Origin of the sequence: Providencia sp. PROV210 (assembly GCF_028479445.1) — a bacterium.
GTDB classification, from domain to species: Bacteria; Pseudomonadota; Gammaproteobacteria; order Enterobacterales; family Enterobacteriaceae; genus Providencia; species Providencia rustigianii.
The window spans coordinates 57,672-115,342 of record NZ_JAMPNQ010000007.1 but is presented as its reverse complement, the minus strand read 5'-3'; the positions used below and the strand labels follow the sequence as shown (position 1 = coordinate 115,342).

Below are 57,671 nucleotides of genomic sequence, written 5' to 3'. Positions count from 1 at the left end.
CTGAGCATGCGCGGATGTTGTACCCCCATGCTTGTCGAATGATTAATGATATGGATGTGCTTGCCTCGCGTTTTTCAAAACGTCAAAGCCAAACCGAGTTAACGATCGGTATTGAACAAGATATACCATCCTCTTGCTTAAGCTACCTTTTAGCGACAATACAACATAATTTAGACAATGTTCAATTAACGTTAGACCCAGGTTGCACGGGAAATATTCGTTTAGGATGTGAAAGTTTACGCTGCGAGGATGAATTATTTATTACGCTTTTTGATGATACTTATGCGCTTGCTTATCCCGTTGACCATCCTATCTCTCAAATAGACGAATTAACGTTAGCGCATCTTTATAATCAGAATTGGATTTTGTACCCAGAATCCAATTTTCACCAACGGTTTCAATTATTTTATGATTCATCAGTGGGTGGGAATAATACCAATGCGGGGTCATTTTCTTTAGCGTTAGATCTCGTTGAGGCGGGTTTTGGCTTAACGATAGCGCCATCTTTACTGATTAAATCCCGTTGTCATTTAGCGTCTCGACAACTGCCCAGTTATCCTTTGCCTCATAGAATCGGTATTTGCTATACCATCCAAGCATTAGAAAATTATGGATTATCGCAATTATTGAGTGTTTTAAATAAAAGTGTGTAGCAATAAATTCATATAAATAACGTGCAAGTGAATACTCACTTGCACGTGGGATTAATAACTATTTTTTTAGATCATCGTACAGCATCAGCGATGATTTATTTTCAGGATCACCAATCCAGCGAGGTTGTGGCTGGTAATCTTTATTAATCAAGCTTTTCTGTGGTTCAAATCCCGTGTAATTCAGACCCGATAAGTCAGACCATGTATAGATAAAATCCATAGTGCTATATGGGCGGTCGGCTTTATCTTTTAGATCAAACTGATGACTTTGCAGCCATTCTGGAGACTGCCAAATAAAGAACGGAATGTTATACATCACCTTACTTGGCTTGCCCTCACTACGGCCTAACATCTCATGAGGTGGCGTGTCGTAGACATCTTCGCCATGGTCAGAGAAAAAGACCAAGAAACCATTTTCTTTCGATGCATCAAAATCTTTGATCAATGAAGAAACGACATAGTCATTATAATGTTGAGCATTGTCGTAAGCATTGTAGTCTTTGATTTGGTCATCTTTTAAGTTTGCAGGTACCGGGCTATTTTTATCGCTAAATATCGCTTTGTTTTCAGGATAACGGAACTCGTAACGCATATGGGTTCCTAGCAGGTGCACGACAATAAATTTCTTCTCAGCCGGGTCAGCAAGCGCTTCTTTAAATGGGTCTAATACCACGTCATCATAGATACGTGAGCTTTGAGCCATGTCGTTATTCAAATAATATTGCTTATCTGTTTGACGAGAAAACGCGGTCAGCAAGGTATTACGCTCAGTCATCGTTTGCTGGTTGGTGATCCAGAATGTTTTAAAGCCCGCTTGCTTCATCATGTTCATGATAGAAGGGCGAGAGTTAAAGAGTTCTGGCTCAGTTTGCGAGGCAAACGTGAGGATTTGTTGTAAAGCTTCGATGGTATAAGGGCGCGATGTGACCACATCATTAAACACGGCTAGATTATCAGGATATTCTTTTTCTAACTGATCCAATTCGGGTGTGGTTGGGCGCGAATAACCATACAAACTCATTCTGTCACGGCTGGTGGATTCACCGATGACCAGAACAAATGTTCTTGGGGTATTGCCATTCACATCGACAAAGTTTTCAAGTGGTGGAATTTTGCTGTTATCACGAATCAACTCTTCCATATTGGCGAGTTGGTTTTTATAAAGAAAGTAACCACTCACAAACTGCCATGGTGCGGCATACGCGAGCTTACTGTTAACGTAAGAAACTACGTTCTCGAAAGGGCGCTGCTGTTTGATAGCTTTATTGTAATAAGGAACGCCAAACAAGATAGTCAACACTAACGCAGAGACAATCACGCGGGCTGGCACGGGTAGCGTGACGGGTTTTAAACGGGTCCATAAAAGTATTGCGCCAAGGGTGTAAACCAAGATGACGGCAACCACCTTAAAGCTCAGATATTGTTTGAGGAACTCTCCTGCTTCGTTGGTGTTGGTTTCGAACATCACAAACATCACGCTTTGGGATAATTGATGCCCATAGACCACGAAGTAGGCAAGAGCGATGACGGAAGAAAGCCAAAGCACAATCCCGATTAACCCAGCTACAAGTTTAATTTTTCGCGGGAAAAACAGGGCAGGAACTAGCCATAAGGAGCTATAAAGTAAAGAATCTCTTAACCCGATGGTGTTACTTTGCCCAGTCACCACGACATAGAGTTGTAATAGAGATGAAAAATACCAGAAGTAAATTAGTAGCCAGAATAAGGATAACCAGCTGAACTTACCTGTTTTTATCGAATTAACCATAAATTTTTTAGCTCTTAATTATTCGTTTCGTTAAGTAACAGTCAAAACATAGTCTAAAAATCGTTTTTTAGATAGAAAGGACGAGTTTAAGTTCAAAAATAGTTTAAAAATGGATAAGGCTATGACGTTAGTTAATCTAACTTATTATTTATAAATGTTTTTTAAATGACATTCTAATTTGGTAAAGATGGATAAAATATGACAATAATGCGCTGAAAAATGATGTTTTTTGATGATGATTTTTCATTTATTGCATAAGCAATGGAATTGATATTATTCTTTGTTAATCTAAGTGCTAGAAAATACTTATGGGCGGTTTAATTGATGAGTGACTCAAACGATGCTAGATAATTCCTTTGTGGCTTTTTTGAAATCCTCTTTAGCCGTGAGAATTCTAATTTCAGTACTCATCATTATTGATGGGGCCATGATTTTAAAACCAATATTAAGTGCTTATACCGACTATATCGATTGGCGTCAGAGTGGCTTTACCGAATGGTTAAAATCCTTAGGCTTTATGAAGCTATTGGATATTCCTCGTTTTTTGTTAGGCATTTCCTTAATTTTCCTATCGCTATTTATGATCAATGGTGCGCGTATTGCATGGGCTTTTGCATTATTACTTCTCGCGATTATTGCGTTTGTTGATCTTAAAGTTGCAGAAGAACATGTGCGTCAAGGCTATTTCTCGCTTGGCTTATGTGCGGCACTGGTTATTTTTTGGAAGCTGTATCCACACCATAGCTTAAGCAGTGCGGGGTTTGTTGCCGTCACCTGTATTATCGCATTATTACTCTACTCAATTTTTGGCACGCTCTATATTGGCAATGAATTTCTACCTGTGGTGAAGGATGGCACAACCGCGTTTTACTTCGCATTAGTGTGTATGACGACGGTAGGGTTTGGGGATATTGTTCCTGTCACTGTTGATGCACGTGTTTTTACGGTTACGGTGATTATTTTAGGGATCACGATCTTTACCACGTCAGTGGTGTATGTGGTTGGGGTATTGGCTAAAGGGACGAAAGAGATTGTCCGGAAGAGGTTTTCGTATATGAAAAATCATTATGTTGTGATTGGTAGCACGCCGATGGCAGTTAACTTGTACCAAGCGCTGAAAAAGCGAGAATTGCCTGTTGCTGTCATTTGCCAAGAGAGTCACCGTAGCCATTACCCAGAAAAAGACAATATTGTGGCGGGAGATCCGACAGATTCTGCATTGTTGGCAGAAACAAATGTGAGACAAGCCAAATGTGTCCTGATCATGACGGACAGTGACTCCCTGAGCACATTTGCTTTATTGGGCGTCAAATCATTAATGGACAGTAAAAGTGACACGAAAACCGTGGTGCTAGTAAATCAAGAAAGTAATATGGATAAAATTCGTTTACTTCATCCTGATATGCTGTTTTCGCTCTCATCATTAGGTTCTGAAGTTTTGATGCAAGTGCTTTGCGGTGAAACAATTTCTAACGACAGTATCAGTGATATGCTGCTGAATAAAATTACCAAAAGCTAACCATTAGATTGATGTAAAAAGGAAATCTGACTTATGCTGAGTGCAGCGAAAATCACTTGCCATCGACAAAATAGAACGTTATTCCAGCATTTGGATTTCTCTGTTTTGCCAAGTCAGATTTTACAAGTTGAAGGTCCTAACGGTGCGGGGAAAACCACCTTATTGCGAATGATGGCGGGGTTATTAAAGCCTGATGAAGGCGAGATCCTCTGGGAAAATCAATCAATAGATAAGCTTAAAGAAGAATTTACCCGTCATCTACTCTACTTAGGGCACAAGCCCGCCGTAAAATCGTTGCTAACGCCCTATGAAAACCTCAAATTCTATTACCAGATGCACCACAAAGATTCTGAAGGCGAAAAAATCTGGGCCGCATTAGAGGAGGTTTCACTCATTGGGTATGAAGATATTCCTGTGGGGCAGTTATCTGCGGGACAACAACGGCGGGTCAATCTTGCCAGACTGTGGCTAAGTGAAGCGCCTTTATGGATTTTAGATGAGCCATTTACTGCCATTGATGTGGCGGGAGTTAATCGTTTAACCGAGCGTTTTCACCAGCATGCTCAACAGGGCGGCATGATTTTATTTACCTCCCACCAAGCAATGTCTGGGCATTTTGGCACATTAAAACTGACAGGCGGGTACGAGTGATGTTTGGGTTATTAATTAAAAGAGAGCTCAAAATTGCCTTCAGAAGTTTTTCTGAATTGGTTAACCCGCTATGGTTTTTTTTGATCGTGATTACATTGTTCCCGCTGAGCATCGGACCTGAACCTCAATTATTGGCGCGTATTTCTGTGGGGATTTTTTGGGTTGCAGCGATTTTATCTTCGCTCCTTTCATTGGAGCGTCTGTTTAAAGATGATTATCTTGATGGCTCGTTAGAGCAGCTATTACTGGCTCCTCATCCACTTTTTGTTACGGTACTGGCCAAGGTGATTTCTCATTGGTTAGTGACTGGATTGCCGTTGGTGTTACTTTCCCCTGTTGCTGCCATCATGCTGTCAATAGATGGGGATACCTTGTTGGTGTTAGCGGGGACATTATTATTGGGAACGCCGGTATTAAGTTTTATTGGCGCGATTGGCGCTGCATTGACTGTATCGTTAAAAAAAGGCGGGGTGCTTGTCAGCCTATTAGTCCTACCTCTCTATATTCCTGTGTTGATATATGCTACCGGAACCATGGAGGCCTACAGTTTTAATATGCCACTTGGCGGTTATTTTGCCATTCTCGGCGCACTTTTTGCCGCAAGTATCACCTTTTCACCGTTGGCAATTGCTGCTGCATTGAAGATTAATGTGAGTAATAGTTAATTGCTCCGTTTCTTAGACACATAGAAAGCGCATAACGATGTTAATCCTGATAGTAGAAGGTTTATTGATAGGCTGTTTGCTTGGCTTAACGGGAGCTGGAGGCGGCATTTTGGCAGTCCCTGCGCTGATGACGAGCCAAGGATGGAGTGTTGCTCAAGCTGCTCCCGTGGGGCTATTAGCTATAACGTTAGCGGCATTTGTTGGTGTAGTTCAAGGTCTTATTCAAGGTCACATTCGTTATAAAGCGGCCATTTGGATTGCATTAGTCAGTATTCCCAGTGCGAAATATGGGGTGTATTTAGCGAATATCATCTCGCCTCAATGGCTCACATTGGCTTTTAGCTTGGTGATGTGTGTAGTCGCTTACCGGACCCTTTTTAAGTCAGTGAGTGATAGTGATAATGCCCTGTGCAAAATAAACCAGCAAACAGGACGCTTTATTTGGAATTTTAAAACAGCGTCTATTCTAGGAGGAGTTGGGATTATTGCTGGGTTGCTGACTGGACTTTTAGGGGTTGGTGGGGGATTTGTGATTGTTCCCGCATTAAGAAAACTAACCAATTTAAATATCAAAAGTATCGTTGCTACATCACTGATGGTTATTTTTCTGATTGGTGGCATCAGTATTTCGATTAATTTGTTAAATGGCTTCGAATACCCTCTCGATATTAGCGCTACGTTTATTTTATCCTGTGTTGTCGGTTTGATTATTGGCCGCATCATGATTCATTATATCTCGGCACTGCGGATCCAAATTCTATTTGGTATTTTAGTGATGCTGGTGGCGGCATATCTCCTGTACTCTTTTATCTCCTTTGTTGTTGTTAACGGAATTCCCCATCTCTTTTAATTGTTTTTTTCTATCTCAAATAAATCACGTCTGATTTTTCGTATTTGCTACTATTCCGATTGAATAAAACACCCTATTTATATAGCGTGGCTTAAGATCACAGGGAAATGCATTATTCTTAATAAAAGGTATCGTTATGACAACCACCGTTATTGTTATTCTGCTGGTATTAATTGTTATTTTTGTTGGTTGGGGAATTTCTATTTATAACCGATTGATTAGTGCGAAAAATCAAGTCAGTAACCAGTTCGCTAATATTGACGTTATTCTAAAACAACGTGCAGACCAAATTCCTCAATTAGTGGCTGTAGCTGAAAAAGCCATGGAACATGAAAAAACATTATTTACGTCATTGAGTGATGCACGCCAACACTATTTCAATGCTCAGGATGTGAATGAAAAAATTGCGGCATCCAATGAAATGGGGCGAGCTTTAAAAGGGCTGATTGCTGTTGCGGAAAATTATCCTACATTGATTTCGGGTGAGCAATTCACTCAGTTACAAATCGCGCTCAGTGAAGTGGAAGATAAAATTGCCCAGCGCCGTGAAGGCTTCAATGATGCCACTACAGAATATAATACCGCCATTCAAATGTTCCCTGACAGCCTCATTGCGAACGCTTTCAATTTTACCTCATTACCATTACTTGAAATTTCAGAAGATGAAAAAAAATATGATGGTATTCAATTCAAATAATGTGATGAATTTAGGGTGTAAGGCGTAAATATGTATTACATTCTCGGTGCGGTATTTGGTTTTATTTTGTTTTATTTAGACCTAAAGCTCTCTAAAAAGCCAAGAACAAATTGGGGCGTTATCCCATTTGCGGGTATTGCGGTAGGAACATGGGAGCAACTTTCTCCCTCCGCAGGTGATTATGAGAAATATGTTTATTTAGGCATTGCTCTGATCATTTCTTTCGTGGTGATCCGTGTCATCGTTAGAGTAAGTCGTGAAGCTAATGTGCGTTACCAACGACTACAGAATGAAGGCTCATCTAAATTTACTGCGTTGTTAAAAGTCATTGTAGGTTCGTTATTGGCCACCTGCTTAGCGGTGGGCTTCTTTATTGATATGCGGATATTTTTTGGGGCTTTTGTTCTAGTTTTTATTTTCAATATAATTGAAAATACGCCCAAAAAGCGCTTTTTAAAATTTCAAAAGAGTTTAGCGACGTCAAAAATTCGCTCAATGGCAATGGGATTAGTGGAAGTCGAAGGGCAAATAACCCAAGGAACTGAAATCAAAAGTCGCTTAGGTAAGCGTAGCTGTTATGGTTCTTTTTATTATGAATACTCCATATCGAAAGATAAAGACGGCAAAAAAAGTTATACCCTCCAAGATAGCAAAGTGAGTTTGAACGATTTTACGATTACAGACGATACAGGTTCGGCGAAAGTCATTTGTGACCCTGATTATTTTGTTCATGCAGGCTTAACACCACACATGGATTTTGAGCAAGGCAATCGTCGTTATAAAGAGATTTTAATTGAAGGTAATGTTAGCTATTTATTAATTGGCTCAGTAGACAGTGAAAATGGTCAACGGATCATCACCCGCAAACCACCGCACTTATTATTAGGTATTTCCCCGTCAGAGTATGTCACTCGTTGGAATAAAACCGCCCCCATGCGTAAGAATCTAGGAATAACAGCAATCATTGCGGCTATTTTGATTGTAGTTATTTTAATGACCCCCTCCAGTTATCAAGATGGTTTCCTGACTTTACATTTTAATCAAATTTCCCTGTTTGGTAGCGAATAATATGAACGCTCTTATTTTTTTGATTTTTATTGGCGTCATTGGCATGATTTTGATCCGCTATATTGTGGGGATCTATAACAATATTATTTTCTTAAAAAATAACTGTGACAAAGCGTTTGCCAATATTGATGTACTCTTGAAAAAGCAAGCCGACTTAATGCCATCATTGACGATCGTTGCTGAGGTGGCAATGGCACATGAAAAAGCATTGATCAATGAGTTACTGGAAAGCCGCCAACAATATTTATCAACGAATCAACTTGATATTAAAGTTGATTCGGCAAACCAGTTACACTCACGTCTTAAACCTATGTTGGCCATTGCTGAGAATTATCCTCAGTTAATTAGCAAACAGGCGCTGTTGGCTTTGCAAACAACAGCAAAACAAATTGAAAATCAAATCGCAGATCGTCGTGAATTTTTTAACCAAACAGTGACGTTATACAATACAGATATTCGTATTTTCCCCAATGTCATTTTTACTGTGCTGTGCCGATTTAACGATATTCCGTTGCTCTACCCTCAGCAGGAGTTCAAGTCATGATTACAATCCCCTTTTCTTTATTTGGTTTTACCGATTGGCTGCTCTACAGAGGGGAAGGTGGGTTGGTGATCATGTTCGCTACCTTTGGCATGATCCCCGCCGGTATTGTCGTTGCTTTGGTTATGAGAGCTATTGGGCTGAAAAATTATATTGCACCAGTGGCATTCGGTATGATGAGCTCGATGTTTGTCAGTATGATCGTGATGATCCCGATGCTATTGATGTTTGGTTTGAGTGATATCCCAAAGGCGATACTTATTTGGATGGTGGTAGTGGTTAGCTGCATTATATTTTTTCTAGTAAATATAAATTACATAGATATATGGAATTCAAGTCTAGAGGGTAAAGAGTTAAAAAATTCAATAAAATCAAAAAAAAATAAAGCGAAGTAATCTCATGGCTTACCCGTATTTAGAGTAGAGTGAATAAAATTTGTAGATATCGTATTTTTAAAGATGAATTATTACTTGCAGATATTTTTATATCTTAAATCAATAAGCCATATGTTAACTCGTAGGATAATTCTTATATTATGGGATTGCCTCAAGGGGGCGTTCGGCTCGAAAAAATGATATGACCTACGATATCTCACCACAAAGGGTTGCATAAGATAATGCTGTTTGTAATAAAATAATAGCACGCTGATAACGCCTTACACTGTATGAGTGTAAATTTTTGGTGTTAATCTAGGTATTATATAACTAAATTGTGTGAGTTTTGTATAGATACTGTCTATGTATGTTGGTTTTGGATAGTTTTTCTTTTATTTAACTTTATAATATCTACAGAAAATTTTATTTAAGTCTTTTTTTATGTAAATATAATAATCACCGATTAAACTCCATAGTGGTGTGAAATTGTAAATAACCACCACTATACGCAAGTTAAGAGTATTTTCGATATAAAAATCTAATTTTTAGCTCATTTTGCGAATAGTTTGGTTTAATATATATTAATTACGTGGCTGTGAAATCAAAGTTGTACTTATTTTATTGTTTTCTATAGTGAAATAAAATGAAACAATTTGTCATGATTTGTTATTTTTAATAACCATATAAATTGGACTGATTTAAATTATAAAAATACATGCTTATAATAGCCTCATCGAATTAATTGGTCCGATAAAATTTATTGGCATTTAATCGATATTAAAAACAAACAATTTATTACTGAGTAATTAACTCATTTTCTTATTAAATATTTTAATAGGAGGGTTTTGTTTGTTTAAATATTATTTTTATTATATAGGGTTTAATCCATGTTCAAGAAAACAGTAATTGCACTATCTTTAGTTTCTTTATCAGGTGCGGCATTAGCGGCTGCACCGGTAGCTAATTTGAAAGTCACGGGAACAATCACGCCTCCAACTTGTACTATTAAGGGTCAAAACTCTGTTGATATTGAATATGTTTTCGATGTCTCTCCGGGAATGTTCCCTGTGTCAGGTAACTTAGCTCTTGAGCCAAAAACAAATAGCATTGAAGTTATTTGTGATGCTGCAACGTATTTAACATTCACCTCAACAGATAATCGTGCCAGCTCTGTATTAACCGAGAGTATTTATAACTTCGGATTAGGTTTATTTGATACAGATAAAAAAGTCGGTTTTTATACGATTAATATGAAAAATGCGACGGTAAAACAAGATTCAACAAGTACAGCTCAAAGTGTTGGTATTTCCAATGGAGCAACCTATGGAACTACTATGTTTGCAGATAAGACTAAAAAATTAGCTTGGGCAACAGCGGCGAGTACTTTAAAAGCTGGACAAGTATTTACTGCAGATTTGGATGTTAGACCAACTCTCAGTGCTGCACTAAAAACCAGTTCAGGTGATGCTCATTTAGATGGTTATGCAACGTTAGCATTCGCGTTCTCTCTTTAATATAAATGTGAAATGAATAGGTATAATTTTATATCTATTCATTATGGATGATTATAATGATTCAAAAAATAAAATTACTAATATTATCATCGATATTTGTATCGCCATGGATAATGGCAAATACCTCTGCAAATATAAAAATTACTGGTGATATTAAGCAACCAACCTGTTTAGTTAATGGTAATAAACAGTCTGATGTTATCTTTGAGCTTGCAGATATATCTCCAAAAGATTTGAATCAAACTTCATATATTTCATTGAAATCTAATGTCAGTAAAAATGTCACGGTTTCATGTGACGCAGAAACCTATTTAACATATAGAGCAGTCGATACATATATGAATACACCGTGGCCAGCATTTGTGAGTCCTGACTATTTTAATATGGTTTTATCGGATAATTCGAACAAATCAGTAGGTTTAGTTCTGTTTAGTACATCAGATGTTACTATTGACTCAAAGCCAGCATTTATTGCCAGAGATGGAGTAACGGCAAACAATACGGTTGTCAGGAAAAATATCTTAAATGGTTGGGCAACTAAAGATTCAACGGTATTTGCCAACAGGCTAACTGCGGGGAAAATATTTTCAGCTAATTTTACTGCGGCTGGTGGTTATCTAAGCTCTATTAATCAATTTAATACGGATGGTATTGATTTATCTTCTAAAGTTAATTATCAGGCAGAGGTTGTGCTAGCTTTTAACTTCGGTATTTGATTTTTTGAACATAGTTATTGATTGAGGGATGTATGCGTTTATCTACTGTAGCAATAACTAAAAAAATAATTTACTTTATTTTTTGTAGTTTAGTTTTTAGTGGGTCGATGTATTCGCGTACATTTCAAGATAGAAGTCTCGTTGATGTTATCGAATCACCTCCTACATGTGAGATAATTACTCCAGATGGTGGACAATATCAATTTAATCAGTTGCATGCTCGTCAATTTGATTTTATTAAAAAAACAGATATTCCTGAAATAGTAAAAACATGGCAAGTCTCATGCAATGTACCAACGCAGTTGCTTGTACAATTTTCTGATAATCGAAGTGATACTTCATTAATAGGAAATGAAAGTTACTTTGGATTAGGTCGTGTTAATAATCAAGGGTTATTAGGTAATTATCAATTAATTCTCGATCAAGCTAAGGTAGATAGCCAATCTGCTGAACTTGGATTGATAGAGAGTTCAGCATTATCTAAAAATGTGCAACGTATTTCGGTACTAAAAAATAAGAGATATGGATGGCTAACGAATGGACAAACCTTATCGAGTGGACGATTTTTTTCAGTAAACATTGCTGTTAAACCAATACTAAACAGTCTGAAAGAAACAAATGGTCCTATTATTGAAGCTACTGAATTAGATGGAAGCGTAGATATTATATTTTCATTTGGAATATAGTTTTATTTTTTGTTATTTACCTTGGAAATAAAAACAATAATGAATAAGAAAAATAAATTTTATTATTGTCAGTCATTTCTATTTTTTGCTGTGATACATGCTAATAGTTCTGTAGCGTCAGAAGGAATAAAAAGTAAAGAGAATACTTCACCTGCTTCGATTAACTTTGATATAGATTCATTGAAGTCACTTGGATATGGGGCTGAGGTCGCTGAATTTTTTATGAAGGGTAATCAGTTTCTACCTGGGCGTCACGATGTCACAATAAAATTAAATGGCAGCAATGAATATACTGAAAATGTTGAAATTAATGACACCGGAGAGCTTTGTCTTACTAGTGAATTAATGAATAAATTCAAACTCAAAAAAGTGAATTTAAGTGAAGGATGCAATACATTTCAGCGGATTTATCCAGAAGGGAAAATAACGCTACATCCGAATTCATATAAGATTGATATGGTGATAGCTGAAACTCACTTAGATCCTAAATTACAAGGAAATGAATTAACCTATGGTGGATTCGGCCTCTTAAGTAACTATCAATTATATGGGATGTATATTAGTGGCAATTATGGACAGCAATTTACCCAAGGTGAGTTTGAAACAGGGATCAATTGGAAAAATTGGATATTAAGAAATAATAGCAGTATGTCTGCTGGTGAATCAAAATCACAATACCAATTTAATGAAACGGTTTTGTCAAAGAGTATTGAACCTCTTCAATCGAAACTAGATATAGGTCAGCTAAATGCTCAAGGTGTTTTTTTTGGGGGAACTCCGATTGATGGTATTCAAATCTATTCGGATAGCTCTTTGCAATCAGCCAATGCTTTAGTGGTGCCAGTAACGGGATTTGCGAGTTCTCCATCAACCGTTGAAATACAGCAAAATGGTCGATTGTTATACCGAACGATGGTATCAGCCGGTGCTTTTGAACTAAATAGAATTAATAACGTTGTTATCGGAAGCCCCTTAGATGTCACGGTGATACAGGATAATGGTGAGCAGCAGAAATTTCAGGTAGTGACTGCAAACCAATTGAGCCAAGCTTCATCATCAACATCTTATTCGTTGGTTTCTGGGCGGTACCGTAGCCGAGATAATCAACAAACTGAAAAACCGATGGTGACCAGTGCAGAGCTCAGTCATCAATATGGTGACTCAAACTACGCAGCAGGTGCTCTTTATTCAGATAAATTCCAAGCTGTCAGTGGGCGTATGAGTTCATATTTTAATGTGTTAACGCCTGTTTCTACTGGGGTCGGTATACAAAGCGCTCGAAACAGTGAGAAACGTGGAGAGCAAATTGATTTTAATACCAATATTAATTTTGACAAAGTCTCGGTTGGGGCTTCTGTTTTGTACCGTACTAACCAGTTTCCTACATTGGATAGTTCGCTATTAAAAAATGATTTTACCCAAGATACGCAAGAAAAATGGAATGGGTGGTATAGCGGTGAAATACAAACATCCTCATCACTGTTTGCCAGTTGGGGCGATATTAAATGGGGGCGTTTTAGTGGGAATATTAACCATACCCATTTTTATGGAAATAAATCAGATACCATTTTTTACTCTGCGAGTTATGGCAGAAAAATAGCAGATATTTCTTTAACGGTGAACTATCAAACGGGTGATGACCAAGATAGCCGTTTTTTTATTAATGCATCGATGCCATTAGGTAAGAAAAAGAATATCAGCATGCAAAGCCAGCATGGTCAAGATAAAACCATGGTAATGGCGAATTTTAATCAGCAAGTGAGTGATAATTTAAGATATTCAGTGGGTGCTGGTCGTAACGATAATACGAGTGTTTTAAATGGAAGTATCAATAACACGAATGCTTATAGCAATATTTCTGTCAGTGGTTCGATGTCACAGAATAATACACGTTCAGTGATGGTCGCGGCTTCAGGAGGTTTAGCTTATTCCGATGGCTTATTGGCGACATCATCAGTACCGTTAGGTGACACTTTTGGTATTGTTTATATTCCGGGTGAGCCGGGGGTTAGAGTCAATACATTAGGAAGTGGAACAACCATAACGAACCATTTTGGGACAGCGGCAATTTCATCTTTACCGATGAACCAAAAATCGACAGTGCAGCTGAATACTGAAAAATTACCACTGAATGTGCGTTTAGATACCACATCATTTGATGTTGCCGCCGCAAGGGGGTCAGTGATTACTAAACGTATTAATTCAACCAAAATGAGACAGTTATTATTGAGTATTAAAATGGAGAATGGCGATGCTGTTCCTTTTGGTGCCAGCGTGTTAAATGAGAAAGGTGATTATATGGGTGTTATTATGGGAGAAGGTAATTTGCTATTAAGTAATGAACAAATCGGAAATGATATTATTTTACGTTCACCTAATTCTAATGATTGCATCATTAAATATACAGTACCGAAAGAATTCTCCGCTGAGTCACTTTATGAAGAGGCAGATGCTCTCTGTCATTAATTTTATTATATTAAATACAATTTTGAGGTTGTAATGAAAAAATTAGGATATACACATTTTTTGTTTTTATTTTTATTAATGAGTTTTTCTGTAAAGGCGAGTTTTCAACTTGAAACTATGACTATTATTTTAGATGCGGGCGAGGAGCGAAAAGTATTTAGTGTTAAAAATACATCACAAGAGCCAATCTTATTATCAACTAAAGTCTCAGATCTTGATGGTTCAAAATCAATGGCTAAAGATATTATGGTGTCACCACCCATTATTCGTATTGAACCCAATGAAAGCCAGCAAATTAATTTTGTCTTAAAAAAAGGTTTGGAATTAAAACAAGAAGAAATTCTTAGAGTCTCTTTTCAAGGTGTAGGAGTCGCTAAACAGAATTCTGCCAAAATGCCGATTAGGCAAGATATTGCGATGTTAATTACACCTGCAAATATGTTACTAAGCCAAACGTCATGGAAAAATATGACGGTTAATCAAAGCAATAACCAACTCATATTAAAAAATACCGGTGACCAAGTTATTCGATTATCTCCATCGGTAACCGCTTTACCTAACAATGAGGCTTATTCAATTGAACAGTTTTATTTAAGACCAAATGAAAGTAAGGTGATTGATGTTAAGGGACGTGTTCAAGAATTAGTTATTTCACCTTTGAGTCGTTATGGGTTTAAAACTAAAAATGATGAAGTAATAAAAGTAACACATAACTAATTAACTTTTCATGTTAATAATGTTAATAGTCAAATTTTTTTATTTAATTTTTATATATAGGTTTTTATAAAATGAAGAATTCAGATGAAGATGGCCATTTTGGCGATAATTTTTATTCTTCCATAGCTGGAAGGGAGTTAAGACGAATTAGAAAAATGAAAGGTTTTTCAGGTGCTAAAATTGCTAAGCAACTTGGGGTTTCACAGCAACATTATTCTCGATATGAATGTGGGAAATGTCGAATATCAATTGATACCCTTTTGATTTCTTTAGCTATATTGGATTTTGATTTTAGTGATTTTTTTAATGAAATGAAATTCATCATAAAAAATGATAAAAGAGAATATCCTATAGATATCAAGTTAAATGATACACATAAAGATATTGAAAAATACTTTGAAAAACAAAACTAGCCACAATTATGGTTTATTATTGTATTCCATCAATAAACTTCAAAAATTTAATTTTTTATGATGTTATTTTTTCGTTATTAACTTGAGTAAGTAATCCGCCAATTAGGCGGATTTTTGTTAATTATTAGCAATGGATAATTAAAGGTGATGAGGAGATTCAATCAGTGCTATTGAATGGTGGTAATGTACTCGGCATTCCAAACATATTCCCCTGCTTTATTTGGGCATAGCCCTTGCAAACGAGTTTCAATTTGTCTCTCTTTTTGTCCCATTGGCATTTGAATAGTTTGGGGGGAGGTATTAAGAATATTTTGGTTATCGAGGTAAATACTAAAACTATCAGGTAGATCATTAGATTTTACCGTTAACTCCATTCTTTTACTTTGCCCCATATATCCCACAAAGCCCACAGTCAATGGAATAATGGCTTCCAGATTGTCATTGGGTGAGCAGGATTTCAAATCAACAATTGCAGGTGCGCTGATATGAGGAAATGCTATACTCGAAGCATGTAATTTAATAATGGTATAGGTGACACTTGTAGGTCTAAATAGGACTTGGCTAGCGGAGTTTGTTACTATAGTACAGTAACAAATCCATGTTTCATTGTCAAATCCTGACAGGCTGTTTATATATGCAATTCCACTAATTGAATTATCACCACCAAAGAAATTTTTTACGCTAGCACTTCCATTAAGCTTAATTTTTCCATCATTAAAGGTCTCTTCATAGGTTCCCAATCCTTCACTATAAAAAGCATTTTTCATTTCCTCAATGCTTGACCAACATGATGTTCGTAATGGACCTGATGTACCATTGGGATTACTGTAATCTACCATAAACGAGAGTGAGTTATTTCTCCCTTGAGCTTGAATATCTTCAATATATTCATCTTTAGTTTCTTTTAGAATAAATGTCGTCTCCGCATAAACAGATATCGGGAATAACGAAATAATAAAAATAAATAACTGGCGCAATATTTTTGACCTTACTGGTTAATTCGCAATTTACATCGGCTCGATAGTGACCGTAATCTGTCCATTAACATCACCAACGGGATTACTTGAGGTGGAAGCCACCTGCGGAACGACGGTGATTGTTGTCACATTCCCATCTTTGGTGTTATCCCTTTCCAACGTTGCGGTAGTCGATGATAAATCAAGATAATCATCATTGAATTTTAAGCAGTAGCGCATAAAGTCAGCATCAGTTTTAATACAGGATGCATCAGCCTCTTTGATTTGAAAGGTATACTTATATTTATCGGTTCCAGAACATGTGGCGGTTAAATTAAAGGTTTTAGAGTAAGCCGTTAGGTCTTCCCCAGTTAATTTTCCATTAAATGCAGAACTCGGAATATCATTTAAAGAAACGGTATCGGGTGCATCAAGTGAGCAGCCTGCCAAAACAGTCGCTTTTATTTTAACTAACGCACTTGCACTTTCAGCGATGGCTAAATTGATATTTGCGCCACCAACAAAGGTGACTGCCAAAATTAAATTAAAGAGTTTATTGGTAATTAAATTCATATTAAGCCTTTTATTTGAACGAATATTTAAAATATTTTTTTATGAACCAATGGTTATTGGCAATTAACATCGAATCGAATGAATGATTGCAGATCTGCATTCTCAGGTAGAGAGTAGGTCGCTTGGCACTGATTCTCATCATCATGTCCCCATTTAGCGTTTAACTTGCCAGAGGTTTCGAGCCCAGATAAATAAACCTGACCATCATCATTCACAATTGCGGTTTGGTGCCCAATTGAAACTAAGGTACCGAAAGGCAGATTTTTGCCATTTTTGACAATGTGAACCAGTGCACGAGCACCTTGGCGAGTCACAAAGTTTGCTTTGACGATAGCGCCACGAGTGGGCACAGTCGTAAGAACGCTATTTTCAATTTCCGTTTGTTCATCTAACTCACTGCTATCTAATGCAATGCGGTTTAAACGATACGGGGTAGCGTATGGTTTGACGGTGTAACCGAACCAGTCGGTTTTAACACCGCTAGTATGTTCTACGGGAATATCGCTTGCACCCGGTGCAGAAACTAGAATATTGGTTTCGCCAAGAGGTTGGCTAAAGATGACACCATCAGAATGTAAGGTCACCCCTCCAGAAATACCCGTTGATATTTTGCGGTAGTCCTTACCGTAGCTATAACCGACTTGTGTATTTCCATAACCACCTTGGTAGGCCAAATTAAGATTTCCATCATTCCCATTACTTGAGGAATAACCTTGAGCGACGTTCCAATTAAGATTTTGTTGAGCTAGCAAGCTCCCACTTAAACTGGTCTGCTGGATTAACTCTCCTTGGTTATCGTGATTAGCGCTATAAGAGGCATACATTGGAGGTGCTCCTTGAGGTAACCATTTTTGCAAGGGTAGGGACACTGTTAAGAAAATATTCCTATCAGTCGTTTTAACGTCGTATTGATCAATATTTTTATTTAACCCATATGAAAGCGTGTAATTAATATCGCCAATTTGGCTGCTCAACCCTGATTGTATGGAAACAGAACTGCCATTTCGTTCCCAAAAACTTTGTCTGACCCCAGTTAAATAAATGGAACCAACGCCAGTTATCTTTTGTGAGATATTGGTCTGTATTTTCTCACGCTTATTATCGTAAAGATTAAAATAGTCGGTATTGTTGGTTTTCAGCTCCCCGTCAGTGCCAAGGGTTTCATTCTGTGATAGCCAACCGGACATCCGATTTAGCGATGTTTCTTGTAGGGTATAGTAGCCTCGGGTTGAATATCGATATCCCGTGAGTTGAAGATTAGTACCGGTTTCAGGGAATGCTCGTGCATATAGAAATCGCAATGATTGCCCTTGATAGCGGCTTCCATCCGTTAATTGGCTATTTGCATGTGTGATATCTGCTGAAAATGCGCCCCATGCACCAAAGTTAAAACCTGTACCGAATGCACCAGACAGATAATTTTTGGCATATTGAACTCCGCCATAGAGCGTAGTTAATGAAGAAGCACCCCAGATGATCGTGGTTTCTCCAAATTGGGTTGTATCATACTGGTCGTTGTCGGAGCGAAATTCACCTGCGGTCAGGCTATAACTCATTCTACCGTCTCGTAATAACACAGGAACAGAAGCATAAGGCACGATAAATGATTGAATATCACCACTCGCTTCAATAATACTGACTTGCAAGTCACCGCTTGAGCTCATTGCGTTTAAGTCGGTAATAGCAAATTCTCCAGGTGCAATGTTTGCTTGGTAGATTAAATAATCGTTTTGGCGAATTTCAATGGTCGCATTACTGTTTGCCACTCCGCGGATAATCGGCGAAAACCCTTGTTGACTTGAAGGATACATCGTTTCATCAGTTCTTAATTGCACCCCACGAAAAGTCAGTGAATCGAAGACGGTGTTATTGGTAGAACTATCCCCTATGACTAAACGGCTTCGCCAAGGAATGATTCCGCGTTCGACATAGCTGTTGAGGTATTGCCAGTGATTTTCTTGATTGTGTTTGCTTTTATAGCTGGTCCATGTGCGGTTATCACGGTATCTCCAGCTCCCTAAATTGACGCCATTTCTTAGATTCAAGTAGATATTTTTACTGAAATCGTGCTGATATTGGTTATCAGTGATACCTAATGTATAACTGGTAAATAACGCATTAATACCGTCATCCCATTGGTTAGTCGGGATTTCATCTTTGGCTAAATTATTTAACGCAATCTGTGGAATACTGATTTCTAATTTCATTTTCGGAAAATCAAATTCCGTACTCGCATTAGGGATCAATTGTGCCAGAGGAATACATTGAGGGTTGTTAGACTGTAGCAATGAAACGCTATCGATATTGACCCCAAGCTCAGCCAGATCATGCTTAGTTAACACGGGAACTAATCCTGTTTGGTCTGCTGCGAACTTGGGCAACTGGCTATCTTGTTTTTGGCAATCTTGGGCTTTGACAAAGGTAATATTTCTTCTGTACTTGAGATTGCCATTCAATGAAACATCAACATCATAGGTTCCTGGTAATTGTGAGCCTTGGCTTTCAAAAGTGCTTAAATCAGCAATATGCTCTGAATCGATAGATATCAACGAGGGCGGGAAATAGTAATTAGCTCCATCTTGAGCATAAGTATTTTGCATTATAAAAAGGCAGATAAATAAGCATGAGGGTCTCAAATGGTTATTCATGATTTTTTTGTTTTTTTTGAGTGAAACGAACATAGAAAACCTTATTTCCATTTGAAATAAAATAAATTGGCTCTTAATTGAAAATGGCTGGTTTTGGTGATGTGATTCCACCAAAATCATTGATTGAGCTAAATGTCAGTTTACTGGCATCAAATCCTGCTGGTGCATTAACATCAATATGACTAAATGGTGCAATCATGGTTGATGGTAATTCATGATTTCCTGAGCGAAGGTCAGTTAACGTCATATAGTAAGGTGATGGATTAGATATTTTAATTTTTTTATTATCAATCTTACTAAATCGAATTAAGTCAACCGCTTCTTTAGATGTGATTTTTAATCCTTTAGGTCTGGCGAAAAGTTTAACTCGGGTTACAGCTGCGAGAATTAATGCATTTTTATCGGCCAGCTCATTTCGATCAATAGAAGGAATTGCTTTTACATTAAAATAGAATAAGGATTCTTTATCTGTAGGTAATTTTTCACCTGCATAAACTAGGCGTATGTGGTTTTCATTCCTTGGTGCACTAGTAAATAATGGCGGAGTGGAAATGAAGTCATTTATTTTATTTCCGTTTGCATCTTCAATCCATGTTTGAATTAAAAATGCTGATTTATCTGAGGTATTACGAATGCTAGTGGTAATTTGTTTACTTTCTTGAGGATAAATAATTCGGGTACTATCAAGTGTAATTCCACCAGCAAAACAAAAAGAAGAGAGACCAAAATAGAATAGCGAAACCAGCCATTTATAAAAATGACTTGTTTTAGGTAATGAAAACATAAAAACTCCGGAAATAAATGATGCGCACCCGCTATGACACGGGTGCTAAGACGGAAGTATTACTGATAAGTGATAGTGAAGTCGGCAGATGCATTAGCTGAACCCGCAGTGACTTTATCCGCTAATGCGATGTATTGCGCTTGGAAGCGTAATGTACTATCACCTTCATTCAGCTTAATAACATCCGTTGCTTTTAAACCATCAACATTGACTAATTTACTGTTCTGTAAAATTTGGATACCCACGCCAGTTGCAGTTGTTTGTCCACTTTGAGACGCGACAGGTGCAAGGATTTTCTCTTCGTCAGGGACAGTAATACCAGTAAAGGTCAGAGCGACATTTTTGAATGTTTCAGTTGCACAGCCCGTTAACTTAATATCAAAACCAACAGGTGATGAAACAGAAGATTTTCCAGTAAAGGCATCTTGGCGGTATTGACCTAAATTCACAGTTTGTGAAGCGTCATCATTATCAATAACGCAAGGGGTATTCACAATGGTACCTGCAAAAGTAACAATACCACCACCAACCGTTACAGGGGCTAATTCCTCTGGAATGACTGCCTCACTATCTGCAAATACATTTGCAGATAAAGCGAAAGAAATAGGTAATGCGATAGCGATTAACTTAAGTTTCATTATATTAACTTCCATTAGATAAAATTTAAAAGAGATTTGATTGCTTTTTTGGTACCTGCATTAAAAATGACGCATGCACTCCGAAAAATACATTTATATATTTTTGAGATTGCCTACATGAATTACACCGTCAGTTTCTAACTCATCAATAAGTAAATAGAAAAGCCTATTTTGTTCTGGTTTTATTATCTTGTTACTAAATTCATCAAAAGGAATATTTAGCGCATTTAAAAGTATTAAAATATTTTCAATGCTTAATGTTGATATTCCTCTTTCATATCTTGATATCTGTTGTTGGCTGACTGATATTAAAGATGCTAATTCCTTTTCAGATAATCCTTTGCTTACCCTTGCATTCCTAATAAAGTTTCCTATTTTTTCGTTTAGTTTCATTATATTGATAATTAGTTAATTACCTAAATTGGTTAAATAAGGTTTGTATAATTGAGTGATTTCAAAGCGAGGCGAATTGTAGATAGGTTAAATAATGATGTAAATACTCTAAATGTGATGAAATATAATGTTACATTAACTTGAAATAAAATATCTATAATATGGGGGATTATTTTACTCTTTTTATGAGTTATTTTGATGGTGAAAGAAAATAATTATTGGGTAATGAACCAGATTAATAAATGAAATCTATTTACTGATCCCTAAATGAAATAAAATGATACAATATATAATATTTATTTTCATTTTACGCTTTTATTTACTCATCATAAGAGTATTTTGGTTTAGGGATATTAAAATACATCCTATTTTTTTAATGATGAAATCCTGTAAATATCAATAAATACAATTAGTTAGTTGGTTGATGTCAATTGTGATTGAATATTTATAGATCATTTAATGAAAATAAAATCCCCACCGATTAAATAATTTAGAGTGAGGATTTATTTTATTATAATGTTTAATGATGAATGAGATACATTAATTGTTGTTGAGCTTTAGCAAGTCCAGCCTCATAGCCTTCGGGTTTCATATCCAGTCCTTCTGCATAGATAAATTGCACGTTATCAATGCCCATTAATCCTAAAACAGATTTCAAATAAGGTGTAATTGCATCGGTTTCTTGCCCATAGTGGATCCCACCTCGGGCGCTAAATACTAGAGCTTTAACATTTTCAACTAAGCCTAAAGGGTATGTTGCTGTATAGCGGAAAGTTTCTCTCGCTCTCACCACCAAATCAAACCAATTTTTTAATTCGGTGGGTACATTGAGGTTATACATGGGTGCGCCAAGGATCAGTAAATCACTCTCTTTGAGTTCTGCAATGAGTTGGTCAGAAAGCTCAGATGTATTTTTTAAATCATGATTACTTATTTCTGCACCTCTTAAGGCCGCAAAACGGGCTTGATTCAGAACGGGTAATGGGTTTTCTGCTACATCATGCTCGATAATACAGTCTTGGTAGCCTTGGGCTTTACGTTCATCAATATATTGTTGAATTAAGGTATTTGTTTGTGATTGAGCACCGTTAATACTGGATTTGATGACTAAAATTTTCATGGAATTCTTCCTTATCAATTTAAGATGTAGCCAGTATATCTGGCTTGATAAGTTGACAATGAGTGATATTATTTCCCTATATTGTTTCCATTTGAGCACCAATATGAACAAATTAGATCTAAACTGCTTACCTATCTTCATTGCTGTAGTTGAAAGCGGAAATTTTACCGCAGCATCTGAGTTGCTACATGTAACGCGTTCGGCTGTGAGCAAAAGTATTTCACGTTTGGAAAATAGCCTAGGTGTTGCACTGTTTCAGCGTACGACTCGTCAGCAAGTATTAACGGATGATGGAATGGTGCTTTATGAATATGCGAGTAAGGCATTAAATTCACTACAAGAAGCTTCAAATTTCTTAGAAAGTGGTAAACGTCATGTAGAGGGGAAAGTCTGCATCACTGCGCCTCGATTATTGGGAAACTTATATGTTATCCCGCTACTGATTGAGTTAATGAACCTTTATCCTAAGCTAGAAATTGAAACGTTATTGAATGACCGAAAGATGGATTTACAGCAAGAAGGGATTCATATTGCTGTACGAGTGGGAAAACTTCCGGATTCAAATCAATTAATTGCCCATGAAGTTGGTCATCATAAAATGATCCTTTGTGCTTCTCCGGGCTACCTCACTAAAAATGGAATTCCGCAAAAAATCTCTGAATTAAATTCTCATCAACTCATTGCTTATACACAGGTAGGGCAAGTTTTACCTTGGCAACTTTATGATGACCACCAGCAGGAATATCTGTATTTACCTACCAGTAAATTTATGATGGATGATATGCAAGCGATTATGTCTGCAGTGTTGCAAGGGGGAGGAATTGCATATTTGCCACAATGGTTAGTGCAAACGCACATTCAATCAGGATCATTAAAAACAGTTTTATCTGAGTACCAAAGTGCGAGTTATCCTATTTCAGTCGTTTGGCTCACAACGCCTTTTTTACCTTTAAAGATCAGAGTCGTTATCGATACTATTCGTGAAAAATTACCCTTGATTTTGATGTCTGGATGATATTTTTTTCATCATCATAAACAGTGAGCCTCCTCACAGAGTGATGGTTTTTATTTGAACAGATCTTGCATGGTGTGAAATTTTAATTCTATATTCGATATATGATATGAAATTTAATTTCTTAATCAGGTGCAACTCTTCAGCTATAAACAACACATCATTCAGCGATCAACACATTATAAAATCGATAAAGTGAGGCAAGGTATGAAATTAGCAACTTTACTCGCGACAATGGCGATGTTAGTCACAGCCAGTGTTGCAGCAAAAGAGTACCAAATACACCATACACAGCAGATTAAATCCTTGGAGGATGCCCAAAAATCAGCGAGTTGGGAACAGGCAGAAGTGCTAACTGATTTTATTTATCCATGGGAAAAAGAGACGCCACCAAAAACAGATTTTCGTGCACTCTGGAATGATGATGCCCTTTATTTTCGTTTTATCGTGGATGATAACGACATTCAACTGGGGGATAATCCTGATAAAGATCAGGCTGTATTAGATTCAGATCGTGTGGAATTATTCTTTGCCACTAGTCCTGAACTAAAACCTTATTACACCGCAGAAATGGATCCGCAAGGGCGCACATTCGATGCAAAAGCTAATTTCTATCGTGAGGTTGACCCAAGTTGGAACTGGGAAACCTTGAAGACGGTAGGAAAAATTACCCCTGAAGGTTATATTTTAACGGGTAAAATTGACCTTAATGAATTGACTCAGCTGGGTTTGTGGCAAGACACGGATCAGAAAACATTAATGTGTGCCATTCTTCGCGGTGAATTTAGTGCTGGCGAACCTAAGCAGGTACGCAAATGGATTAGCTGGATTAAGCCAGATTCCGTGAAACCTGATTTTCATATTCCTTCCGCTTTTGGTAGCTGCAAACTCGTCAAATAAATTTCATCCGGTGGTGTAATCCACCGGTTTTTCACTCTCTTTTACATCGTTGTTGTGAAACCAGTCACGTAAATCGTCACAGGTGAACAACTTATTATGATTAAGGTTGAAATTAAAATTCATAAATAGTAATTTTTAATGAAATATTATTTCAAGCAGGGGTGAGTTGATGACAGTCATCGAAAATACGCTCAGTAATTGTTTACAAAACGAACTTAATCAGGACACGTTACAGTTTTCTCGTTTAGATACATTGTCCATGTTGACAGTGATTAACCAGGCAGATAGGACTGTTGCAACTTCACTGCAATCGGTACTGCCGGAGCTGGCTCAGGTTGTTGATGTGATTGCCGAACGTTTAAAGCAAGGAGGAAGAATATTTTATGTCGGCGCGGGTACTAGCGGACGACTCGCTGTTCTGGATAGTGCAGAATGCCCTCCAACCTTTGGAACATCGCCCGATATGGTGCAATCGATTATCGCTGGTGGACATTCAGCCATGCTAAAAGCGGTTGAAAATATTGAAGATTCAACTGAAGCCTCTATTCACGAGCTACAACAACGTGGCGCGACAGAAAAAGATGTAATTATTGGCATTGCCGCCAGTGGGAGAACACCGTTTACCTTAGCTGCGATCGAATATGGTAACAAAATTGGTGCATTAACGGTGGCAATCACTACGCGGGGACATGGCTTACTCAGTGATTTAGCCCAATATGCGATTGCACCAGATGTAGGAGCTGAAGTGCTTTCTGGCTCAACGAGAATGAAAAGTGGCACGGCACAGAAAATGATATTAGGCATGCTGAGTACTTGTGTGATGGGGCGTTTAGGGCGAATACATACCAACTTAATGGTTGATGTGGTGGCGAGTAATATCAAGTTACTGCGCCGTGCAGAACGTATTGTTGGCGAAGTTTGTGGGATTGATATGCCAACGGCGGCGGCGCTATTAACACAGGTTGATTACCATCCTCGCCGCGCAATTTTAATGCATGAACTCAATATTAGTGCCCAACAAGCGACAGAAATTGTTCAGCGAAACCCCAATACCAGTTTGGATTCGATGCTAAATACCCACGGTAAATAGCCTAAAAATAACATAAACAGCGTCATGACTCAGTCAACACCGGGGAAATACTATGGCCAATAAAATAGAACATCTGGACGTACTCGCAAAAGAAATAGAAAAATATGCGGGTGGATTCGATAACATCGCAACACTAACCCATTGCATGACTCGTATTCGTTTGGTTTTAAAAGATAATAGTAAGTTTAATTCAGAAGCCTTGAAGCAAATTGAAGGCGTAAAAGGTGTCGTTTTCAATGGTGAACAACAGCAAGTGATTGTGGGTATGGGAACCGCGGCAAAAGTTTTTTCAGTGATGAATAAGCGAATGCAAGGCCAAGGTCTTGCCAGTGAGAATAATGCAGAATCTCTACCGGAGAAAAAACCGTTTTCGATTCGTCGTATGCTCAACACTCTCGCGGCTATCTTTGTTCCCACGATCCCCGCATTGATAGGGTGTGGTCTCATCATGGGAATGATTAATATTGTTCGCCTTGTGGCGCCGGGTGTAGTGGAGCAATTCCCTGAATTATTTAAATTATTAAAACTGATTGGTAGCGCGGTCTTTACGTATTTATCCATCATGATTGGTGTGAATACGGCGAAAGAGTTAGGCGCATCCACGTCAATTGGCGCCGTGATGGCAGGATTACTGGCAATGCCGGGATTGGCGGATATCACGCTATTCGGTGAAAAACTTCAGCCAAACAGCGGCGGCATATTTGCGGTTCTGATGGTGGTTGTATTTTCGTCTAAATTTGAGGTGTGGTTTAGAAGTATCATTAAAGAAAGCTTGGATCTCATTGTGACGCCATTTGTGACTATTTTAGTGTCAGCGATGGTTGCATTAGTGGTCTTCCAACCGGCAGGGCATTACCTAAACCAAGTGTTAGCGCAAGGTGTCTCTGTCGCACTGCTTAACAGTGGTGGGGGTGCAGTGGCAACTGGGGGAATATTAGGCGGAAGTTTCTTATTCTTACTTTTGACTGGCTTACATCAAGGTTTGATCCCAATCCATGCTGAAATTTTACAAACTTTTGGTTTGAACTATTTATTTCCAATCTTAGCGATGGGCGGTATGGGGCAAGTCGGTTCCTGTTTCTGGGTATTCTTAAAAACTAAAAATCCACGCTTGAAGAAAACATTAGTGGGTGCATTACCCGTTGGTATCTTTGGGGTGGGGGAGCCATTATTATTTGGCGTTTCATTACCTCTCGGTAAGCCATTTATTGCTGGATGTATTGGTGGGGCTGCGGGTGGAGCGCTAATGGCATTCTTCCATGTGGGCATTATTATTCCATTTGGTACTGCGGGATTATCATTAATTCCATTGGTTGGAGATGGGCAAATACTTGATTTTCTGATTGCGGTTGCAGGCGCATGGATTGTCGGTTTCATTGCCAGTATGATAATAGGCTTCAACGATCCAGAAAAATAATAAGAAGGAATAGCCATGTCAGCTCTGACGGTAAAATTGGAAAGTTTATTGACGAGAGGCAAAGGGACTGAGCAGCGTATCGCCAAGTTTTTGCTTGAATGTCGTGACAGTCTTGTCGCGATGAATGCCGCTGAACTTGCTCAAGCCGCAGGCGTCAGCAGCGCTTCAGTCATTCGCTTCGCTCGCCAGATGGGCTACCGTGGCTATCCTGAATTCAAAGTAGATTACTTATCTGATGAAAAACAGCATAAAGCTGAAACGCTGTATGGCAATTTGAGCCGTAATGATGGTACGGCTCAAATTATCGCGAAATCAGGGCAAATGTTTATTTCTGCTATTGAAAAATCATTGGAATTACTCGAGCCTGTTGCTGTGGACACCATTGCTCAAAAACTGGTAGAAGCAAAGCGTATTGTGGTGTTTGGGATCGGTTCTTCGGCAATTGTCGCCAATGATATTTTTCATAAGCTCATTCGTGTTAATAAACCGGTTTTATTTAGCACGGATTTACACGTACAACTTAGCTATTCTGCCAATTTAAATGACGGTGATTTGGCGATCGCGGTTACTGCCAGAGGCAATACCCCTGAAATTAATCGGATGCTGAAATCGGCACAGGAAAGTGGTTGCACCACGGTTGCCTTAACCCGCTTCGGGCAAGACGAATCGGCACGTATCGCAGATTTAATCTTGCCTTATTACTATGATGAGCAGCATACCCAGCTAGGGGTGATTACGCCGCAAGTGTTACAGATGGTGATTTTCGACACGCTATTTTTTAAGTATTTAACACTCGCCAATGAAGATACGGATATCGCCTTACAAAAAGGTCGACAAGCCGTGACACAGGCAGGATAACTATGATTGTCACTGAATTAGCCATCGGCGCATTGATTGGCTTAATTATTAGCACCACAGGGGTAGGCGGTGGTGTGATTGTTTTACCCATACTCACTTACTTTTTTGGGCTTAATGCCTTAGCCGCAGTAGCAACTGCAAACTTTTTATCGATGTTGATGAAAATATCTTCGTCATATATGCACTTTCGGTTGGGTAATATCCCAATGAAAGGCGCATTGATTGTGCTGGCCATTATGCTACCAAGTACCTTTTTATCGAGCCTATTTGTGACTTGGCTGGGAAGTATCCCGGAATATACACAACAGGTTGAGTGGGGAATTAATTTACTGGTTGCTACGGCGATTATTTTTTCTCTGTATCTGTTTATCCAACGGATGTTTTTTCTTAATCCACTCAAAAAATTAGCGATGAAAGAAAATCAACTTCGGGCGATGGCATTTCCTGCGGTGATGGCAGGGATTGTGTTAGGGGCGACAGGTGTTGGGGGTGGAGTCGTGGTATTGCCGATGTTACTGCGTTATATGAATTTAAACATTAAGCAGGCTATTGGGACATCCATCATTGTCACGACTGTTTTATCAGGATCTTCAGCATTGGCCTATGCACAAGATGGCTACACTGATTTAAAACTGGCACTAATCTTATGTGCAGGTGCGTTATTGGTGATGCCTTTAGCTAAATATCTGTTAGTGAAGTTATCTGAGCGCACTTTCCAATACATGACATTATTACTGATTTTGTGTAGTGCCGTGATGATGACATGGAAAGTAATAATGCCGTAAAAATAGCCCCTCTTGGTGTTGTTGAGGGGGCTTTTATCTATTTATATGATACTTGTGATTAACTCATTACTCTTTTTATGCAATGTAAAAAATGGTTAAGCATGTTTTTTTACTCTTTTCTATGTATGTCATTCCAACAGATATTTATCATTTTAGCTTCATTTGATCTTATCAATAGTTTCAGCTCTTAATTGACTGAATATCCTATTTTTATATGAAAATATAATTGTATAAAATACATGTGATAACCAAGTTAAATTTAATTTAATGTTTTTTCATAATGGTTGCATTTTGTCTTTTTATTGATACTTTTTAATTACTTGGTAATATATGTTGCTGAATGTATATCTAAATACCTATCAGTAAAGAATTGATATTTTTTGTTTTTTTATATTATTTAATATTGATGGAAGTTAATTTGTAATTAAAAATATTAAAAAATATTAATGTCAATATATAATCCTTAAATATTAGTCTAAATTTGAATTGATTTGGATTATATTACCATCTATTTTTGATGCTTTAAATGTGACTGCTTTGTAAATGTTTGTAATATATTAAATTTAATGGTTCCATTATACGATTAATGTTTTTTTTACATGTCAATTAAAATAACCACTAACTTGGCTTCTATTGTCTTTACCCTAAATATGATCCAGAATTAAAAAACTGATTAATATTTTTTGATTCTTCATTCTTATTTTGGGAGTTTTTTATGTCTGTGAAAATATCAAAGAAGAATGAAAATCAAAAGATTGGATTAATAGCCTTGGTTGCCATTGTTGTTAGCTCAATGATTGGTAGTGGTGTCGATGGGCTACCACAAAATATGGCTGAAAATTCAGCTGTAGGTCCAGTGGTCATTGCTTGGCTAATTTGTGGGTTTGGGATGTTTTTTATTTCCCGTGTATTTATTGTGTTATCCAATATTCGCCCTGATTTACAGGCTGGTATCTATATGTATGCAAGAGAGGGATTCGGACCTTTTATTGCTTTCATTGTGGCTTGGGGATATTGGCTTATGACCATTTTTAGTAATGTTGCCTTTGCTATTATGGTTATGGATACCCTAAATTATTTTATTCCTGGTGATTTTAGCGGTGGAAATAATATCCCATCCGTTATTGGTGCATCTATTTTGGTTTGGGGGTTTAATTTTCTTGTCCTATCCGGAACTCGTGTTGCAGGCGTCGTGAATATATTAGGTACATTTGCGAAAATGATACCTCTAATTGTCTTTGTTTTTACGGTAGCTTATTTTTTAAATTATAATGAGTTAACCAAAAATATTTGGGGGCATAGCCCCGAGTTTTCACATCAAAAATTAGGTTCTATTTCGAGCCAAATATTCTCTCCATTGGATGTTGCTCTTTGGTCGTTTATTGGTGTTGAAGGTGCTGTTGCATTATCCGGTAGAGCCAAAAATAAAAAAGATGTTGGTAAAGCTACTTTTATAGGCTTCGTTATCTCGCTATTTATCTGTATTTTGGTTTCAATATTACCTTTTGGTATCTTTAGTCAAAGCACTCTGAGTGAGATCGCTACACCATCGACTGCGGGAATATTAAAATCATTAACAGGGGATTGGGGTGAATGGTTAATTAATATTGGCGTTCTAGTCTCAGTATTAACGAGCTGGTTAGCTTGGACGATGATTTGCGCTGAGATACCTATGGTTGCAGCACAAGATGGTACTTTCCCGAAAAAGTTTTCTCAGAAGAATAAAAATGGCTCTGCATCAGTTTCACTATGGGTGAGCAGTGGATTTATGCAGGTGGTTATTTTCCTAGTCTATTTTTCTAATCATGCATGGCTAGCGATGTTAGCAATTTCTGCCCTAACAGTTTTACCTGCATATTTAATGTCAACCGCCTATTTATTTAAGCTTTGTATCACGGGTGAATACAGTAAATATACAAATAAAAACTCCACAATTGCATTAGTGACCAGTGTGATAGGAATTTCATTTTGTTTATTAATGTTTTATGCCAGTGAAGTGAAATACCTTACGATGGTACCAATATTATTAACAGTCGGATTACCTTTGTTTATTTGGTCAAGAGTGAAACATTTTAAAGATAAACCTATTTTCACTCGAGTGGAATTAAATATTTTTATTTTTTTAATTATGCTCGATATATTGATTATTATTCTTTTTATGAATGGTATTGTTAATTTTTAATTAACCCTATAAATAAGCTTATGATTTATTTTCCTACCTCATTCATTAAGGAATGGGTATCAATTTATGATTGTCAATTTTTGCAGTAAACAATAAAATAAAATGGAGATATATTTTGAAATTTAATCATAATATTTTATTTGTATCATCTTCTTATCTAAAAGAAGATCACCCAGCCAAACAAGCTCTTGAGCGCCTTAAAGCTGCCGTAATAGAACGTGATTTTAAGGTTTTTATCGCAGATAAAATTCAGGATGGAATACGATTAATTCAAGAAAACCCTAAATATAGTGCCGTGGCTATTTATTGGGACGACAATGATCCTAATATGGCGAAGAATTGTGTACAGGTTGTAGCCGTATTACGTAAACGAAATCCAACGACACCGCTCTTATTAGTGTCGGAGGAAAATATTACAGATAATGTTCCTCTAGATGTCTTAAAAGAAGTTAGTGAGTACATTTATTTATATTCAGAAACGCCACCATTTACGGCTAATCGTATTTATACGCTTGTACATCGTTACGCCGAAAACCTCTTGCCACCCTATTTTAAAACACTGAAAGATTTTACTGAGGATGGTGATTACTATTGGGATTGCCCGGGACATATGGGGGGCATGGCATATTTAAAACATCCAGTAGGTATTGAGTTTATTAATTTTTTTGGCGAGAACATGATGAGGGCCGATATTGGTGTCGCCACCGCAGAAATGGGTGACTATCTGATTCATGCTGGTCCCTCAAAAAAATCAGAAGAAATCGCGGCTGAACTTTTTGGTGCTGATTGGACTTTTTACGGTGTATCAGGCTCATCAGGTTCTAACCGTATAGTCGCGCAGGGTGCTGTTGCTGCAGATGAAATTGTCATCGTCGATCGCAACTGCCATAAGTCGCTTAATCATGGCTTAACATTGTCGCAAGCTCGTCCTGTGTATTTAAAACCAACTCGTAATGGTTATGGTCTTATTGGCCCTATTCCGAATGAGCGTTTAAAAAAAGCAAGTATTGATAAGCTCATAGCTCAAAGCCCATTAAGTCAAGGTGCAGCAACATCAGAAGCGACCTATGCAGTCGTGACTAACTGCACGTATGACGGCTTTTGTTATAATGTGAACGATGTTGTTAAATATCTCGGCGAAAGCGCCCCTAGAATTCACTTTGATGAAGCTTGGTATGCTTATGCACGCTTCCATCCGTTATATAAAAATCGTTTTGCTATGGGGGTGGAGGATACACCAAATCGTCCTACTATTTTTGCTGTTCAATCAACACATAAAATGTTGCCATCGCTCTCAATGGCTTCCATGATCCATGTGAAAAAAAGTGAACGTGCCCCCCTTAATTTTGATGATTTCAATGACTCATTTATGATGCATGGAACTACCTCACCTTACTACCCAATCATTGCATCCATTGATGTGGCCGTTAGTATGATGCAAGGTCAATCAGGTACATCATTAGTTCAAGAGTCTATAGAAGAAGCGATAGCGTTCCGTAAAGCAGTTGTGTCCGTGAAACGTCAATTAAAAGAGCAAGAAGGTGAGTCAGCTTGGTTTTTTGATGTCTTGCAGCCTACGGAGGTCAAGAATCAAGAAACAGGACAAAAATACAGTTTTGAAGATGCACCGATTGAATTACTGAGTCAGGACCCAAATTGTTGGGGTTTACGTGCTGGAGATAAATGGCATGGGTTTACTGATGAGGATTTAGCCGACACAAACAGTATGCTTGATCCAGTAAAAGTCACTATTACTTGCCCTGGAATTTCGCCTGACGGTAAATATCAAGATAGAGGGATCCCCGGTTATATCATCACAAAATTCCTAGATGACCGCCGTATTGAAATAGCACGTACGGGGGATTATACCATTTTGATTTTATTTTCTGTGGGGATTACCAAAGGTAAGTGGGGAACACTGCTCGAAAGTTTATTGTCATTCAAAAAACTCTATGACAATGGCACACTTGCGATTGACGCTATTCCATCATTAAAAAATCATTCATCGAATTACGATAAGTTGACCCTTAAACAACTCTGTCAGGAAATGCATGAAAAAATGTGTGATCTTGATTTAATGAAGCATATCAATGATGCGGTTAATACCGATCCTGAACCTGTTTTAACACCTGCGGATGCCTATCAAAAAGTGGTTCGCTATAAGTCCGAACACATTCGTTTAGATGATTTTTCTGGGCGTATTGCCGCCAGTATGCTTGTTCCATATCCTCCTGGAATTCCAGTCTTGATGCCCGGTGAACGTTTACCTAAAGGAAACCAAGGAATTATTGGTTACTTACGTGCACTTCAGGAATTTGATAAGCACTATCCGGGGTTTGAGCATGAAGTTCAAGGTATCAATGTCGATGATAATGGTGATTTTTGGGTTAGGGCCATTATTGAAGATGACCGCAAAGCAGTAGAGGTTCCTAAGCATATAACCTTTAAACGTCATGTGACTTCAACCATCAAAAAAGGTCGTCAGTAGCTTTAGCTTAAAGTACTGGTGACGAGAGCCATCAGTACTTGATAAAAGCTAAAAATATATTTATTGGCGTTTTTTTAACGACTTTTAAAAGGCTCTATTTATGGCAAATCAACCTTCAGCAACATCAAGTAGCACAACAGACGCCTCCTCTTCTGGAGGAACTAAATTAGGGTTAATTGCATTAATTGCAATTGTTGTTGGGTCAATGCTTGGTGGTGGCGTATTCAGTTTACCGCAAAATACAGCCGCAAGTTCTGCAGTCGGTCCTGTAATTATTGCGTGGGTGATAGCTGGCATTGGTATCTATTTTATTGCTAATTCATTTCGTATTCTGTCGGATCTCCGCCCTGATTTACAAGCAGGGGTTTACATGTATGCACAAGAAGGATTCGGTTCTTTCATTGGTTTTAGTGTGGCGTGGGGATATTGGCTAATGACTGCGTTTGGTAACGTCGCCTTTGCAGTTATTTTGATGGATGCATTTGATCAATTTTTCCCCGGGGTATTTACTGACGGCAATAACCTTAATTCAATTATTTGTGGCTCAGTTTTAATTTGGGGTTACAACTTCCTTGTATTATCAGGGACTAAAGTTGCTGGTTTTGTGAATACCTTAGGAACAATAGCCAAGCTAGTTCCTCTCATTTTATTTGTTATTATCTTGGGTTTATTAATTGATTATACTCAATTATTTAATAATTTTTGGGGGACTGCGCCTCAAGTTGTTACTCAAGTTAATCAACATATAGAACCGGCTTCTTTAATGTCGCAAATATTAGCGCCTATGACAGTAACACTTTGGGCATTTATTGGTGTCGAAGGTGCCGTTGTATTATCGGGGCGAGCTAAAAACAAAAAAGATGTTGGTAAAGCAACGTTATTAGGGTTCTTAATTGCTTTAATTATTTATATGTTTTTATCTATATTGCCTTTTGGTGTAATGCCGCAAGCTGAATTATCATTAGTTGAAAACCCTTCTACTGCCGGTGTTCTTGGGAAAGTTGTTGGTGATTGGGGAAGCTTATTAATGAATATTGGCCTGATCATATCTGTATTAGCCGGTTGGCTAGCATGGACAATGCTTTGTGCTGAAATTCCAATGGTAGCAGGACAAAAAGGTGCATTTCCTCGAGCATTTGCACGTACTAACAAGAAGCAGGCAGCAAGTGTGTCTCTTTGGGTTAGTAGCTTCATTATGCAGGCCGCAATGTTATTAGTTTATTTTTCCAGCAATGCTTGGAATACCATGTATAACATTAGTGCCTTGATGGTTGTACCTGCCTATATTACAACTACGCTTTATATGACTAAAATATGCTTGAATAAGGAATATAATCAATATTCTCAAAAAGGTCGTAATATCGCCTTGGTGAGCGGTGTAATTGGTACATTATTTTGCTTATTCATTCTTTATGCAAGCCAAATTCAATATGTTGCACTTATTCCTATTTTATTAACTTGTGGCTTACCTATTTTTATTTGGTCTCGTAAAGAGAAAAAAGATAACTTACCTATTTTTAATAAGATGGAATTAATCTCTTTAGCTATATTATTAGCTTTAGATTTGATTGTTGTTTTCTTATTATTTAAAGGCGTTATTTCCATTTAAATCTCAGTCTTATTTCAAAGGTTACTCTTTTTATAAGAGTAACCTTGTAATAAATAAATTATTCATGATTTTTAAATTTATTCAGTAATTATCTGAAGGGTTTTGTATTTGAAAGTTAAGGTAAACAGAATGAAAATATTAATTAAATCTACAGGCGCTGCACTAGTTCTGATGACTTTTGTGAGCCAAGCGGAAGAGTTTATACCTAGTGGCTCTATTGGGGTAACACAAACATTTTATGGCAATGCGGGTAGCTATAAAACAGCAACATCACACCCATCATTACTGTTCAATTACAATTTTTATCCTAAGTGGAGTATGGCTTTACAATGGGATAGAACATGGAATATGTACCATTATGACGGTTCAGAAAAGCAACAAGATAACCGGTTTAGTGGTCCAAAAGGTACATTAAATTATAACTATGGTGTGATTGATGGATCAAAAGTGAAATGGAACTCTTCGCTAATGGTTGAGAATGAGGATGATTTTGATGGTACCAACCAAACCTACGCATTGATGCAAACAGCATTCGATTTTTCTGAATACATTCCTAAAAATGATTATATTCAAGCGACTCAATTTGCATTTTCACCTATGTATATTTATGGATGGAATACCCAAGGACCGTCAGGACATGTTAATACAGGGATTTTAAGTTTACTTACTAATTGGCAGCTCCCTGCAAATTTTTCGATTACACTAAATGCTTATGCTTTTAGAGAATGGTATGACGGAAATATGCTCATAACTGATGGAACACAGTCCTACAGTAATGCAAATTATTATATGTTTTTAGCATGGTTAAATTATTCGAATACCTTATATCAATTTAATGATAATACTTCATTGTCATTTAATTTTGTTGGTGGATTAGATCCGTATATATCCTCGAATAAAAAAGCAGCTTGGGATCCATTTATTGCAGGAAATCAAATGTCTGAATGGTTATCGCCAACAATTATGGACGGTAATTATAAAAGTACTTATACCTTGTTTGCACTACCCCAGCTTAGTTTAAATTATCAATATAATAAGGCTCTAAATTTATCTGCATTTGTTCAAGCCAAATATTCTAATCAAGTCTGGGGTTCAACTGAAAAAGATTGGGAGCTACAGCCGCAGGGAGGCGTGGGTATTCGTTATGCCTTCTAGTAAAACATGCTCATATTTAAATATGAGCATGTTATTGTTCTAAATTGTACCCGGCTTATGCTTTATAGGGGAACAATATGGCAACGTATTAATAAGGTTTAGGCAAATCAAAAAAATTCTAATGGATTTACCTATTCTAATTCTTAGAATGCTGGTTTTTTGGATAAAAATAGTGATATTCACTAATTTTTAAATTAAAAAATATGGCTATATTTTAGAGGTTTTTAATAAAATAGATTCTGGATATCAGCGATTCTGAGTATTTATTTCTATAGATATCAGCTGTATATCAAAGAGTTAAAATACGTTCTACAATTAAAGACATTAATTTTGATGCATCGACATCAGTAATAATTTTACATTTAGATTCATTATTCATAGTTTCCGAACAGTGATTAGTAGCAGTAGATATGGTGGCAAGACTATGACCAAATAGTCTATTGGATTCATATTCAATAGTAATTGAACCGTCAACACCTGAAAAAATTTCAGGTTGAATGAGGTATGCGATAACGCAGGGGTCATGCAGAAAAGGATCACATTCGGCATATCTTCGGCACATCTCTGCCACTTTCAGGGCAATAACATCACCTTTTTCCAAAGACGTGCACAAACCTGCTCTTATATCAGCTTTACTTGTTACATCCAAACCAAGCATAGTAATATGTCGTGCGCTATCAAAAACAATATGAGCAGCATGGGGATCTACATAAAAATTAAATTCAGCTGCTGGTGTTATATTTCCCTGTGTAAATGCGGCTCCTCCCATAACTACAATATCTTTTACATTATCAACTAATTTTGGTTCTTTAATGATAGCTATTGCGATATTAGTGAGAGAAGCCATTGCGCATAATGTTACTTCACCTGGATTTGACATTACTGAATCAATAATAAAGTCTACCGCATGACCTGAATCATTTTGGTATTCTGGCGTAGGTAGGAGCACCCCAGCTAGCCCATCTGTACCATGAACATTAGTTTTATTTCCAGTTTTGGTCATTAATGGACGATCGCAGCCTTTTGCTAGAGGAATATCTAGCCTATTCGCTAATGTAAGTAATTTTTTTGCATTACTGTGAACCTTTTCTAACTCTACATTCCCAGCGACTGTCGTTATCCCGATGATTTCTATTTCTGGTGACGCTATCGCGAGAAAAATGGCCACTGCATCATCAACTCCAGGATCACAATCTATTATTATTTTATGCATTTTTACTCCTTGATTTATATTTTATTAATTAGAAAGGTGAAAGTATTAAGAATTAAATCTAAAGTGACTATATATTTAAATTGTCTAAATATTAAAAAATATGAAAGATAAAGTTATAAGGACTGCAACAATAAAAACATAGAGGGTTTATTCTGTGTGCTTCCCAAAAAACATCTTTATTGGAATGATTACATTATCAATTCTTGATGCTATATCATCAAGAATGGCAAGTCTATTTTTTGAAGTCAAGAAAGTGTATAGTTAAAAATAAAAATCACAACAAATATAAATTACTCCAAAAGGATTACAATGTTAGTAGATTTTAATTTTTAATTAATTATATCGGTTATAAAAAAGGATTTTAAAATTAACCTATTATTGCATAATTGATTACATTAATAATTAAAAAATTTAAAATATAGTAATCTAAAATAAGCTATTTTGTTTGTCTTTTTTTTAAATAATTCTAAAAGTGTGAATTTCATCGCATTTATAAACTCATTGCTCAAAGTCCATTAAGTAAAGGTGCTGCAACATCAGAAGCGACTTATGTCGTCGTGGCTAACGGTAAGTATGACGGCTTTTATTATAATGTGAACGATGTTGTTAAATATCTTGGCGAAAGTGCCCCTAGAATTCACTTTGATGAAGCTTGGTATGCTTATGCATGCTTCCTCCCGTATATAAAAATCGTTTTGCTATGGGGGAGGATACACCTAACTGTCCCACTATGTTTGCTGTTCAATCAATACATAAAATGTTGCCATCGCTCTCAATAGCTTCCATGATCCATGTGAAAAAGTGAACGTACCCCATTAATTTTGATGATTTCAATGACTCATTTATGATGCATGGAACTACCTCACCTTATTACCTAATCATATCCTCAAATAAAAAATCAGCGTGAGGATCCAATAAGCCTTTTGATTGAAATTACGGGGCACTAAATTTACTCATAAAGCTAACTTCGCATGAATTATGTGTAATCGAAAAACAGGCTCCGGTTGGCATTTGTTAATAATAAATAGTAATTAAGTTATATTTTTTATTGTAATTGGATATAATTAATTTGTTATTAATAGTAGAGTAAGAATATGGAAATATGTATGGGGGACACAGTTTGATGAAGATAGTACTTACATTGAATGAGACCAGTTTGAATATATATTATTGTTTTTTTATTAGAATTTAAAATGGATACGAATTGTTTTAAGGGGATATTTATTACATTACCGTTATTTACTCTGAAATGGAGTAATATATCAATGTAAGTTCAATTTTTTATCGATTAATTGTCACTTTGTGACAATATAATAAACTGAAAATTATATATTTTTATGTCTATTTTAGGTTAATTTGCTGGAATATCTAAATATTCACATTCTCTAATCAATTCTTTGATATTGTTACTATTTAAAATTATTATACATTATATGAATGTACTATTGTATTGAGTAATCAATGATATAAAGTCTAACTAAATATTTAATTTATTATGGGATGGCTATATGAAAGATCTAATTTTAGGGGGGAGTGTTTTTATACCCGGTATAGCCCTTATCTTGTTTTTGGGTTTTTTTTTGTGGTTGTCTATAAGGGCTATCTATATTGGTTTGGTTATGAGGAATGAATATGCTGGCAGTCTTTTCGATATTTCAATGTTGTTTTTTTGCATATTAATAATACATGTGATTGCTAATTTATAATTGGTTATAGAATGAATATTAAAAAGTACTTATTAGTTGTAATATCCATATTTATTATTATCTCATCTATTTATGTGTTATGGAATCATTATGCTTTGAGCCCATGGACTCGTGATGGCAGAATTAGAGCTGAAGTGAGTGAAATAACAGCTGAAGTTTCAGGTAAAATTGAAAAACTCTTAATTGTTGACAATCAAGAGGTGAAGAAAAATGAGCTACTATTAGTTGTTGATCCAACTGATTACGATATTAAATTACGCGAGTCTGAAATTGAACTTAATGAGCTTATTGTTCAATATAATTTTGCTAAGAGCCAACTTGCGAGACGTAGTAAACTTAGTCAAGTTGCTATATCAAAAGAGGAGCTGGAAGATGCAAAATCAAGGCTGGATAGTTTAACGAAAAAAATTGAGCTATCGAAAGTTAAAATTGAAAAAGCAAAATTAGATTTATCAAGAACGGAAATTAGATCACCAGTAAATGGTTTTATAACAAACTTAAATTTAAGAAAAGGTAATTATATCAGTGCAGGTGCGCCATTATTCGCTATTATTGATGAAGATTCCTACTATGTTATCGCTTATTTAGAAGAAACAAAAATGCGTAACGTAGCTGTAGATAATAATGTAACGGTAACGCTTTACAGTAATAATGAAGAACTTAAAGGAAAAGTACAAAGTATAGGCCGAGCAATTGATGATAACAACTCTAGAACGGGTAATCAGCTTCTTGAAAATGTAGAGCCTAATTATCCTTGGGTTCGGTTAGCACAACGAGTTCCAATTAAAATTTCCTTAAATAATATTGATGGGGTACACCTTATTCCCGGAACAACCTGTACCGTATTTATTGAAGATTAATATATGAATTCAAATTGGATGTTTGCAATAAAATTCACATTGGCAATTTTATTGGCTTGGTATGTATCTTCATACCTCGGTTTTGATAAGCCATACTGGGCAATGATGACTGTTGCAATCATTGGATACCCTGACCGGTCATTAAGTCTTGCTAAAATGGGAGCAAGATTAGTCGGTAGTTTTATCGGTGTCATAGCCGTAACCTTGATTGCTAACATTAGCCTCAATGATCAATGGTTATTTACATCATTAATTATAGTTTGGTTATCAGCATGCTTATTTTTAACGTTAACTTCACGCTATATGATGCCATACATGTTTTCGTTATCAGGGTATACTTCAGCCATTATAGCATTTGGTACATCGGTTTATCCTTTACCGATGACAATTTTTGAATTGTCCCAAGAGCGGCTAATTGAAGTGACAATAGGTATTATCGCTTATACCTTCGTTATGTATATTTTACCGTCTAAACGACATATTTTTCAAACTCAGATAATTAAGAAAAAAATTCAGAGTGAGAAGAAAAAAGTACTTTCTGAATTATTTAAAGGTCATAGGGGTAATACCATTAAGGAAGTAAAGGAGGTTATTACATCGAGTATATCTTATGATGAGTTAAGTCAATATGAAAGTAATTTTATTTCATTTAAAAAATCAAGCAGCCAATTATTTAAGTTACCATTATTTATAACTTTTATTATTATTGGATTGAAAAATAAAGATATTCTGAAATATAAAGGCTATAGCGAATTTTTAAATATTAAACGTAAGAGTAATATTAAGCTGGATTATAGCCACTACGAGTTTTTTGATTGGAAAGATATTATATCAAACACAATGAGATTAGTTTTTGGTCTCGTGATCAGTGTTATCTTCTGGTTTAATACTGCATGGGATTATGGATATATCCTAGCTGTACTTATTAGTATTTCATTTACTTTTGGTGTGACTATACCAAAAGCAAATAAACTTGCATTTGTCATTTTTATAATTGCATTACTTGTTGTTTTAATTGGTTATATTTTGAAATTCTATTTTTTAATTCAAGTATCAAGTTTTTCTCAAGCTGCATTGGTTATGTTACCTATTTTTCTTTTATTAGGTATTCTTAAAACAGGTGGTAAGTTATCTTTTTTGATTTCACATGTTATGTGCATATCAATTATATTTATAATTAATTTCACTAACCCAATGAGTTTTGATTTTGTAAGCTTTTCAAATATTTCTATTGCTCTTGTATTTTCAATTGTTATAGTAACTCTTATGTTGTATATCATTCCTTTAAGTACTGATGAGCAAGTGGAAAAAAGAAAAACTCAATTTATATTGAGAAAAATAAGTGAATTTAAGGGAAATAAAGATGAAATTTCAAAATTAAAAAATACAATTATTATTAATATTAACTCATTCTCTAAAAAAGAAAATATAATTAAGATGTATGTTTTTTTATCATTATTATGTGTCTATGAAATGGCGAATTTACAAGAATCAAAGGATCTTTTAATGGCTGTTATTTTTGGGATTTTAAATGACGATGATAAAACAAAAATCTTATTCATATTAGAAAGCCAGAATAGTAAAAATGATGATGCAATTATTCGTTATACTAAAAATATTCTTAATTTTTTATAATAACTTTAAACTAAAATGAGGTGGTCATGTTTGATTTATTAACAGCGCTGGGTATTGGGCTTGCTGTTTTATTACCTTTATCTAACCCATTGACAACGGTTGCATTGTTTCTTGGTTTATCGGGTGAAATGACAATAGAAGGTCGCCAAAAAGTCATAAAAATGACACCTATCTATGTCTTTTTCATTATGATAATTTCATGGTATTCAGGCCAAGCCATCATGAATACTTTTGGTGTATCAATTCCGGGATTACGTATTGCTGGTGGTTTTATTGTTGCTTACATAGGCTTTAGAATGTTGTTTCCTATTGTTACTAGCAATATAAGTGATGATGATAAAAAAGTTAACGATAGCAATTCTAGCGTTGCATTTGTACCATTAGCAATGCCGAGTACTGCAGGGCCCGGTACTATTGCGATGATTATTAGTATGGCTTCTTCAATCATTACTAATGAGCATGCCTATCCGCATTGGGTGATATTGATTGCACCTCCTTTAGTATTTCTTATATTTTCGATTATTCTTTGGGCATGTTTAAAAAGCTCGACTATTATCATGAAATTTTTTGGCAAATCGGGTATTGATGCAATATCAAGATTAATGGGATTTTTATTAGTTTGTATGGGTGTACAATTTATTATTACAGGTATAGGCGAGCTAACTCGGTCAGGTTTTTTTAGCTAATTTCATCAACTGTAGATAACGGCTATATACATCATAATTTAGGTCACATAGGTATATATTAATATGTGGCTTGAAGTATTTTGGGGAAGAAATATATGGTTGGGAGTGAAGTGAGTTGACCCCCAGTAGAATTAACACTTTGGGATAGTATGGGTTTTGGTAGATTTAAAAAGCAAAAACCCGCAATTAAGCGGGTTCTTTAAATAGTGGTGCCCGGACTCGGAATCGAACCAAGGACACGGGGATTTTCAATCCCCTGCTCTACCGACTGAGCTATCCGGGCAACGGAGCGTATTAAACCTGATTTAAGAGGGTGAGTCAAGGCAGATCCTAAAACTTTTGATTGAGTGCGCTTTTTTTCAGCATTTGAGTTAAATTTTAAACAAATCAACATGAAAATACGTAATGAAATAACCAAAATGCCAGCAAAGAGAAACACTTGCTGGCATTTTTTAATGGCATTTTAGTGAGCGAAACTAGCGCAAATAGTTTTTCTGAGCTTTATTCACTTTAATGAGATAGTTACGCGACTCTGCCGCAGGGTGTTTAGTGGATAACGTTTCATACACTTCACCAGGCTCTAAATTATTTATTTTCTGAGCCGCTTGTTTCTTATCATTATGGAATACGCGCAGAACGCTGCCTGCACCGCCATTATAAGCAGTGATCACCGCATAGCGGCGCGATGTTGGATTGCGGATATCACCGAGATAGCTATTTTGTAAAATAGCTAAATAGGCTGTACCCGTATCAATATTTTTCTCTGGGTCAAACAGGTAGCTGCGGCTTGGTACGCCAGATTTTCCTTGAGAACGGAACACATCTTTACCCGCAGTATTTTGCATTATCTGCATCAGACCCATTGCGTCCGAACGACTCACTGCATACGGGTTGAAGCTGGATTCAATCTGCATAATTGCCAAAATCAGCGACTCATCAACACCATACTTAGCGGATGATTTCTTAATATATGGTAGATATTTATGGGCTCGTTTATCTAAGTGGTTCGGTACTAACTGCATAGTGACCGACCAAACCACATTCATACCAGATTGCCTGCGCTGCATTTTATTGCTGATCAGATAATCTGCAAATTTAGTTGCACGCCATTCCCAACGAATAGGCTCGCCAGTATTATCCATCACTTGCCCAAACAAGAATGGCTCTTTACTGTGTGGAATATCGTTAATATCGGAGTAGAGGTCGATAGAGTTTGGGTCATCGCCCATTAATAATGTGGTAACAATCGCTTTTTTCAGATGCTCTGAAGGCTCGACTGCCGCAATTGTTTCGACCGTGATGGTTCCTGCATCAAAATTAATATGACTGCGGGTACGATATTGGTCGGTATATTTCACATAGTCCTTTGGACCGGCAATCAGAACTTCTTTTATCCCCCAAATATTTTCAATATTGTGGGCAAATTGACCCATTAAAATATCGAACCCATTGGTATCTTTGACATAGTCAGGATTAAAGTCAGATTTCTGTTTACTGGAACAGGAAACGATAAGTGGTATCAACAATGTGAGGGCAAATAATTTTTTCATACGATCCACAATATTAATGCAAACTAGCGATTATCTCGTCCATATACTCTAAATCACCCAAGTTGCATGTCGGTAGCAAACCGAGCCATGCAACTTGACGAACTATAAATATAGACCTAAAAATTATTTTTCAGGGGTATATCCATCAATTTTAATATCATGACCTTCAAATAAGAACTTAACCATTTCCTGTTCTAGCATTTTACGGTCATCAGGATTCATGGTATTTAATTTTTTCTCATTGATCAGCATGGTTTGTTTAGTCATCCATTGAGCCCATGCTTCCTTCGAAATTTCATTAAAGATACGCTTTCCTAATTCACCAGGATAAAGCTGAAAATCTTGCCCATCAGCATCACGTTGTAAGAAAGTGCAAAAAATGGTTCTACTCATTTAATTTTTCCTCGAATATCAGGTAGTAAGGCAAGTTGTTTTAATAAACTTTCAACCGGAGCTGCAAGACCGATTGTTGCGCCTAGGTGTAAGTTATACCAGAGTCCTGTGCCTTCATCCATGGCAGAGTTAAATGCCTGAATATTAACTTTTACAGGGATAATATCTAAATGGAAATGGCTAAACGTGTGGCGAAATGCAATTAATTGTTCTGGCGTGTCATATTTCATTCCCGAATCCGCCAGCCAAGCTGAAAGCTGCTCACTGTTTTCAAATTGTGGGAATGCAAATAATCCTCCCCAGATCCCAGAGGGTGGACGTTGTTCCAGCCACACCTTATCGTCGTGCTGTAGGATTAAAAACCAAGCGCTTTTCTCAGGGATCTTCTGTTTCGGTTTTTTCCCCGGATAGGATGCCCAAGAGTGATTGGCATAAGCGACGCAACCACTATTTAATGGGCACAATTCACATTTCGGTTTGCTACGTGTACAGACCATCGCACCAAGATCCATCATGGCTTGGTTAAAGTATTCAACTTCAACCGCAGGGGTAACTTTGGTACTAATTTCCCATAACCGATTTTCGACCTCTTTCTTACCCGGCCAGCCACCGACGGCATAGCAGCGAGCCAACACGCGTTTTACGTTACCATCGAGGATTGGAAAATGCTGTTGCTGAGAGAGCGAAAGAATCGCGCCTGCGGTAGAGCGTCCCACTCCAGGTAAGGCATTCACTTCTTCAAAGGTCGTAGGAAACTTGCCGTTGTATTGTGTGGCAATCACTTGCGCTGCTTTGTGAAGATTACGTGCTCGGGCGTAATATCCCAGCCCTGTCCAGAGGTGTAAAACCTCATCTAACGGGGCATTAGCTAACGCAGTGACGTCAGAAAAGCGTTGAATAAATTTTTCAAAATAGGGAATGACAGTGCTGACTTGGGTTTGTTGTAGCATCACCTCGGAAAGCCAGACATGGTAAGAGGATTTTTCCTGCTGCCATGGCAAGGTTTTTCGTCCATATTTGTGATACCACTTGAGCACTGCACTTGAAAATTGTTGAGCTTCCATTGATTCGTTATTTTTATTGGTATTTCAGTCATGGGGAGGATTGCAACATAGACCGAGGTAGCTGTAAACCGCTTCGTGTGTAAAGTTATCCAATTATCAACTGCAAGATCCCTGAAGTTTTGGTAAACTCGCGTACTCGCTATAATTTGGCGAGAATTGATGAACACAATTTGGATTTTTTTATACTCTTGTTGGCACATTATCTAATTGGACAACGAATTTTTTAGAACTTTATTATGATCAATAACGTTATCTCCCCCGAATATAATGAAGATGGGCGTGTTATGCGCCGTGTCCGTAGTTTTGTCCGCCGTCAAGGGCGTCTGACAAAACGTCAGGAAGAAGCATTAGAAAGCGAATGGGCTGAAATGGGTATCGATTTTATTAACGAACCTTTTGATTTCGCTAAATTATTTAATAATTCAAATCCGGTTATTTTAGAAATCGGTTTTGGAATGGGTACTTCGTTAGTCACTATGGCGGAGCAGAACCCAGATAAAAACTTTCTCGGTATCGAAGTGCATGCACCGGGTGTGGGCGCTTGTTTAGCATCAGCAAAAGAAGCAAATGTGACTAACCTGCGCGTCATGTGCCACGATGCGATCGAAGTCTTAGACTTTATGATCCCTAACGGCAGCTTGGCGATGGTTCAGTTATTCTTCCCTGATCCTTGGCATAAATCGAAGCACAGTAAACGTCGTATTGTGCAGGTGCCTTTTGCAGAAAAAATTCGTACTAAATTAACGGACGGTGGTGTATTCCACATGGCAACAGACTGGGAGCCTTATGCAAAACATATGCTTGAGGTAATGAACAGTGTTGCAGGCTATGAAAACGTATCCGTTTCAGGGGACTATGTGCCTCGTCCAGAATCAAGACCAGAAACAAAGTTTGAAAAGCGCGGCCAGCGGTTAGGGCACGGTGTATGGGATTTAATGTTTAAGAGGATTTAATGATGGCTAAACAACAACGTAGTCGCCGTTTACGTAAAAAATTACGTTTGGATGAATTCCAAGAATTAGGCTTCATCGTAAAATGGAATTTTAAAGAAGGTACGCCAATTGAAGAAGTGGATAGCACAGTTGACCAACTGATTGCTGAAGCTATCGAACCAAACGGTTTGGCATTTGAAGCTAGCGGCTACTTGAGCTGGGAAGGTATTGTTTGCCTACAAAAAATTGGCAAATGTACTGAAGAGCACCGTCAAATTGTTGAAAATTGGCTAAAATCAAAAGGGATGAACGACGTTGTTGTTTCTGAACTGTTTGATGTTTGGTGGGAATAATCACTAATTTGATTATTGATTAAGGCATCCAATTGGATGCCTTTGTTTTCTGTATTACGAAGTAACCATTCTGGAGTAACGCATTTGAGTACCCAGTTTTCTGACCAATTACTACATGATATTTTGGATCAAGTTCGCCCGTTGATAGGTCAAGGGAAGGTTGCGAACTACATTCCAGCTCTTGGCTGTGTTCCTTCACATCATTTGGGTATTGCGGTGTATACCGCAGAAGGCGATATTTTTACTGCTGGTGATGCACGGATACGCTTCTCTGTTCAGTCTATTTCTAAAGTCCTAAGCCTAACGCTGGCGATGACGCGCTATGAAGAGCAAGAAATTTGGAGCCGTGTCGGCAAAGAGCCGTCAGGTTTGCCTTTCAACTCATTGATTCAAATAGAAATGGAAAAAGGCATTCCCCGTAATCCATTTATCAATGCGGGAGCGATTGTGATTGCGGACATGCTGCAATCCCGTCTTAGCGCTCCGAAACAGCGAATGCTGGAGTTTGTTCGGAAATTAGCTTGCGAGCCTAATATTAGCTATGACATTGCTGTTGCTCGCTCGGAAATGGAACATGCTAGCCGTAATGCGGCAATCGCGTATTTAATGAAATCTTTTGGTAATTTTGAAAATGATGTTTTAACTGTGTTAGAAACTTATTTTCATTATTGCTCTCTAAGTATGAACTGCGTTGAGCTGGTGAAATGTTTTTCCTATTTGATGGCTCAGGGGGAAACAGCTTGCTCAATTGACCCGATAATCACGCCGTTACAATCTAGGCAAATCAATGCGCTTATGATGACTTGTGGCATGTATGATGGCTCTGGAGAATTTGCATTTCGAATTGGAATGCCCGGTAAATCAGGGGTCGGTGGCGGTATTGTTTGTGTGGTTCCGAATCAATTCACAGTGGCGGTTTGGGCGCCGGAATTGGATTTAGCGGGAAACTCTTTGGTGGGATGTGCCGTCTTAGAATTACTTGCGAAACGAATTGGACGTTCTGTTTTTTAATTATCGTTCTATCAATAGAAAGATAATCAACGAGGAGATTTTATGTTGCGCCGTACTTTCATTGCATTTTCATTACTGGCATTTGCAGCTACGAGCCAAGCGGCTGATTATAATTGTGCCGTGACGCCAAAAGATGATATTTTTATGACGCCAGATAGCGTCCAAGTTGTTGGGCAGAGTGGGGATTTAAAAATTACGCCAAACGGCGATGTTACCCTGAATGGTAAAAATGTTGTGCTGACCGCTGAACAGCAGCAGCAAGCATTGCGTTACCAGTCGGCTATCCGACAAGACCTTCCATGGATAAAAAAAGAGTCTGAGCAGAAATTGTCTGCATCCAGAAAGTCACTGGATAAAGTGGTCGCAAAAGTGGTTGGCAACGAGAGTAATATTCGTAACCGTTTAACGAAACTCGAAAAAGATTTAAATGGTCAGATTGACCAGATCATTGAAACTCGTCCAAATGGCTATGTTTTCCATCATCAAGGTATTAAGAAAGTAGAAGCTAGCGGACGTCAGCTAGTGAATGAAAGCTTAGGTGGCATCTTACAAGACAGTATCAATGAGATGGGCCGTAAGCAGCTAATGGCTGGTGGTGATACCAATGCACTGTTGCAAGGTATGCTGGGTGGTTTAGGTGGCTTACAGCAGGAAATTGAAGGCGAATGGAAAAACCAAGAAAATAGTTTCCAGCAGTTTGGCCAGCAAGTTTGCACCAAAGTAACGTCATTAGAGCAGCAACGAATCAGCTTACTTAATTCAATCAAAGCTAACTAGTTAACTTCTATCTCTAATTTTAAAAGTAGCAATCAGGAAATGGCTTGCTGCTTTTTTATATCAAAAATAAAGGATAAACTATGATGCAAATAACATAAACGAAAACAATAGTAATAATCATTATCATTTAATTGACTTATTAGTAACTCTCCTTAGAATGCGGGTTTGGCTTAACGACTAAATCGGTGTCATTCATATGAAAAAATTTATTCCAGCTGTACTCATTTCTATCCTGTCATTCTCCGCACCTTACGCACTGAGTGCTGAATCTACTGCATTTACACCTAACGCAATCACTGCACAAGGTACGGATAAAGTGACTGTTAAGCACCTCTCCGGTGAAACTGACGTGGTTAAAAAACCACAAAAAGTAGTGCTATTTGATTTCGGTATTTACGACTCAATGCAAAAGCTTGGGCTAGGGGATAAGGTTGTTGCATTGCCAACGGCTAATGCACCCGCTTATGTGAAGGCCGGAATTCCTGCGACAATGAAAAATGCGGGTGGCATGAAGCAGCCAGATTTAGCTGAAATTGAAGCACTAAAACCCGATTTAATTGTGATCACGGGTCGCCAAGGCAAATCTTATGAAGCACTGTCAAAAATTGCGCCGACATTGAATTTAGGTTCTGATAGCAAAAATTATATCGATTCGGTAAAAGCGAACATCAGCTTAATTGGCGAATTGTACGGTAATCAAAAAGAAACTGCGGAGCAGTTAGCGCAATTGGATAAAACTATTGCAGCAGCGCAACAAAAAGCAGCTGCTTCCAACAAAAAAGTATTGGTTTTACTGCATAACGACGGCAAGTTAATCCCGAATAACCAAGCAGTTGTTTATGATGTAGTTAAAGCTCAACGTGCTGAATTACCGCTTCAAGCAGATGCTGATAAATCAAAACGTCGTGTCGTGGACACCAAAACTATTGCTCAAGCAGATCCGGATGTCATTTTAATTGTGGATCGTAGCGAAGCGATTGGTGCAGGTAAGCTGGATAAAACGGTATTTGAAGACAAAAATATCCAAGAAACCAAAGCGTATAAAGATGGCAAAATTACCTATCTGCAATCTGATCTGTGGTATCTCTCTGGTGGTGGCTTAGTCAGCTTAACCGAACAAATCGATGCAGTGACTAAAGCACTGTAATTGATAAAATCAGTTATTATTCTCAAGAGAAAGCCAGCATTCAGCTGGCTTTTTTCATGCTGAAAATTATTCGTTACCTACTCATCTCCTAAAAATAGCTCCAGCAGAGTGTTTAAGAATAATTTACCATGTTCAGTAATTTGCCATTCATCAGCGGTTTCCGTGATATAGCCTTTGGCTAACGCTTCATCAATAGCGGAACGTACCACAGACTCAGGCAGCCCTGTATATTCCGTAAATTCACTACGAGGCATTGATTCGAGTAACCGAAATCGGTTCATAAAATATTCGAATGGACGGTCTTCATTCTCAACATTGTAACGGTTATCGAGATAACGACCTTCCATATAACCCCGTGGGTGTTTGGTTTTTACCGTGCGTAAAATTTGCCCATCGGTGGACGTGATTTTCCCGTGAGCACCGCAACCAATTCCGAGGTAATCCCCAAATCGCCAATAATTTAAATTATGCTGACATTGATAACCGGGCTTTGCATAAGCCGAAGTTTCATATTGCTGATAGCCTGCAGCTGACAGTAATTTATGACCTTCGGTGTAGATATCCCACAGTGTGTCATCATCAGGAAGAGTAGGCGGTCGCGAACCAAATTGGGTATTTGGCTCGATAGTTAACTGATACCAAGAAAGATGCGGTGGCGCGAGCTCAATCGCTTGGCGTAAGTCAGATAAACCTTCATCGCGAGTTTGAGAGGGGAGACCGTGCATCAAATCTAAATTGAAACTACGTAAATGCAAGTTAGTTGCCAGTTTGGCTGCACGTTTTGCTTCATCAGGACCATGAATGCGCCCAAGCATAATCAGTTTATCGTTGCCAAAACTTTGAACACCAATAGAGATTCGGTTGATCCCTGCGGCTTGGTAGCCAGCAAAACGTTCGGCTTCTACTGTTCCGGGGTTGGCTTCCATCGTCACTTCGGAGTCAGGATCAAGATTTACACGCTGACGAACGCCATCCATCAGCATCTGCATGGATTTAGCACTGAGCAAGCTTGGCGTTCCACCACCGATAAAAATCGTTTTGACTGGACGGGAGCCTATTAGCCCCACGTCGCTATCAAGATCGTGCAGTAAGTGCTCGACATACTCAACTTGGGGGATCTCCCCCTTCATTGTATGTGAATTAAAATCACAATAAGGGCACTTTTGTACACACCAAGGAATGTGGATATACAGGCTTAACGGGGGAAGCTTAAGCATTTTTTAGGGCATCCAACATCATGGCTAAGGCTTTACCGCGATGGGACACCGCTTGTTTTTGTGCTTTAGTTAACTCCGCAGAAGTACAGCCCAATTCGGGGACATAGAAAATAGGATCGTAGCCGAATCCACCTTGACCTTTAGCTTCACGGGTTAATATGCCGTGCCAGCGACCGTGAAAGACTAATGGAGTAGGATCCTCTGCATGACGCAGGTATACCAAAACACAGTTAAATTGTGCCTGACGTTGGTTATCAGGAATATCTTTCATGGCATCGAGAAGCTTGTCTAGATTTTGCTGATCACTTGCCTCTTCTCCAGCATAACGCGCGGAGTAGATCCCTGGAGCTCCACCTAATGCATCGACGGAAATACCTGAATCATCAGCAATTGCAGGTAAGCCTGTTTGTGCTGATGCATGGCGAGCCTTGAGAATAGCATTCTCAATAAAGGTCAATCCGGTCTCTTCTGCGGACTCAACCCCAAGGCTGGTTTGTGCCACGATATCCATACCGAAATCCCGCAGTAAATCGGCTAATTCATTCACTTTGCCCGGATTACCGGTCGCTAAAACTACTTTTTGCATCTTTTACATCTTCCCTTACATAATGCCAATAGAGAACAGCATGGCGGTTAATGATGGGTCAATCATTAAAGAGACATCAACACGCAGGTAGTTCAGGGCTATCAAAATAAACATGACAATCATGGCTGAAAAATCTAATCCGCCCATCGCAGGAATAATGCGGCGAATTGGTGCCATTAGAGGTTCAGTTAATTGGAATAGCAGGTAATCAACGGGATTACGACCTTGGCTAACCCAGCTTAAAATAGCGCGGATTAGGATCATCCAGAAAATCAGTTTACCTATATAAGTTAGTAGTAAAATCAGCGCCATAGGCAGTAAAGTAAGCCCTATCGCTGGGAGCATATTGGTTGCCCACATCCCAAAGATAATATCGGCAATGGCGAGCACAAATGCGACGAGTAATGTGGCGGTGTCGATAGAACCCACGGATGGAATTAGGCGACGTAGTGGCCCAACAATCGGCTGAGTTGCTTTGACGACAAACTGTGAGAATGGGTTATAAAAGTCCGCACGAACACACTGCATCCATACTCTGAGCAAAAGCACAAAGATATACAGTTGGAATAGGGTGGTAACAATAAAAACGAGAGTCTGCATGGCTTGTCCCAAAAATTAATTAAAAAAGTTTTTCCATCTCTTCCGCTCTATCAATCGCGCTTTGCATAGCTTTAGCGACAGTTTGCGGTAGATTACCATTATAAAATTGCTCTAAAGCCATAGCGGTAGTGCCGCCTTTAGAGGTGACTTGTTCACGTAATGTAGAGAATGCAGTGTCACCCTGTGATTTAGCTAGCGCAACGGAGCCTTCAATGGCATTAAGCACTAATTCACGAGCTTGTTTTTCATCGTAGCCAAGTTGCTCTGCTTTTTGCTGCATCGCTTCCATAAACAGGAATAAATAGGCTGGAGAGCTACCGGTTACTGCAATGATATTATTAATTTCTTTCTCTTCAGTACACCAAGTTGTACTGCCAACACTTTCCATTAACTGTTGGGTAAACTGTTTATCATCTTCAGTGACATTCGATTGAGCAAACAGGCCACTGACACCTTTACCTACCAGAGATGGGGTATTGGGCATAATGCGAACAAGGTGTAATGGATGTGCAAAATAGTCATTATAACGATCCGCTGGAATCCCCGCGGCGATGGTTAAAATAAGTTTATTGTCCAGATTATCTAGCTGTTGTAACGGTTCACAGACCTCTTTCATCATTTGAGGTTTGACTGCCAAAACAATCACTTCAGCTTGCTGCGCAGCGGTTAAATTATCATTGGTACTGATAATGCCGTATTGCTGTGCCATCTTATCGCGTCGGACGGGGGTCGGGGAACACACGGTGATCATTGATGCTGGGTAACCATGAGCCACGAGACCCGCAATAATGGCATTCGCCATATTCCCCGCGCCAATAAAGGCAATTTTGCGATGTTGCATGTTGTTCTCCTAAAATTAATTATGGTACTGACGAGCACCAAAAATGGCGGTACCAATGCGAACAAGGGTCGACCCGCAGTGGATAGCAGCGGCCATATCATCAGTCATTCCCATCGATAAAGTATCAACGGTAGGATAGCTCTTTTTCAACTGTTGAAAAGCCTGTTCCATTTGTCGAAACGCAACACACTGGCGCTCATAATCAGTTTCGGGTGCAGGAATAGTCATTAAACCTCTCAGCACCAGATTCGGTAATTGAGCAACTTGTGCGGCAAGAGCGTCAACGTCTTCAAGTTTGATGCCTGACTTACTGTTTTCATCGCTAATATTAATTTGGATAAGTACATTCAGTGGGGCTTTATTTTGCGGGCGCTGTTCATTTAAACGCTGAGCGATTTTAGCTCGGTCTAATGTGTGGAACCAATCAAAATGCTCTGCCACTAAACGACTTTTATTGGACTGTAATGGTCCGATAAAGTGCCAAACCAGATCGGTTTTATCAGCGAAATATTGGATTTTCTCAACGCCTTCTTGAACATAGTTTTCACCAAATTGGCGAAGACCGGCGTCAATAGCCTCTAAGATGGCTTCACAAGGTTTGGTTTTACTGACGGCTAACAGTGTAATTTCTTGTGGGGAGCGGTGACACTCAGTGGCAGCAAGATTGATGCGAGCGGTGACTTCCGCAATATTATTTTGAATGGTCATTTTTATTCGATACCGTTTTTCAGTTGCTTTCGGTGAATATTCAGAATTAACCCTAGTGTAAAGCAATTTGCGGGAGAACGGCACCTTTGCAGCAACTGAAAGGGTAAAATAAACGTAAAGATGTGTTTTCTAGTAATTCTGTTCAAACCAACTTTCTAAAATCACGACCGCAGAGGCTGAGTCGACCTTACCTTTACTTAAGGCGCGATATCCACCTTGTTCAAATAGACCCGCTTTGGCTTCAACGGTGGATAACCGCTCGTCGTGTAATTTCACTTGCACACCAAAACGTCCGTGAATGCGGTTAGCAAAGTTACGCGCTTGGCTGGTGACTAATTGCTCGGTACCATCCATATTCAGCGGCAGTCCCACAATCACTAATTGAGGTTGCCACTCTTTAAGTAGTTTTTCAATTTGTTGCCAATCTGGTCTGCCATCATTCGCCTTTAACGAGGTGAGGGCGCGGGCGGTTCCTGTAATTTCTTGTCCTACTGCAACACCAATACTTTTGGTGCCAAAATCGAAAGCAAGTAACGTTCTTGCTGACATTATGCGTGCCCCGCTTGCATAGAAATAGTGTGGATATTGATCCCCAAAAGGTTACCTGCCGCTTTCCAACGCTCACTCAGTGGCGTATCAAAAATCAACTTAGGATCAGCATTGACGGTGAGCCAGCTATTTTCCATGATTTCACGTTCCAATTGCCCCGGCTCCCAACTCGAGTAGCCTAATGTCACCAATGAATTCATCGGATGTTGCTCATTGCCCAAGGTCTCTAAAATATCTTTCGATGTGGTTACCATAATATGGTCATTGAGACGTAGACTAGCCGCATATCCAGTGACTGGCGTATGGATAATAAAGCCGTGTTCTTCCGCAACAGGGCCTCCCGCGATCACCATTTTTTCAAGGTTTCGAGAATTAATATGTTCAGACACTGAAATTTCGAGTTTTTTCAGCATCGAAAACACAGAAAAATCTTCAATGGGTTTGTTAATCACTAACCCCATAGCACCATTTTCGTTGTGTTCGCAGATATACACGACGGATTGGTGGAAATAGGGATCCGTGAGTGACGGCATAGCAATTAAGAAATGGTTCTGTAAATTCATAAATGGCAAGCTCAGCGTTTTAGGTTCCTATATAAACTATAACGGATATAGAAAATAACACTAAAGGCAACCCAGAGGGCTGCCTTGTGAGTATCATTTCTTTCACGAAATCACTTATTTTTGTAGACGGCGCTCAATCGCATCCATCAACATACCCGTAATTGAAATATCAAATGCGGCTTCAATTTCACGGGCACAGGTCGGGCTGGTCACGTTAATTTCCGTTAGACGGTCACCGATAATATCCAAACCAACAAAGATTAAACCTTTCTCTTTCAGTGTTGGTGCGACGGCGCGGGCAATTGCCCAATCACTTTCTGTTAATGGGCGCGCTTCGCCACGACCACCTGCGGCAAGGTTACCACGCGTTTCCCCTTGTGCTGGAATACGGGCTAAGCAGTATGGAACGGGTTCACCATCAACGACTAATACACGTTTGTCACCGTCTTTGATTGCCGGTAAAAAATTTTGTGCCATACAATAGCGAGAGTTATGTTCGGTTAAGGTCTCAATAATCACGCCAACGTTGGGGTCGTCTTGCTTCAGGCGGAAGATTGATGCGCCACCCATCCCATCTAAAGGTTTAAAAATAACATCTCCATGCTTTTGATGGAATGCTCTCAGTTTGTCTGAGCTGCGGGTAACAAGGGTATCTGGGGTCAATTCAGGGAACCATGCGGTAAACAGTTTTTCGTTACAGTCACGTAGGCTTTGTGGTTTATTGACGATTAAGCAACCCGCTTGTTCTGCGCGTTCAAGAATGTAGGTCGCGTAGATATATTCAGTATCAAATGGGGGATCTTTACGCATCAAAATGGCATCAAGGTCACCTAATGCAATATCTTGCTCAGATTTGAATTCATACCATTTGTTAGGATTTTCTTCGACGGTAACGATTTTGGTGGTTGCGCGAGCTTCGCCTTGGTGTAAGTAAAGGTCATTCATTTCCATATAATGGATTTCGTAACCGCGACGTCCTGCTTCCAGCATCATTGCAAAACTAGTGTCTTTTTTAATTTTAATGGACGAAATAGGGTCCATTACTATGCCGAGCTTGATCATTTTATCTCCTTAACCCAAGTCACCTAAGCGCACTTGCAGTGCGGTTATAGCGGTTAACGCCGTCGTTTCTGTTCGTAATACTCTTGGCCCCAACAGGATATCAGTGAACTGATAATTCGCTGTCATGGCGATCTCTTCTGTTGATAACCCCCCTTCGGGACCAATCAGCAGTCTAACGTGTTTTAAATCTGCGGGGAGTGTATTCACACTGTGTGATGCCCGCGGATGTAAATTAATTTTAAACGCTCCGTCATTTTCTGCACACCAAGCTTCAAGTGATTGGACGGGACGAATTTCTGGAATACGGTTACGGCCACATTGTTCACAGGCTGCAATAGCAATTTTCTGCCATTGCTGTAATTTTTTCTCAAGCCTTTCTCCATCAAGACGAACGCCGCAACGTTCTGAAAGCAGCGGAGTGATCGTATTAACGCCTAATTCCACAGACTTTTGGATGGTGAATTCCATTTTTTCTCCACGGGACATAACTTGCCCAAGGTGGATATCTAATGGGGACTCGCGGTCATCAAGGGTACTACTTTCAATGTGGACAAAAACACTTTTTTTTGTCGCTTCAGTAATTTCAGCGCTGAAGGTATGGTTGCTGCCATCGAATAACTCGATTTTTTGCCCTACAGACATGCGAAGAACTCGCCCCACATGGTGTGCTGCATCATCACAAAGAGAAATGGTGGTATTGGTTTGTAATGGCTCTGGGTGATAAATGCGTGGGATGCGCATGATTTTTCCTTAGTCGATAATCAAGATAACTGTTGCAGGATATGGGGACTCAATCCTAAAAAGCAAGAGCAAGAGGATAGTTTATAACTAAAACGAGGTGTTTTTTGCTTAGTCTGTGCCTTGAGGTTGAAAGTCATTTAACCGTCGATAAAACCGACGGTTAACCACGAAATTATGGTGTTGGTTTTTCCTTTAAGCCCCGTATATTGAAAGGCAGTTTTACATAGGTTTAAGGAAAAACCATGGATACGTTCTTGAATGGGTTATGGGTAACGGGTTTGTGTTTTATCTCTAGCGGGTTAACGTCGAAATTACTGTTGCATATCCCCAATCGTTATTTAGGTCTTCCGAGTATCTCCATTAACGGCATAACTTTATTGATAGCTTATTCTGGTGTGGGTAGCGTGGGGCTGCTTTTAGGATATTCATCATTTTCTATTCTGATGCTGTTTTTATTCCTCAATTTGGCTCTTCCTCTATTTTTTATCGATTTAAATACAGGCTATTTACCCAATATTTTAACCTACTCATTGTTATGGGTAGGGTTGCTTTATCAGGGGATTTCACTCAATGGAAATCTGATTTCTGCATTTTACGCGTTGATATTGAGTTATGTCCTGCTGGTGGTAATGACCACTATTATGGAAAAAATACGTAAACGTCCACAAATGGGGCGAGGGGACTTCAAATTAATTGCGGCGTGTTCAGCGTGGCTAGGATTGCTGGATTTACCTTATTTTCTAGGGTTATCTGCCAGTTTGGGAATAGTGCATTTTATAGCTCTTTGTATCAAGACCAAGGGAACTCTGGTTTCCAGTATTCCCTTTGGTCCAGCGATTATTTGTAGTGCAATGGTTTGGTTATTTGTCTCCATGTCGCCTAATTAGCGGCAGAAACCAAGGAATCTAAAAATTTCGACCATTTATCCGGCTCGCCTAGGTAATTTTGCAGAGGGACTCGTAGCCATTTATCTTGTTGCTGAATTAATAGCGTTGGAAAGCCAGATGCCCCAGATTGGCTGAGCAGTTGCTTGCTATTTTGAATATGGGTATTGGTTTCCGATTGTGTACATTCAGCATAATCTTGCTGGAATTTCTGGTTATCTAAGCCAATTTCCTGTGCGATTTCGGTTAATACCTCGGGTTGTCTTATTTGGCGTCCGGCAACGTAGTGGGCTTGCTGCAGCGCTTTCAACATCTCGATGCCTTTATCTTGCTTTGTGGCTGCCAAAATAGCGGTTTGAGGTGGTGCAGAATCCATAACCACATTCGGTTGATGCAACATATTTATGTAGCCATCGCCAAAAACTTGGCCGGTCATTGCGGCAATGCGTTTGTCTGATTGCAGAATGTATTGGCGGAATTGGTCATCAAGATGCAATCGTGCATCGCCAGCTAGCATACCGCCACCGTGTAATTCTAATTGGATATTAGGGTGGTTTGCTGCAATGGCAATTAAAGGTGCCGCGGCATAGCACCAGCCACAGTAAGGGTCATAGATATAGTGTAGGGTTATTGTATTCATGTTTTTATACTCTTAATAATCGGTTTCTTTAATCATATGCAAGCTGA

At 38.2% G+C, this 57,671-nt stretch carries 56 protein-coding genes, 1 tRNA gene and 1 pseudogene (1 of these 58 only partly in view); 35 read left to right on the top strand and 23 right to left on the bottom strand.

From position 1 onward, the window contains the following. Positions 1-653, top strand: the 3' portion of a protein-coding gene (locus PR761_RS07435) for a LysR family transcriptional regulator (RefSeq protein WP_154611253.1). 172 nt of this gene lie to the left of the window's left edge; only the last 653 of its 825 coding nucleotides appear in the window; its start codon lies off the left edge, out of view; it ends in the stop codon at positions 651-653. Positions 654-711: 58 nt separating this feature from the next. On the opposite strand, the gene cptA is transcribed toward PR761_RS07435, so the two are convergent. Continuing rightward, positions 712-2,421, bottom strand: coding sequence for a phosphoethanolamine transferase CptA (gene cptA, locus PR761_RS07430; protein WP_006815698.1), 1,710 nt, complete (start codon positions 2,419-2,421; stop codon positions 712-714). Positions 2,422-2,761: 340 nt separating this feature from the next. Here cptA and PR761_RS07425 point away from each other — a divergent pair, with 340 nt between their 5' ends. The 14 genes from PR761_RS07425 to PR761_RS07360 all read left to right on the top strand — a co-directional run bounded on the left by PR761_RS07425 (position 2,762) and on the right by PR761_RS07360 (position 15,298). Then, complete coding sequence (locus tag PR761_RS07425; protein WP_006815697.1) at positions 2,762-3,940, top strand: ion channel; 1,179 nt, start codon at positions 2,762-2,764, stop codon at positions 3,938-3,940. A gap of 33 nt (positions 3,941-3,973) precedes the next feature. Then, on the top strand, positions 3,974-4,591 hold the full coding sequence (gene ccmA / locus PR761_RS07420; RefSeq protein ID WP_006815696.1) for a cytochrome c biogenesis heme-transporting ATPase CcmA: 618 nt from the start codon (positions 3,974-3,976) through the stop codon (positions 4,589-4,591). Continuing rightward, positions 4,591-5,256, top strand: coding sequence for a heme exporter protein CcmB (gene ccmB / locus PR761_RS07415; protein WP_006815695.1), 666 nt, complete (start codon positions 4,591-4,593; stop codon positions 5,254-5,256). Before ccmA ends, ccmB begins: the two co-directional genes overlap by 1 nt. A gap of 37 nt (positions 5,257-5,293) precedes the next feature. Next, a complete protein-coding gene (locus tag PR761_RS07410; protein WP_154611254.1) occupies positions 5,294-6,106 on the top strand; it encodes a sulfite exporter TauE/SafE family protein in 813 nt (270 codons plus the stop codon). A gap of 136 nt (positions 6,107-6,242) precedes the next feature. Then, positions 6,243-6,803 carry a LemA family protein gene (locus tag PR761_RS07405; RefSeq protein WP_006815693.1) on the top strand — a complete coding sequence of 187 codons (561 nt, stop codon included), beginning with the start codon at positions 6,243-6,245 and terminating at the stop codon, positions 6,801-6,803. Positions 6,804-6,833: 30 nt separating this feature from the next. Further along, positions 6,834-7,871 carry a hypothetical protein gene (locus PR761_RS07400; protein WP_126458938.1) on the top strand — a complete coding sequence of 346 codons (1,038 nt, stop codon included), beginning with the start codon at positions 6,834-6,836 and terminating at the stop codon, positions 7,869-7,871. 1 nt (position 7,872) lies between these two features. Then, positions 7,873-8,415: a LemA family protein gene (locus PR761_RS07395; protein ID WP_115164009.1), complete on the top strand. Its 543-nt coding sequence runs from the start codon at positions 7,873-7,875 to the stop codon at positions 8,413-8,415. Beyond that, positions 8,412-8,807: a hypothetical protein gene (locus tag PR761_RS07390; RefSeq protein WP_006815690.1), complete on the top strand. Its 396-nt coding sequence runs from the start codon at positions 8,412-8,414 to the stop codon at positions 8,805-8,807. Before PR761_RS07395 ends, PR761_RS07390 begins: the two co-directional genes overlap by 4 nt. An 866-nt stretch (positions 8,808-9,673) precedes the next feature. Beyond that, complete coding sequence (locus PR761_RS07385; protein WP_006815689.1) at positions 9,674-10,300, top strand: hypothetical protein; 627 nt, start codon at positions 9,674-9,676, stop codon at positions 10,298-10,300. 56 nt (positions 10,301-10,356) lie between these two features. Continuing rightward, a complete protein-coding gene (locus PR761_RS07380) occupies positions 10,357-11,016 on the top strand; it encodes a hypothetical protein (RefSeq protein WP_039855575.1) in 660 nt (219 codons plus the stop codon). Positions 11,017-11,048: 32 nt separating this feature from the next. Then, entirely contained in the window at positions 11,049-11,702 is a 654-nt protein-coding gene (locus PR761_RS07375) for a hypothetical protein (RefSeq protein WP_006815687.1), read from the top strand. A gap of 39 nt (positions 11,703-11,741) precedes the next feature. Further along, complete coding sequence (locus PR761_RS07370; RefSeq protein WP_115164012.1) at positions 11,742-14,168, top strand: fimbria/pilus outer membrane usher protein; 2,427 nt, start codon at positions 11,742-11,744, stop codon at positions 14,166-14,168. Positions 14,169-14,201: 33 nt separating this feature from the next. Beyond that, positions 14,202-14,885 (top strand): fimbria/pilus chaperone family protein, encoded by a 684-nt coding sequence (locus PR761_RS07365; protein WP_006815685.1) that lies wholly within the window; start codon positions 14,202-14,204, stop codon positions 14,883-14,885. Between the two features lie 71 nt (positions 14,886-14,956). Then, the gene (locus PR761_RS07360; protein WP_006815684.1) at positions 14,957-15,298 is read left to right on the top strand and encodes a helix-turn-helix domain-containing protein; all 342 of its coding nucleotides are present in this window, start codon (positions 14,957-14,959) and stop codon (positions 15,296-15,298) included. Positions 15,299-15,465: 167 nt separating this feature from the next. Here PR761_RS07360 and PR761_RS07355 read toward each other — a convergent pair whose 3' ends face one another. The 7 genes from PR761_RS07355 to PR761_RS07325 form a co-directional block, all read right to left on the bottom strand. Continuing rightward, positions 15,466-16,275: a hypothetical protein gene (locus tag PR761_RS07355; RefSeq protein WP_154611255.1), complete on the bottom strand. Its 810-nt coding sequence runs from the start codon at positions 16,273-16,275 to the stop codon at positions 15,466-15,468. 30 nt (positions 16,276-16,305) lie between these two features. Next, positions 16,306-16,827, bottom strand: a complete 522-nt coding sequence (locus tag PR761_RS07350; RefSeq protein WP_112836252.1) for a hypothetical protein — start codon at positions 16,825-16,827, stop codon at positions 16,306-16,308. A gap of 53 nt (positions 16,828-16,880) precedes the next feature. Continuing rightward, positions 16,881-19,427, bottom strand: coding sequence for a fimbria/pilus outer membrane usher protein (locus PR761_RS07345; RefSeq protein WP_230083628.1), 2,547 nt, complete (start codon positions 19,425-19,427; stop codon positions 16,881-16,883). Between the two features lie 121 nt (positions 19,428-19,548). Next, on the bottom strand, positions 19,549-20,259 hold the full coding sequence (locus PR761_RS07340) for a fimbria/pilus periplasmic chaperone (protein WP_006815680.1): 711 nt from the start codon (positions 20,257-20,259) through the stop codon (positions 19,549-19,551). 59 nt (positions 20,260-20,318) lie between these two features. Continuing rightward, the gene (locus PR761_RS07335) at positions 20,319-20,897 is read right to left on the bottom strand and encodes a fimbrial protein (RefSeq protein WP_154611256.1); all 579 of its coding nucleotides are present in this window, start codon (positions 20,895-20,897) and stop codon (positions 20,319-20,321) included. A 93-nt stretch (positions 20,898-20,990) separates the two neighbouring features. Beyond that, entirely contained in the window at positions 20,991-21,290 is a 300-nt protein-coding gene (locus tag PR761_RS07330) for a helix-turn-helix domain-containing protein (RefSeq protein WP_006815678.1), read from the bottom strand. Between the two features lie 520 nt (positions 21,291-21,810). Beyond that, positions 21,811-22,410 (bottom strand): FMN-dependent NADH-azoreductase, encoded by a 600-nt coding sequence (locus tag PR761_RS07325; RefSeq protein WP_039855572.1) that lies wholly within the window; start codon positions 22,408-22,410, stop codon positions 21,811-21,813. Between the two features lie 103 nt (positions 22,411-22,513). Here PR761_RS07325 and PR761_RS07320 point away from each other — a divergent pair, with 103 nt between their 5' ends. The 10 genes from PR761_RS07320 (at position 22,514) to PR761_RS07275 (ending at position 35,906) form a co-directional block, all read left to right on the top strand. After that, complete coding sequence (locus tag PR761_RS07320) at positions 22,514-23,425, top strand: LysR family transcriptional regulator (protein ID WP_112837530.1); 912 nt, start codon at positions 22,514-22,516, stop codon at positions 23,423-23,425. 204 nt (positions 23,426-23,629) lie between these two features. Beyond that, a complete protein-coding gene (locus PR761_RS07315) occupies positions 23,630-24,322 on the top strand; it encodes a carbohydrate-binding family 9-like protein (RefSeq protein WP_039855571.1) in 693 nt (230 codons plus the stop codon). A gap of 169 nt (positions 24,323-24,491) precedes the next feature. Then, entirely contained in the window at positions 24,492-25,412 is a 921-nt protein-coding gene (gene murQ, locus PR761_RS07310) for an N-acetylmuramic acid 6-phosphate etherase (RefSeq protein WP_006815673.1), read from the top strand. A gap of 52 nt (positions 25,413-25,464) precedes the next feature. After that, positions 25,465-26,829, top strand: a complete 1,365-nt coding sequence (locus PR761_RS07305; protein WP_006815672.1) for a PTS transporter subunit EIIC — start codon at positions 25,465-25,467, stop codon at positions 26,827-26,829. A gap of 15 nt (positions 26,830-26,844) precedes the next feature. Then, a complete protein-coding gene (locus PR761_RS07300; RefSeq protein ID WP_115164016.1) occupies positions 26,845-27,687 on the top strand; it encodes a MurR/RpiR family transcriptional regulator in 843 nt (280 codons plus the stop codon). Positions 27,688-27,689: 2 nt separating this feature from the next. Further along, positions 27,690-28,472, top strand: coding sequence for a sulfite exporter TauE/SafE family protein (locus tag PR761_RS07295; RefSeq protein WP_112836260.1), 783 nt, complete (start codon positions 27,690-27,692; stop codon positions 28,470-28,472). Between the two features lie 715 nt (positions 28,473-29,187). Beyond that, the gene (locus tag PR761_RS07290) at positions 29,188-30,654 is read left to right on the top strand and encodes a basic amino acid/polyamine antiporter (protein ID WP_112836262.1); all 1,467 of its coding nucleotides are present in this window, start codon (positions 29,188-29,190) and stop codon (positions 30,652-30,654) included. 115 nt (positions 30,655-30,769) lie between these two features. Further along, positions 30,770-33,142 (top strand): Orn/Lys/Arg decarboxylase N-terminal domain-containing protein, encoded by a 2,373-nt coding sequence (locus PR761_RS07285; protein WP_039855570.1) that lies wholly within the window; start codon positions 30,770-30,772, stop codon positions 33,140-33,142. A 100-nt stretch (positions 33,143-33,242) separates the two neighbouring features. Next, the gene (locus PR761_RS07280; RefSeq protein ID WP_154611257.1) at positions 33,243-34,751 is read left to right on the top strand and encodes a basic amino acid/polyamine antiporter; all 1,509 of its coding nucleotides are present in this window, start codon (positions 33,243-33,245) and stop codon (positions 34,749-34,751) included. Positions 34,752-34,880: 129 nt separating this feature from the next. Continuing rightward, positions 34,881-35,906, top strand: a complete 1,026-nt coding sequence (locus tag PR761_RS07275) for a FomA family porin-like outer membrane protein (RefSeq protein ID WP_006815666.1) — start codon at positions 34,881-34,883, stop codon at positions 35,904-35,906. A gap of 289 nt (positions 35,907-36,195) precedes the next feature. Here the strand turns inward: PR761_RS07275 and PR761_RS07270 are convergent, their stop codons facing one another. Beyond that, positions 36,196-37,119 carry a nucleoside hydrolase gene (locus tag PR761_RS07270; protein ID WP_112836266.1) on the bottom strand — a complete coding sequence of 308 codons (924 nt, stop codon included), beginning with the start codon at positions 37,117-37,119 and terminating at the stop codon, positions 36,196-36,198. Positions 37,120-37,607: 488 nt separating this feature from the next. Between PR761_RS07270 and PR761_RS17150 the strand changes: the two are divergent. The 4 genes and pseudogenes from PR761_RS17150 (at position 37,608) to PR761_RS07245 (ending at position 42,006) form a co-directional block, all read left to right on the top strand. Further along, a pseudogene (locus PR761_RS17150) lies at positions 37,608-37,924 on the top strand (hypothetical protein). Positions 37,925-38,836: 912 nt separating this feature from the next. Further along, positions 38,837-39,685, top strand: coding sequence for an efflux RND transporter periplasmic adaptor subunit (locus PR761_RS07255; protein ID WP_126436437.1), 849 nt, complete (start codon positions 38,837-38,839; stop codon positions 39,683-39,685). 3 nt (positions 39,686-39,688) lie between these two features. Next, positions 39,689-41,320 carry an FUSC family protein gene (locus tag PR761_RS07250; RefSeq protein ID WP_154611258.1) on the top strand — a complete coding sequence of 544 codons (1,632 nt, stop codon included), beginning with the start codon at positions 39,689-39,691 and terminating at the stop codon, positions 41,318-41,320. Between the two features lie 26 nt (positions 41,321-41,346). Beyond that, positions 41,347-42,006, top strand: a complete 660-nt coding sequence (locus PR761_RS07245) for a MarC family NAAT transporter (RefSeq protein WP_154611259.1) — start codon at positions 41,347-41,349, stop codon at positions 42,004-42,006. Positions 42,007-42,213: 207 nt separating this feature from the next. Here the strand turns inward: PR761_RS07245 and PR761_RS07240 are convergent. The 4 genes from PR761_RS07240 to mutY all read right to left on the bottom strand — a co-directional run bounded on the left by PR761_RS07240 (position 42,214) and on the right by mutY (position 45,013). Beyond that, positions 42,214-42,289, bottom strand: a tRNA-Phe gene (locus PR761_RS07240). Positions 42,290-42,482: 193 nt separating this feature from the next. Further along, positions 42,483-43,556, bottom strand: a complete 1,074-nt coding sequence (mltC, locus tag PR761_RS07235) for a membrane-bound lytic murein transglycosylase MltC (protein WP_006815660.1) — start codon at positions 43,554-43,556, stop codon at positions 42,483-42,485. Between the two features lie 123 nt (positions 43,557-43,679). Next, positions 43,680-43,949: an oxidative damage protection protein gene (locus PR761_RS07230; RefSeq protein WP_006815659.1), complete on the bottom strand. Its 270-nt coding sequence runs from the start codon at positions 43,947-43,949 to the stop codon at positions 43,680-43,682. Then, a complete protein-coding gene (mutY, locus tag PR761_RS07225; protein WP_039855566.1) occupies positions 43,946-45,013 on the bottom strand; it encodes an A/G-specific adenine glycosylase in 1,068 nt (355 codons plus the stop codon). Before mutY ends, PR761_RS07230 begins: the two co-directional genes overlap by 4 nt. Before the next feature lie 236 nt (positions 45,014-45,249). On the opposite strand from mutY, the gene trmB reads away from it, so the two are divergent. From trmB to PR761_RS07200, 5 genes are all read left to right on the top strand, one after another. Beyond that, positions 45,250-45,966: a tRNA (guanosine(46)-N7)-methyltransferase TrmB gene (trmB, locus tag PR761_RS07220; protein ID WP_006815656.1), complete on the top strand. Its 717-nt coding sequence runs from the start codon at positions 45,250-45,252 to the stop codon at positions 45,964-45,966. Positions 45,967-45,968: 2 nt separating this feature from the next. Continuing rightward, complete coding sequence (locus PR761_RS07215; RefSeq protein ID WP_039855660.1) at positions 45,969-46,298, top strand: YggL family protein; 330 nt, start codon at positions 45,969-45,971, stop codon at positions 46,296-46,298. Between the two features lie 84 nt (positions 46,299-46,382). Beyond that, positions 46,383-47,309 carry a glutaminase B gene (gene glsB, locus PR761_RS07210; protein ID WP_039855658.1) on the top strand — a complete coding sequence of 309 codons (927 nt, stop codon included), beginning with the start codon at positions 46,383-46,385 and terminating at the stop codon, positions 47,307-47,309. A 42-nt stretch (positions 47,310-47,351) separates the two neighbouring features. Then, positions 47,352-48,086: a DUF2884 family protein gene (locus PR761_RS07205; RefSeq protein ID WP_112836296.1), complete on the top strand. Its 735-nt coding sequence runs from the start codon at positions 47,352-47,354 to the stop codon at positions 48,084-48,086. Positions 48,087-48,282: 196 nt separating this feature from the next. Then, entirely contained in the window at positions 48,283-49,233 is a 951-nt protein-coding gene (locus PR761_RS07200; RefSeq protein WP_115164024.1) for an ABC transporter substrate-binding protein, read from the top strand. A gap of 77 nt (positions 49,234-49,310) precedes the next feature. Here PR761_RS07200 and hemW read toward each other — a convergent pair whose 3' ends face one another. The 9 genes from hemW to rsmE form a co-directional block, all read right to left on the bottom strand. Continuing rightward, a complete protein-coding gene (hemW, locus tag PR761_RS07195) occupies positions 49,311-50,450 on the bottom strand; it encodes a radical SAM family heme chaperone HemW (RefSeq protein WP_154611260.1) in 1,140 nt (379 codons plus the stop codon). After that, the gene (gene rdgB, locus PR761_RS07190; protein ID WP_115164026.1) at positions 50,443-51,036 is read right to left on the bottom strand and encodes an RdgB/HAM1 family non-canonical purine NTP pyrophosphatase; all 594 of its coding nucleotides are present in this window, start codon (positions 51,034-51,036) and stop codon (positions 50,443-50,445) included. The genes hemW and rdgB overlap by 8 nt, the downstream gene beginning before the upstream one ends. Before the next feature lie 15 nt (positions 51,037-51,051). Further along, the gene (locus tag PR761_RS07185) at positions 51,052-51,636 is read right to left on the bottom strand and encodes a YggT family protein (RefSeq protein WP_115164027.1); all 585 of its coding nucleotides are present in this window, start codon (positions 51,634-51,636) and stop codon (positions 51,052-51,054) included. Positions 51,637-51,655: 19 nt separating this feature from the next. Then, positions 51,656-52,477, bottom strand: a complete 822-nt coding sequence (gene proC, locus PR761_RS07180) for a pyrroline-5-carboxylate reductase (protein WP_006815648.1) — start codon at positions 52,475-52,477, stop codon at positions 51,656-51,658. Positions 52,478-52,492: 15 nt separating this feature from the next. After that, a complete protein-coding gene (locus PR761_RS07175) occupies positions 52,493-53,185 on the bottom strand; it encodes a YggS family pyridoxal phosphate-dependent enzyme (protein ID WP_115164028.1) in 693 nt (230 codons plus the stop codon). A gap of 129 nt (positions 53,186-53,314) precedes the next feature. Further along, positions 53,315-53,734 (bottom strand): Holliday junction resolvase RuvX, encoded by a 420-nt coding sequence (ruvX, locus tag PR761_RS07170; RefSeq protein WP_006815645.1) that lies wholly within the window; start codon positions 53,732-53,734, stop codon positions 53,315-53,317. After that, positions 53,734-54,297 (bottom strand): YqgE/AlgH family protein, encoded by a 564-nt coding sequence (locus PR761_RS07165; RefSeq protein ID WP_006815644.1) that lies wholly within the window; start codon positions 54,295-54,297, stop codon positions 53,734-53,736. The genes ruvX and PR761_RS07165 overlap by 1 nt, the downstream gene beginning before the upstream one ends. Before the next feature lie 114 nt (positions 54,298-54,411). Next, a complete protein-coding gene (gene gshB / locus PR761_RS07160) occupies positions 54,412-55,359 on the bottom strand; it encodes a glutathione synthase (RefSeq protein ID WP_006815643.1) in 948 nt (315 codons plus the stop codon). A gap of 9 nt (positions 55,360-55,368) precedes the next feature. Next, complete coding sequence (gene rsmE / locus PR761_RS07155) at positions 55,369-56,100, bottom strand: 16S rRNA (uracil(1498)-N(3))-methyltransferase (RefSeq protein ID WP_039855559.1); 732 nt, start codon at positions 56,098-56,100, stop codon at positions 55,369-55,371. Positions 56,101-56,342: 242 nt separating this feature from the next. On the opposite strand from rsmE, the gene PR761_RS07150 reads away from it, so the two are divergent. Further along, a complete protein-coding gene (locus PR761_RS07150) occupies positions 56,343-56,987 on the top strand; it encodes a prepilin peptidase (RefSeq protein WP_115164029.1) in 645 nt (214 codons plus the stop codon). Here the strand turns inward: PR761_RS07150 and PR761_RS07145 are convergent. Beyond that, entirely contained in the window at positions 56,980-57,624 is a 645-nt protein-coding gene (locus PR761_RS07145) for a DsbA family protein (RefSeq protein WP_115164030.1), read from the bottom strand. The two genes, PR761_RS07150 and PR761_RS07145, sit on opposite strands and share 8 nt — an antisense overlap. Between the last annotated feature and the right edge of the window lie 47 nt (positions 57,625-57,671).

Excerpts from the sequence above, each read along its gene's own strand:
- ruvX (WP_006815645.1), bottom strand. The coding sequence starts at position 53,734 with ATGTCAGCAAGAACGTTACTTGCTTTCGATTTTGGCACCAAAAGTATT.
- PR761_RS07365 (WP_006815685.1), top strand. The coding sequence starts at position 14,202 with ATGAAAAAATTAGGATATACACATTTTTTGTTTTTATTTTTATTAATG.
- PR761_RS07300 (WP_115164016.1), top strand. The coding sequence starts at position 26,845 with ATGTCAGCTCTGACGGTAAAATTGGAAAGTTTATTGACGAGAGGCAAA.
- hemW (WP_154611260.1), bottom strand. The coding sequence starts at position 50,450 with ATGCTTAAGCTTCCCCCGTTAAGCCTGTATATCCACATTCCTTGGTGT.
- PR761_RS07390 (WP_006815690.1), top strand. The coding sequence starts at position 8,412 with ATGATTACAATCCCCTTTTCTTTATTTGGTTTTACCGATTGGCTGCTC.
- PR761_RS07230 (WP_006815659.1), bottom strand. The coding sequence starts at position 43,949 with ATGAGTAGAACCATTTTTTGCACTTTCTTACAACGTGATGCTGATGGG.
- PR761_RS07410 (WP_154611254.1), top strand. The coding sequence starts at position 5,294 with ATGTTAATCCTGATAGTAGAAGGTTTATTGATAGGCTGTTTGCTTGGC.
- PR761_RS07315 (WP_039855571.1), top strand. The coding sequence starts at position 23,630 with ATGAAATTAGCAACTTTACTCGCGACAATGGCGATGTTAGTCACAGCC.
- ccmB (WP_006815695.1), top strand. The coding sequence starts at position 4,591 with ATGTTTGGGTTATTAATTAAAAGAGAGCTCAAAATTGCCTTCAGAAGT.
- mutY (WP_039855566.1), bottom strand. The coding sequence starts at position 45,013 with ATGGAAGCTCAACAATTTTCAAGTGCAGTGCTCAAGTGGTATCACAAA.
- PR761_RS07185 (WP_115164027.1), bottom strand. The coding sequence starts at position 51,636 with ATGCAGACTCTCGTTTTTATTGTTACCACCCTATTCCAACTGTATATC.
- rsmE (WP_039855559.1), bottom strand. The coding sequence starts at position 56,100 with ATGCGCATCCCACGCATTTATCACCCAGAGCCATTACAAACCAATACC.
- PR761_RS07330 (WP_006815678.1), bottom strand. The coding sequence starts at position 21,290 with ATGAAACTAAACGAAAAAATAGGAAACTTTATTAGGAATGCAAGGGTA.
- rdgB (WP_115164026.1), bottom strand. The coding sequence starts at position 51,036 with ATGCAAAAAGTAGTTTTAGCGACCGGTAATCCGGGCAAAGTGAATGAA.
- PR761_RS07250 (WP_154611258.1), top strand. The coding sequence starts at position 39,689 with ATGAATTCAAATTGGATGTTTGCAATAAAATTCACATTGGCAATTTTA.
- proC (WP_006815648.1), bottom strand. The coding sequence starts at position 52,477 with ATGCAACATCGCAAAATTGCCTTTATTGGCGCGGGGAATATGGCGAAT.
- gshB (WP_006815643.1), bottom strand. The coding sequence starts at position 55,359 with ATGATCAAGCTCGGCATAGTAATGGACCCTATTTCGTCCATTAAAATT.
- PR761_RS07275 (WP_006815666.1), top strand. The coding sequence starts at position 34,881 with ATGAAAATATTAATTAAATCTACAGGCGCTGCACTAGTTCTGATGACT.
- PR761_RS07280 (WP_154611257.1), top strand. The coding sequence starts at position 33,243 with ATGGCAAATCAACCTTCAGCAACATCAAGTAGCACAACAGACGCCTCC.
- PR761_RS07385 (WP_006815689.1), top strand. The coding sequence starts at position 9,674 with ATGTTCAAGAAAACAGTAATTGCACTATCTTTAGTTTCTTTATCAGGT.
- PR761_RS07350 (WP_112836252.1), bottom strand. The coding sequence starts at position 16,827 with ATGAATTTAATTACCAATAAACTCTTTAATTTAATTTTGGCAGTCACC.
- PR761_RS07290 (WP_112836262.1), top strand. The coding sequence starts at position 29,188 with ATGTCTGTGAAAATATCAAAGAAGAATGAAAATCAAAAGATTGGATTA.
- PR761_RS07395 (WP_115164009.1), top strand. The coding sequence starts at position 7,873 with ATGAACGCTCTTATTTTTTTGATTTTTATTGGCGTCATTGGCATGATT.
- PR761_RS07370 (WP_115164012.1), top strand. The coding sequence starts at position 11,742 with ATGAATAAGAAAAATAAATTTTATTATTGTCAGTCATTTCTATTTTTT.
- PR761_RS07215 (WP_039855660.1), top strand. The coding sequence starts at position 45,969 with ATGGCTAAACAACAACGTAGTCGCCGTTTACGTAAAAAATTACGTTTG.
- murQ (WP_006815673.1), top strand. The coding sequence starts at position 24,492 with ATGACAGTCATCGAAAATACGCTCAGTAATTGTTTACAAAACGAACTT.
- PR761_RS07200 (WP_115164024.1), top strand. The coding sequence starts at position 48,283 with ATGAAAAAATTTATTCCAGCTGTACTCATTTCTATCCTGTCATTCTCC.
- PR761_RS07150 (WP_115164029.1), top strand. The coding sequence starts at position 56,343 with ATGGATACGTTCTTGAATGGGTTATGGGTAACGGGTTTGTGTTTTATC.
- PR761_RS07375 (WP_006815687.1), top strand. The coding sequence starts at position 11,049 with ATGCGTTTATCTACTGTAGCAATAACTAAAAAAATAATTTACTTTATT.
- PR761_RS07145 (WP_115164030.1), bottom strand. The coding sequence starts at position 57,624 with ATGAATACAATAACCCTACACTATATCTATGACCCTTACTGTGGCTGG.
- PR761_RS07245 (WP_154611259.1), top strand. The coding sequence starts at position 41,347 with ATGTTTGATTTATTAACAGCGCTGGGTATTGGGCTTGCTGTTTTATTA.
- ccmA (WP_006815696.1), top strand. The coding sequence starts at position 3,974 with ATGCTGAGTGCAGCGAAAATCACTTGCCATCGACAAAATAGAACGTTA.
- PR761_RS07380 (WP_039855575.1), top strand. The coding sequence starts at position 10,357 with ATGATTCAAAAAATAAAATTACTAATATTATCATCGATATTTGTATCG.
- PR761_RS07360 (WP_006815684.1), top strand. The coding sequence starts at position 14,957 with ATGAAGAATTCAGATGAAGATGGCCATTTTGGCGATAATTTTTATTCT.
- PR761_RS07405 (WP_006815693.1), top strand. The coding sequence starts at position 6,243 with ATGACAACCACCGTTATTGTTATTCTGCTGGTATTAATTGTTATTTTT.
- PR761_RS07320 (WP_112837530.1), top strand. The coding sequence starts at position 22,514 with ATGAACAAATTAGATCTAAACTGCTTACCTATCTTCATTGCTGTAGTT.
- PR761_RS07175 (WP_115164028.1), bottom strand. The coding sequence starts at position 53,185 with ATGACCATTCAAAATAATATTGCGGAAGTCACCGCTCGCATCAATCTT.
- PR761_RS07270 (WP_112836266.1), bottom strand. The coding sequence starts at position 37,119 with ATGCATAAAATAATAATAGATTGTGATCCTGGAGTTGATGATGCAGTG.
- PR761_RS07255 (WP_126436437.1), top strand. The coding sequence starts at position 38,837 with ATGAATATTAAAAAGTACTTATTAGTTGTAATATCCATATTTATTATT.
- PR761_RS07335 (WP_154611256.1), bottom strand. The coding sequence starts at position 20,897 with ATGAAACTTAAGTTAATCGCTATCGCATTACCTATTTCTTTCGCTTTA.
- PR761_RS07295 (WP_112836260.1), top strand. The coding sequence starts at position 27,690 with ATGATTGTCACTGAATTAGCCATCGGCGCATTGATTGGCTTAATTATT.
- PR761_RS07325 (WP_039855572.1), bottom strand. The coding sequence starts at position 22,410 with ATGAAAATTTTAGTCATCAAATCCAGTATTAACGGTGCTCAATCACAA.
- mltC (WP_006815660.1), bottom strand. The coding sequence starts at position 43,556 with ATGAAAAAATTATTTGCCCTCACATTGTTGATACCACTTATCGTTTCC.
- PR761_RS07205 (WP_112836296.1), top strand. The coding sequence starts at position 47,352 with ATGTTGCGCCGTACTTTCATTGCATTTTCATTACTGGCATTTGCAGCT.
- PR761_RS07305 (WP_006815672.1), top strand. The coding sequence starts at position 25,465 with ATGGCCAATAAAATAGAACATCTGGACGTACTCGCAAAAGAAATAGAA.
- PR761_RS07340 (WP_006815680.1), bottom strand. The coding sequence starts at position 20,259 with ATGTTTTCATTACCTAAAACAAGTCATTTTTATAAATGGCTGGTTTCG.
- PR761_RS07400 (WP_126458938.1), top strand. The coding sequence starts at position 6,834 with ATGTATTACATTCTCGGTGCGGTATTTGGTTTTATTTTGTTTTATTTA.
- trmB (WP_006815656.1), top strand. The coding sequence starts at position 45,250 with ATGATCAATAACGTTATCTCCCCCGAATATAATGAAGATGGGCGTGTT.
- cptA (WP_006815698.1), bottom strand. The coding sequence starts at position 2,421 with ATGGTTAATTCGATAAAAACAGGTAAGTTCAGCTGGTTATCCTTATTC.
- PR761_RS07425 (WP_006815697.1), top strand. The coding sequence starts at position 2,762 with ATGCTAGATAATTCCTTTGTGGCTTTTTTGAAATCCTCTTTAGCCGTG.
- PR761_RS07345 (WP_230083628.1), bottom strand. The coding sequence starts at position 19,427 with ATGCAAAATACTTATGCTCAAGATGGAGCTAATTACTATTTCCCGCCC.
- PR761_RS07165 (WP_006815644.1), bottom strand. The coding sequence starts at position 54,297 with ATGAATTTACAGAACCATTTCTTAATTGCTATGCCGTCACTCACGGAT.